Origin of the sequence: Jannaschia aquimarina, from assembly GCF_000877395.1 — a bacterium.
Classification (GTDB): Bacteria; Pseudomonadota; Alphaproteobacteria; order Rhodobacterales; family Rhodobacteraceae; genus Jannaschia; species Jannaschia aquimarina.
Genome location: NZ_JYFE01000015.1, coordinates 1 through 46492, shown reverse-complemented (window position 1 = coordinate 46492; position 46492 = coordinate 1). Strand labels below are relative to the sequence as shown.

The 46492-nt window shown below is 67.7% G+C and carries 48 protein-coding genes and 1 tRNA gene; 19 read left to right on the top strand and 30 right to left on the bottom strand.

What is annotated here, in order from left to right:
* Positions 1 to 226: 226 nt before the first annotated feature.
* The 4 genes from jaqu_RS02500 to jaqu_RS02485 are packed head-to-tail and all read right to left on the bottom strand — an operon-like array spanning position 227 to position 4407.
* Positions 227 to 2221, bottom strand: coding sequence for an ASKHA domain-containing protein (locus jaqu_RS02500; RefSeq protein WP_043917359.1), 1995 nt, complete (start codon positions 2219 to 2221; stop codon positions 227 to 229).
* Between the two features lie 4 nt (positions 2222 to 2225).
* The gene (locus jaqu_RS02495; protein WP_043917358.1) at positions 2226 to 3215 is read right to left on the bottom strand and encodes a methyltetrahydrofolate cobalamin methyltransferase; all 990 of its coding nucleotides are present in this window, start codon (positions 3213 to 3215) and stop codon (positions 2226 to 2228) included.
* On the bottom strand, positions 3212 to 4105 hold the full coding sequence (locus jaqu_RS02490; RefSeq protein WP_043917357.1) for a methylenetetrahydrofolate reductase: 894 nt from the start codon (positions 4103 to 4105) through the stop codon (positions 3212 to 3214). Before jaqu_RS02490 ends, jaqu_RS02495 begins: the two co-directional genes overlap by 4 nt.
* A complete protein-coding gene (locus tag jaqu_RS02485) occupies positions 4105 to 4407 on the bottom strand; it encodes a virulence factor (RefSeq protein WP_043917356.1) in 303 nt (100 codons plus the stop codon). Before jaqu_RS02485 ends, jaqu_RS02490 begins: the two co-directional genes overlap by 1 nt.
* A 230-nt stretch (positions 4408 to 4637) precedes the next feature.
* Here jaqu_RS02485 and jaqu_RS02480 point away from each other — a divergent pair, with 230 nt between their 5' ends.
* The 3 genes from jaqu_RS02480 to jaqu_RS02470 all read left to right on the top strand — a co-directional run bounded on the left by jaqu_RS02480 (position 4638) and on the right by jaqu_RS02470 (position 7482).
* A complete protein-coding gene (locus jaqu_RS02480) occupies positions 4638 to 5792 on the top strand; it encodes a Ppx/GppA phosphatase family protein (RefSeq protein ID WP_043917355.1) in 1155 nt (384 codons plus the stop codon).
* A gap of 219 nt (positions 5793 to 6011) precedes the next feature.
* Positions 6012 to 6719, top strand: coding sequence for an RlmE family RNA methyltransferase (locus jaqu_RS02475; RefSeq protein ID WP_043917369.1), 708 nt, complete (start codon positions 6012 to 6014; stop codon positions 6717 to 6719).
* 70 nt (positions 6720 to 6789) lie between these two features.
* Positions 6790 to 7482 carry a transglutaminase-like domain-containing protein gene (locus tag jaqu_RS02470; protein ID WP_043917354.1) on the top strand — a complete coding sequence of 231 codons (693 nt, stop codon included), beginning with the start codon at positions 6790 to 6792 and terminating at the stop codon, positions 7480 to 7482.
* A gap of 117 nt (positions 7483 to 7599) precedes the next feature.
* Here jaqu_RS02470 and guaD read toward each other — a convergent pair whose 3' ends face one another.
* The gene (guaD, locus tag jaqu_RS02465) at positions 7600 to 8877 is read right to left on the bottom strand and encodes a guanine deaminase (protein WP_043917353.1); all 1278 of its coding nucleotides are present in this window, start codon (positions 8875 to 8877) and stop codon (positions 7600 to 7602) included.
* Positions 8878 to 9050: 173 nt separating this feature from the next.
* On the opposite strand from guaD, the gene mgtE reads away from it, so the two are divergent.
* Positions 9051 to 10439, top strand: a complete 1389-nt coding sequence (mgtE, locus tag jaqu_RS02460) for a magnesium transporter (protein ID WP_043917352.1) — start codon at positions 9051 to 9053, stop codon at positions 10437 to 10439.
* A gap of 48 nt (positions 10440 to 10487) precedes the next feature.
* Here mgtE and jaqu_RS02455 read toward each other — a convergent pair whose 3' ends face one another.
* Positions 10488 to 11033 (bottom strand): YceD family protein, encoded by a 546-nt coding sequence (locus jaqu_RS02455; protein WP_052500730.1) that lies wholly within the window; start codon positions 11031 to 11033, stop codon positions 10488 to 10490.
* 136 nt (positions 11034 to 11169) lie between these two features.
* On the opposite strand from jaqu_RS02455, the gene jaqu_RS02450 reads away from it, so the two are divergent.
* The 9 genes from jaqu_RS02450 (at position 11170) to jaqu_RS02410 (ending at position 17665) form a co-directional block, all read left to right on the top strand.
* Positions 11170 to 11619, top strand: a complete 450-nt coding sequence (locus jaqu_RS02450) for an outer membrane protein assembly factor BamE (protein WP_043917350.1) — start codon at positions 11170 to 11172, stop codon at positions 11617 to 11619.
* A 51-nt stretch (positions 11620 to 11670) separates the two neighbouring features.
* Positions 11671 to 12702 (top strand): DUF2235 domain-containing protein, encoded by a 1032-nt coding sequence (locus tag jaqu_RS02445; RefSeq protein ID WP_052500729.1) that lies wholly within the window; start codon positions 11671 to 11673, stop codon positions 12700 to 12702.
* Between the two features lie 177 nt (positions 12703 to 12879).
* Complete coding sequence (gene rpmF / locus jaqu_RS02440; protein ID WP_043917349.1) at positions 12880 to 13083, top strand: 50S ribosomal protein L32; 204 nt, start codon at positions 12880 to 12882, stop codon at positions 13081 to 13083.
* 19 nt (positions 13084 to 13102) lie between these two features.
* Positions 13103 to 14176 carry a phosphate acyltransferase PlsX gene (gene plsX / locus jaqu_RS02435; RefSeq protein WP_043917348.1) on the top strand — a complete coding sequence of 358 codons (1074 nt, stop codon included), beginning with the start codon at positions 13103 to 13105 and terminating at the stop codon, positions 14174 to 14176.
* Positions 14173 to 15147 carry a beta-ketoacyl-ACP synthase III gene (locus jaqu_RS02430; protein WP_043917347.1) on the top strand — a complete coding sequence of 325 codons (975 nt, stop codon included), beginning with the start codon at positions 14173 to 14175 and terminating at the stop codon, positions 15145 to 15147. Before plsX ends, jaqu_RS02430 begins: the two co-directional genes overlap by 4 nt.
* Before the next feature lie 168 nt (positions 15148 to 15315).
* A complete protein-coding gene (ihfA, locus tag jaqu_RS02425; protein ID WP_043917346.1) occupies positions 15316 to 15618 on the top strand; it encodes an integration host factor subunit alpha in 303 nt (100 codons plus the stop codon).
* A 2-nt stretch (positions 15619 to 15620) separates the two neighbouring features.
* Positions 15621 to 16418, top strand: a complete 798-nt coding sequence (locus jaqu_RS21925; RefSeq protein ID WP_052500728.1) for a MerR family transcriptional regulator — start codon at positions 15621 to 15623, stop codon at positions 16416 to 16418.
* Positions 16419 to 16468: 50 nt separating this feature from the next.
* Positions 16469 to 16545, top strand: a tRNA-Pro gene (locus jaqu_RS02415).
* A 55-nt stretch (positions 16546 to 16600) separates the two neighbouring features.
* Positions 16601 to 17665 (top strand): 2'-deoxycytidine 5'-triphosphate deaminase, encoded by a 1065-nt coding sequence (locus jaqu_RS02410; protein ID WP_043917345.1) that lies wholly within the window; start codon positions 16601 to 16603, stop codon positions 17663 to 17665.
* Positions 17666 to 17688: 23 nt separating this feature from the next.
* On the opposite strand, the gene jaqu_RS02405 is transcribed toward jaqu_RS02410, so the two are convergent.
* Both jaqu_RS02405 and jaqu_RS02400 read right to left on the bottom strand, forming a co-directional pair.
* Positions 17689 to 18867: an FAD-dependent oxidoreductase gene (locus jaqu_RS02405; RefSeq protein WP_043917344.1), complete on the bottom strand. Its 1179-nt coding sequence runs from the start codon at positions 18865 to 18867 to the stop codon at positions 17689 to 17691.
* Positions 18868 to 18892: 25 nt separating this feature from the next.
* Entirely contained in the window at positions 18893 to 19546 is a 654-nt protein-coding gene (locus jaqu_RS02400) for a pyrimidine 5'-nucleotidase (RefSeq protein ID WP_043917343.1), read from the bottom strand.
* Positions 19547 to 19640: 94 nt separating this feature from the next.
* Here jaqu_RS02400 and jaqu_RS02395 point away from each other — a divergent pair, with 94 nt between their 5' ends.
* Entirely contained in the window at positions 19641 to 20282 is a 642-nt protein-coding gene (locus tag jaqu_RS02395) for a GntR family transcriptional regulator (protein ID WP_043917342.1), read from the top strand.
* A gap of 7 nt (positions 20283 to 20289) precedes the next feature.
* Here jaqu_RS02395 and jaqu_RS02390 read toward each other — a convergent pair whose 3' ends face one another.
* The 5 genes from jaqu_RS02390 to dapA form a co-directional block, all read right to left on the bottom strand.
* Entirely contained in the window at positions 20290 to 21450 is a 1161-nt protein-coding gene (locus tag jaqu_RS02390) for an amino acid aminotransferase (RefSeq protein ID WP_043917341.1), read from the bottom strand.
* The gene (gene sseA / locus jaqu_RS02385) at positions 21450 to 22319 is read right to left on the bottom strand and encodes a 3-mercaptopyruvate sulfurtransferase (protein WP_043917340.1); all 870 of its coding nucleotides are present in this window, start codon (positions 22317 to 22319) and stop codon (positions 21450 to 21452) included. The genes jaqu_RS02390 and sseA overlap by 1 nt, the downstream gene beginning before the upstream one ends.
* An 83-nt stretch (positions 22320 to 22402) precedes the next feature.
* On the bottom strand, positions 22403 to 22885 hold the full coding sequence (gene smpB, locus jaqu_RS02380) for an SsrA-binding protein SmpB (RefSeq protein ID WP_043917339.1): 483 nt from the start codon (positions 22883 to 22885) through the stop codon (positions 22403 to 22405).
* A 9-nt stretch (positions 22886 to 22894) separates the two neighbouring features.
* Positions 22895 to 24073, bottom strand: coding sequence for an MFS transporter (locus tag jaqu_RS02375; RefSeq protein WP_052500727.1), 1179 nt, complete (start codon positions 24071 to 24073; stop codon positions 22895 to 22897).
* The gene (gene dapA, locus jaqu_RS02370; protein ID WP_043917338.1) at positions 24070 to 24942 is read right to left on the bottom strand and encodes a 4-hydroxy-tetrahydrodipicolinate synthase; all 873 of its coding nucleotides are present in this window, start codon (positions 24940 to 24942) and stop codon (positions 24070 to 24072) included. The genes jaqu_RS02375 and dapA overlap by 4 nt, the downstream gene beginning before the upstream one ends.
* 167 nt (positions 24943 to 25109) lie before the next feature.
* Between dapA and jaqu_RS02365 the strand changes: the two genes are divergently transcribed.
* Positions 25110 to 27125, top strand: coding sequence for a lytic transglycosylase domain-containing protein (locus jaqu_RS02365; protein ID WP_052500726.1), 2016 nt, complete (start codon positions 25110 to 25112; stop codon positions 27123 to 27125).
* 48 nt (positions 27126 to 27173) lie between these two features.
* Here the strand turns inward: jaqu_RS02365 and jaqu_RS02360 are convergent, their stop codons facing one another.
* Both jaqu_RS02360 and mnmD read right to left on the bottom strand, forming a co-directional pair.
* Entirely contained in the window at positions 27174 to 28037 is an 864-nt protein-coding gene (locus jaqu_RS02360) for a DMT family transporter (RefSeq protein WP_043917337.1), read from the bottom strand.
* Positions 28034 to 28684, bottom strand: coding sequence for a tRNA (5-methylaminomethyl-2-thiouridine)(34)-methyltransferase MnmD (gene mnmD / locus jaqu_RS02355; protein WP_043917336.1), 651 nt, complete (start codon positions 28682 to 28684; stop codon positions 28034 to 28036). The genes jaqu_RS02360 and mnmD overlap by 4 nt, the downstream gene beginning before the upstream one ends.
* A gap of 47 nt (positions 28685 to 28731) precedes the next feature.
* On the opposite strand from mnmD, the gene jaqu_RS02350 reads away from it, so the two are divergent.
* Complete coding sequence (locus jaqu_RS02350) at positions 28732 to 29754, top strand: NAD(P)/FAD-dependent oxidoreductase (protein ID WP_043917335.1); 1023 nt, start codon at positions 28732 to 28734, stop codon at positions 29752 to 29754.
* On the opposite strand, the gene cobT is transcribed toward jaqu_RS02350, so the two are convergent.
* The 3 genes from cobT to cobS form a co-directional block, all read right to left on the bottom strand.
* The gene (cobT, locus tag jaqu_RS02345; protein ID WP_043917364.1) at positions 29751 to 31622 is read right to left on the bottom strand and encodes a cobaltochelatase subunit CobT; all 1872 of its coding nucleotides are present in this window, start codon (positions 31620 to 31622) and stop codon (positions 29751 to 29753) included. The two genes, jaqu_RS02350 and cobT, sit on opposite strands and share 4 nt — an antisense overlap.
* Positions 31623 to 31726: 104 nt before the next feature.
* Positions 31727 to 32182: a hypothetical protein gene (locus tag jaqu_RS02340; RefSeq protein WP_043917334.1), complete on the bottom strand. Its 456-nt coding sequence runs from the start codon at positions 32180 to 32182 to the stop codon at positions 31727 to 31729.
* Complete coding sequence (cobS, locus tag jaqu_RS02335; protein WP_043917333.1) at positions 32179 to 33165, bottom strand: cobaltochelatase subunit CobS; 987 nt, start codon at positions 33163 to 33165, stop codon at positions 32179 to 32181. The genes jaqu_RS02340 and cobS overlap by 4 nt, the downstream gene beginning before the upstream one ends.
* Positions 33166 to 33307: 142 nt before the next feature.
* Here cobS and jaqu_RS02330 point away from each other — a divergent pair, with 142 nt between their 5' ends.
* On the top strand, positions 33308 to 34510 hold the full coding sequence (locus jaqu_RS02330) for a DUF2235 domain-containing protein (protein WP_052500725.1): 1203 nt from the start codon (positions 33308 to 33310) through the stop codon (positions 34508 to 34510).
* Positions 34511 to 34513: 3 nt separating this feature from the next.
* Here jaqu_RS02330 and jaqu_RS02325 read toward each other — a convergent pair whose 3' ends face one another.
* Positions 34514 to 35128 (bottom strand): J domain-containing protein, encoded by a 615-nt coding sequence (locus jaqu_RS02325; RefSeq protein ID WP_043917332.1) that lies wholly within the window; start codon positions 35126 to 35128, stop codon positions 34514 to 34516.
* A gap of 79 nt (positions 35129 to 35207) precedes the next feature.
* Here jaqu_RS02325 and jaqu_RS02320 point away from each other — a divergent pair, with 79 nt between their 5' ends.
* Positions 35208 to 35462, top strand: coding sequence for a BolA family protein (locus jaqu_RS02320; RefSeq protein WP_043917331.1), 255 nt, complete (start codon positions 35208 to 35210; stop codon positions 35460 to 35462).
* Positions 35463 to 35480: 18 nt separating this feature from the next.
* Here jaqu_RS02320 and jaqu_RS02315 read toward each other — a convergent pair whose 3' ends face one another.
* The 4 genes from jaqu_RS02315 to jaqu_RS02300 all read right to left on the bottom strand — a co-directional run bounded on the left by jaqu_RS02315 (position 35481) and on the right by jaqu_RS02300 (position 39055).
* Positions 35481 to 36413: an alpha/beta fold hydrolase gene (locus jaqu_RS02315; protein ID WP_043917330.1), complete on the bottom strand. Its 933-nt coding sequence runs from the start codon at positions 36411 to 36413 to the stop codon at positions 35481 to 35483.
* A gap of 66 nt (positions 36414 to 36479) precedes the next feature.
* Positions 36480 to 36866, bottom strand: a complete 387-nt coding sequence (locus jaqu_RS20390) for a hypothetical protein (protein WP_052500724.1) — start codon at positions 36864 to 36866, stop codon at positions 36480 to 36482.
* Positions 36867 to 36952: 86 nt separating this feature from the next.
* Positions 36953 to 38470, bottom strand: a complete 1518-nt coding sequence (gene gatB, locus jaqu_RS02305) for an Asp-tRNA(Asn)/Glu-tRNA(Gln) amidotransferase subunit GatB (RefSeq protein ID WP_043917329.1) — start codon at positions 38468 to 38470, stop codon at positions 36953 to 36955.
* Between the two features lie 69 nt (positions 38471 to 38539).
* Positions 38540 to 39055 (bottom strand): hypothetical protein, encoded by a 516-nt coding sequence (locus jaqu_RS02300; protein ID WP_043917328.1) that lies wholly within the window; start codon positions 39053 to 39055, stop codon positions 38540 to 38542.
* Between the two features lie 259 nt (positions 39056 to 39314).
* Here jaqu_RS02300 and jaqu_RS02295 point away from each other — a divergent pair, with 259 nt between their 5' ends.
* The gene (locus jaqu_RS02295) at positions 39315 to 40187 is read left to right on the top strand and encodes a transglycosylase SLT domain-containing protein (RefSeq protein WP_236687734.1); all 873 of its coding nucleotides are present in this window, start codon (positions 39315 to 39317) and stop codon (positions 40185 to 40187) included.
* A gap of 13 nt (positions 40188 to 40200) precedes the next feature.
* Here jaqu_RS02295 and jaqu_RS02290 read toward each other — a convergent pair whose 3' ends face one another.
* The 7 genes from jaqu_RS02290 to jaqu_RS20385 all read right to left on the bottom strand — a co-directional run.
* The gene (locus jaqu_RS02290; protein ID WP_043917327.1) at positions 40201 to 41130 is read right to left on the bottom strand and encodes an AEC family transporter; all 930 of its coding nucleotides are present in this window, start codon (positions 41128 to 41130) and stop codon (positions 40201 to 40203) included.
* 54 nt (positions 41131 to 41184) lie between these two features.
* On the bottom strand, positions 41185 to 41991 hold the full coding sequence (locus tag jaqu_RS02285) for an MBL fold metallo-hydrolase (RefSeq protein WP_043917326.1): 807 nt from the start codon (positions 41989 to 41991) through the stop codon (positions 41185 to 41187).
* Between the two features lie 67 nt (positions 41992 to 42058).
* A complete protein-coding gene (locus jaqu_RS02280) occupies positions 42059 to 42853 on the bottom strand; it encodes a TatD family hydrolase (RefSeq protein ID WP_043917325.1) in 795 nt (264 codons plus the stop codon).
* A 75-nt stretch (positions 42854 to 42928) separates the two neighbouring features.
* Positions 42929 to 43996, bottom strand: a complete 1068-nt coding sequence (locus jaqu_RS02275; RefSeq protein ID WP_043917324.1) for a DNA polymerase III subunit delta' — start codon at positions 43994 to 43996, stop codon at positions 42929 to 42931.
* On the bottom strand, positions 43993 to 44586 hold the full coding sequence (gene tmk, locus jaqu_RS02270) for a dTMP kinase (RefSeq protein WP_043917323.1): 594 nt from the start codon (positions 44584 to 44586) through the stop codon (positions 43993 to 43995). Before tmk ends, jaqu_RS02275 begins: the two co-directional genes overlap by 4 nt.
* Positions 44587 to 44724: 138 nt before the next feature.
* Positions 44725 to 45930: a D-alanyl-D-alanine carboxypeptidase family protein gene (locus jaqu_RS02265; RefSeq protein ID WP_043917322.1), complete on the bottom strand. Its 1206-nt coding sequence runs from the start codon at positions 45928 to 45930 to the stop codon at positions 44725 to 44727.
* A 38-nt stretch (positions 45931 to 45968) separates the two neighbouring features.
* A partial coding sequence (locus tag jaqu_RS20385) for an SPOR domain-containing protein (RefSeq protein ID WP_201774346.1) occupies positions 45969 to 46492 on the bottom strand: 524 nt, incomplete at its 5' end.

Sequence of the window (46492 nt, the reverse complement as noted above, 5' to 3'; positions counted from 1 at the left end):
GATGACCTCAGACCGTAGCTTCCGTCAGTGTCCAATTTCCGGGGAGCACCTCACCCATCGGCATGGGGTCGGACACTTTTCTCAAGATTTCAGGGATTTTCGTGGCGTCTAGACTCGATCCGAAACTCCAAAACAGCCGAATTGCGGAGCGAGTCATTTCCTCCGCCACTTGCCTCCGGGCGTCCTATCCCCACCAAGACCCGGACCGATGGCTTCGGCTCGAACCCTAGGCCCGCCGCCTGCGTCTGCGTCCGCCTTCGGCCGCCGCGCCGAACGAGACGCGGGGCAGCGTGACCTCAGCCAAGAGGTGCGGGAAAGCGGCGCTGGCATGCGGGATGGCATTGGCGGCGACGAAATGCTCCTGAAAGCGCGGTGCGACGGCCGTCTCGACCTTCCGTATTTTGCGGACCAACGTTTCGACACGGTGCCTCGCCGAACGGTCGCAGAGCGCCATGCGCGCGCCGTGGCCGGCCGCGTTGCCCGCGCTGGTCACCTTGTCGAGGGGGGCGTCCGGGATCATCCCCAGCACCATCGCGTGCAGCGGCGAGATGTGCGCCCCGAACGCTCCGGCCAAGGTCACCCGGTCCAGCGTCTCGACACCCGCTTCGTCCATGAGAAGCCGCGCGCCGGCATAGAGCGCCGACTTGGCGAGCTGGATCGCGCGTATGTCGCCTTGCGTGACGCGGATCTCTCGGTCTCCGTCGGCCCAGAGGCGATACGAATGGGTCCGTCCTTCGAGGATGCAACGCTCGGTTCCGGTCGCTTCGGCGCTGCCGATCAGGCCGGACGCATCCAGCAGACCCGCCATGCGCATCTCGGCCACTGCCTCGATGATCCCGGAGCCGCAGATCCCGGTGACTTCGACATCGAAGCCCGGCTCGTCCGACCAAGCGTCGCAGCCGATCACGCGAAAGCGCGGTTCTTTCGTCTCGGGGTCGATCCTGACCCGTTCGATCGCGCCGGGGGCGGCGCGCTGACCCGCGCTGATTTGCGCACCTTCGAAGGCCGGGCCCGTGGGGGAGGAACAGGCGAGCAACCCGTTCCGGTTGCCCAGCACGATCTCGGCATTCGTGCCGACATCGACGATCAGCGTCATTTCTTCGGCTTCGTCCGGCGCCTGAGCCAGTGTGACGGCGGCCGCGTCGGCGCCGACATGGCCGGCGATGCAGGGCAGCAGGTAGGCCCGCGCGCCCGGCGCCGCGCTGATCAAGCCGATTTCGGCCGCGCCGAGGCGCAGCGCGTCCGATGTGGCCAGCGCAAAGGGGGCCTGGCCCAGTTCGGTCGGGTCGATGCCGAGCAGAAGATGATGCATGACCGGGTTGCAGACCACGACCGTCTCGACGATCTCGGACGGGTCGGTCCCGGCCTCGTCGGACAGAGTGCGCGCCAGCTCGTCCAGCGCCAGTCTGACCGCGGCCGTCATCTCGTCTGAGCCGCCGGGGTTCATCATCGCGTAGCTGACCCGGCTCATCAGATCCTCGCCGAAGCGGATCTGGGGGTTCATCGCACCGCCGGATGCCCGCACTTCGCCGGTGGCGAGGTCGCAGAGATGCGCGGCGATGGTCGTCGAGCCCAGATCGATGGCGAGCCCCAGGGCAGGGGCCTCACGCAGGCCGGGCCAGATGGCGGCGAGGATGCCCTCGTCGTGGTTGACGGCGACCGTCGCCTGCCAGTCGCCCTTGCGCAGGACGGTCTGAAGCTCTTGCAGCACGGGCAAGGGGATCGTGACGCCGTCCAGGTCCCACTGGTCTCGAAGGGCGGTGCGCAGTCGCTCGGCATCTCCTGTAGGTGCGTCCATGTCAGGCTGCTCGACCGTCACGAAATGCAGGCGTGTCGCCGGATCCATCCGCATCGGGGCGGACGAGGCATCCTTTCGGATCACCTGCCTGTGCAACTGGCTTTCGGCGGGCACGTCGATCAGGACGTCGCCCTGGATGGTCGCCTGACACCCCAATCGGCGTCCCGGTTTCAGCCCCCGTTTCTCGTCGTATCGCGCCTCGACGGAATTGAAGGCGGAGAGCGCGTCCCCGGTCACGGTGATCCCGAACTTCGGGAATTCACCTTGGCCCGGCTGCACCTGGCACTTGGAACAGATGCCCCGTCCGCCGCAAACGCTGTCGAGGTCCACCCCAAGCTGGCGCGCAGCCGTCAGAACCGGCGTTCCGACGGGAAACCGGCCCCGCTTGCCGGAAGGGGTGAAGACGACGAGGGGATCGGTCATGGGCCTAACCGGCGCGACGGCGTCCGCCCCGGCGGCCGCCGCGTCCGCCGCCGGCCGCCTGTGCCGCCTTGGCAGCTTCGGCGAAGGAGGCGCCGTCCTTGACCGCATCCAGCACGCGGCTCAGGCCGATCCACTTCGCGCCGTTCGGGTCGTGGTCCATCAGCATGTTGGCCGCACTGACGGCTTCCATCTCGACGGCGCGGACCGGGTTCATGATCGCGCTGGTCATGCCCGCGCCGATGGCCATCGGCAAAAAGGCCGCGTTCACGCCGTGGCGGTTCGGCAGGCCGAAGCTGATATTCGATGCGCCGCATGTGGTGTTCACGCCCAGCTCATCGCGCAGGCGACGCACCAGCGTAAAGACCTGGCGTCCGGCGGTCGCCATGGCGCCGACCGGCATCACAAGTGGGTCCACCACGATGTCATGGGCGGGCACGCCGTGATCGGCGGCGCGTTGCACGATCTTGCGCGCGACTTCGAAGCGGACATCCGGGTCCTCGGAGATCCCGGTTTCGTCGTTCGAGATCGCGACGACGGGCAGATTGTGCTTCGCGCAGAGCGGAAGGATCGCCTCGAGTTTCTCCTCCTCGCCCGTCGTGGAGTTCACGAGGGGGCGCCCCTCGACCACCTCCAGAGCGGCCTCGATGGCGCCGGTCACCGACGAGTCGATGCAAAGCGGCACATCCGTGATGGCCTGAACCCTCTGGACCAACTCTTTCATCAGCGCGGGCTCGACGAAGTTGTTGTCCGCGTAGCGCGGATCCTCGGCCATCTTGTTCTTGAAGACGGCGCCGGAATTGACGTCCAGCACCATGGCTCCGCAGGCGACTTGCTCCAGCGCGTCCTTCTCGACGGTGGAAAAGTCACCCTGCTCCAGCTCGGCATTCAGCTTGGAGCGGCCGGACGGATTGATCCGCTCGCCGATGACGCAGAACGGCTCGTCGAAGCCGATGGTGACGGTCTTCGTCTTCGATTCCAGTACGGTGCGGGTCATTCTTCATCCTTGCGATGGCGCGCCAGCCAGTCGGCGGACGCCTTGATCCCGCCCAGCGGGAAGATGTGGACAGCCTCGATCCCGAAGCCGGGATCCGCGGCCTTGTGTTCGGCAAGCGCGCTCAGCATTTCGGTCGGCTCGAACGGCAGGACCAGCTTGGTGACGTCCGCCGCACGGCGTTGCAGCACGCGCAGGGACGGACCGACGCCGCAAGCGATGGCGAACTTGATCAGCGTCTGCAGCTTGGCGGGCCCGGCCGCGCCGATATGGATGGGCAGGTCGATCCCTGCGGCCTTGATGGATTGCGCCCACTCGATCAGCGGCACCGGCTCGAAGGCGAATTGCGTGGCAATCGCCATCTTCGCATCCGTCCGCTCCGAGAAGGCCTGCTTCCAGCGCAGGGCATCCGAAAGCGTCGCCGTGCCGCCGTCTGGGTCGATGTCGCGGTTCCCTTCCGGATGGCCCGCGACATGCAGACGTTCGAACCCCTCGAACGCCCCGCTCTCAAGGAGTTGCATGGAGTCCTTGAAGTCGCCCGCCGGGGCCTCGACGCCACCGGCGAGGATGAGGCCTTGCCTCACATCGGCCTCGCCGCGATAGCGGGCGACCCAGTCGGCCAGAATATCCTTGCCGCGAATGATCCGGGCGGGGAAATGGGGCATCGGCTCCATCCCCTCGGCACGCAAACGGGCAGCCATGGCGACCATGTCCTCGATCGGTGTGCCAGCGATATGGGCGATATAGACGCGGGTTCCGCGCGGCAGGATCGCGGCGAAATCGTCTACCTTCTCGGCGGTCCGGGGCATCACCTCGATGGACGCACCGCGAAGGAACGCGGCGAGGGGTGCCGAGGCGGGCGCCTCCTTTCGGCGAAAGTTGAGCAGGCCCATCACGCCCCCTCCCGCCCGCCGGCCAAGGCGACGGAGCGCAGGCGTTCGTCGGGCCAAGCGGCGTCCAGTTCGGCCGCCTTGTCCGCCGCGGCCTGAATGTCGTCGCCGGGTGTCTCGCCATCCGGGACCTTGCGCCACTCGGCCAGGTAATCGTCCGTCCCGGCCGCGCCCGACCTCATGGCCGCCCGGTCGATCGCCTGCTCGAAGCGTTCGGGCAAAGGGACCTTCGCGGCGCGTCTGCCGCTGCCAGCGATGACCTGCGCGGGAATGTCGCGCCAGTAGACGACAGTGATCTTGGCCATGGCCGTCCTCCCTCTTGGCGCCGGTATAGATGTGGCCGATGCGCGGCCCCGCGCGGTTTGCGGCACAGCGTCGTCCGATGGCGACTTAGGTGCCGCGTCCGAGGGGCGCGCCGCAAGGGGATGCGCCCTCAATTCTGCTCATCATGGTGTTGAGCCGGTCACCAGCAAATCCTTGCCGAAATGCCGGCCCGTCCGTTACAGTAAACGCAACCTTACATGCGGAGGCTTCCATGCCACCGGAAGACAAGGGGCCGGGACCGGCGGTCGGAGTGTCGCGCTTCGATGCCGGCAGGTCCCACGCCACGCCGGCCCCCGTGCGGCCGGATGCGCGGCCCGATCCGGCCGAGCTTTATGCTGCCGTCGATCTCGGCACGAATTCGTGCCGGATGCTGATCGCCCAGCCGAAGGGCAATCAGCTTCACGTCGTCGACAGCTTCCACAAGTCCGTGCAACTCGGGAACGGGCTGGAGCATTCGGGCCGCCTCTCGCGGCAATCCATGGCGCGGACCGTCGGCGCATTGAAGATCTGCCGCCGCAAGATCGAGACCCACGAAGTCAGCCGGATGCGCCTCGTGGCGACCGAGGCGTGCCGCCGGGCGACGAACGCGGCCGAGTTCATCGACGTCGTGGACCGGGAGACCGGCCTCGCGCTGGAGATCATCGAGCCCGAGGAGGAAGCCCGCCTCGCCGTCGTCTCCTGCGCGCCGCTGGTCAGCCAGAAGGCCGAACAGGTCATGGTCGTGGATATCGGCGGCGGCTCGACAGAGCTTGTCTGGATCGACCTCACACGCGTTCCGCCGCTGGAAAAAGCCCGCGCGATCATGCGGTTGCACGCTGGCTTCGCGCCGGATGAAGGCGACCCGTTCCCCCGCGCAAAAGTGGTGGACTGGATCAGCATCCCGCTGGGCGTCGCGACCCTCAAGGATCAGTTCCGGGACGTCACCGACGACGCGGCACGGTTTGCGCTGATGTCATGGCATTTCGAGGAGTGCCTGGCCGAGTTCTCTCCCTACGAAGACGCCGCGGGCGACGTGGATCCCGGCTTCCAGATCATCGGCACCTCCGGGACGGTCACCACCGTCGCCGCGACCCATCTGAACCTGCGCCGCTACGACCGCAACAAGGTCGACGGATTGCGCATGACCGGGGCACAGATCGACCGCGTCATAAGGGGCTATCTGGCCCAGGGGCCCGAGGGGCGGCGCAACGATCCGCGGATCGGGCGGGACCGGCATACGCTGATCATGTCGGGGGCGGCGATCCTTCAGGCGCTGCTGCGCGTCTGGCCGACCGACCGGCTTTCAGTGGCGGATCGGGGCCTGCGCGAGGGGCTTCTCTACGCCCAGATGTCGGCGGATGGCGTGCTGGAGGACGGCCCCTTTTAGGCCGGTTTCAGCGGAAATCCGCTGTGCACCCCCCGTGCACCCCCTGTGCACCCCCCGTCTGCACAATCGGTGCCGCCTGGCGGCCAGGGACCGACCTGCGCGGAACGCCGCCTCAAACAACGATTCGACACCATCGGGCGGCCCGAGACCTTCCGTGACGCGCCACGCGCTCCACCCATCCGGCTGGCGGGTCCGGACGGGATCGCCTATCTGCGGCCCATGGTCAGAAAAACGGGAAACACGTCCGGGCGCGGGCAGCGCGATTTGCGGGTCCGCGTCAAGACGGCGCGGGGGCGCAAGCTGTCGTCGAAGCTGTGGCTCGAACGGCAGCTCAACGACCCCTATGTCCAGCGCGCCAAGGCCGAGGGCTATCGCGGCCGGGCTGCCTTCAAGATCATGGAACTGGACGACAGGTACGGCTTCCTTAGGCCGGGGACGCGGGTGGTCGATCTGGGCTGCGCGCCGGGCGGCTGGCTGCAGGTCGCGGTGCCCCGGATCAACGCGTTGGGAACGGGCAAGGGACCACAGGGCCGCATCATCGGGCTGGACCTGCAGGACGTGGACCCCGTGCCGGGGGCCGAGATCCACCAGCTCGACTTCCTGTCCGAGGGCGCAGACGAGAAGGTGAAGGCCTGGCTGGGCGGTGAGGCCGACGTGGTCATGTCGGACATGGCGGCCTCGTCCTCGGGTCACAAGCAGACCGACCACCTGCGGATCATCGCGCTCTGCGAGGCGGCGGCGGAGCTGGCCTTCGACGTGCTGGCGCCGGGCGGCACCTTCGTCGCCAAGGTCCTGGCGGGTGGGGCGGAGCAGGGGCTTCAGACGCAGCTCAAGCAGCGGTTCGAGAAGGTCGCCAACGTGAAACCAGGCGCCAGCCGGTCCGACAGTTCCGAGAAGTTCGTGGTGGCGTTGGGCTTCAAGGGATAGGCCGACCGGCGGGGAGCGGCGGGCTGACCGAGATCAATGCCGCCGTTAGCGCCTGAGTTAGCCTGACCCCATGGAAAGACTCGCCGATTTCGAGACCGACATCGTCGCGACGAAAGCCGCGTCGCTGACAGCGGATGCGACGACGACCCGCGACAAGCTGGACCGGCTCTTCCGCTACGTTCGCGACGATATCGTTTTCGGGTTTCCCCCCGAAGGCGACTTCGTGAAGGCATCGGACACGATCCGGTTTGGCTATGGCCAATGCAATACGAAGGCGACGCTTCTGCTCGCGCTTTGCAAGGCCTGCAGAATCCCGGCGCGGATCCATTTCTCGCTGATCCGGAAGGACATCCAGAAGGGCTTCTTCACGGGGCTGGCCTACTGGCTTGTGCCTGACGAGATCTCTCATTCCTGGATCGAAGTGGAAATCGACGGCCGTTGGCGGAAAATCGACACGTTCATCAACGATCTGCCGCTGTTCAATGCGGCGAAGGAGGCCCTGCACGAGCGCGGATGGAGCACGGGCTATTCCCTCGCGCTAACGGACGGCGAGGCGAGCCCGGACCTGGATCTCGACCACGAAGCGTTTCAGCAGATGGCCGCCGTGACCGGCGATCACGGGACGTGGGACGATCCTGCCGACTACTACGCCAGCGCGAAGTATCGGAATCGGCCCGGACGAGTGAAGCTGTGGGCCTATCGGTTGATGATCGGACGGATCAACCGGCGTGTGCGCGATCTGCGGGCCGGGGCCGTAATCTGACGCCACGACCCGGATGGATATGGGTCAAGCTGTCGGGAGGGGGCCGTCGAACCGACCTGTCGGCGCGGGACGTTTCGCGCCGCCCTGGTCGGCGGGAAAGAGCGGCGGTGAGATGATCTATCTCGGGACGCGTTGCCCCGCCACGTAGACGGCCGCGACCGCCCGGTCGTCGCCCATCATGATCGTCGGGAACACCGCCTCCCAGATATCGGCGGCGTGATGACTGCGCTGGGCGATGGCGGGGGTGGAGGCGAGGTCGAGGACGACGAGATCGGCATCCGACCCCTCGGCCAGCGTCCCGATCCGGTCAGCAGCATGAAGGGCGCGGGCGCTGCCCTCGGTGGCGAGCCACAGGAGTTTGGCGGGGTGCAGCGCCTCGCCCCGGAGTTGCGCGATCTCGTAGGCGGCGGCCATCGTGCGCAGCATGGAAAAGCTGGATCCGCCGCCCGTATCCGTCGCCAGCCCCACGCGCATCCGTCGCGCCAGCCCCATGTCGAAGAGGCCCGAGCCGATGAAGGTGTTCGAGGTCGGGCAATGCACCACGGCCGCGCCGGTCTCGGCCAGCCGGTCGCGCTCACGCTGTTCGAGGTGGATGGCATGGCCGTAGAGCCCGCGCTCGCCCAAGAGGCCATGCGCCTCGTAGGTGTCGAGGTAGTCGCGCGCCTGAGAGAAGAGGTCGCGGACCCAGGCGATCTCGTCGGTCTGCTCCGACAGATGGGTCTGCATCAGGCAGTCCGGATGCTCCGCCCAGAGCGCGCCGAGCGCCGCGAGTTGCTCCGGGGTCGAGGTCGGGGAAAAGCGGGGCGTGATGACGTAGCGCCCGCGTCCGGTGCCGTGCCATCGCGCCAGCAGGGCGGCGGATTGGTCGTGCGCCGTTTGCGCCGTGTCCCGCAGGTCGTCGGGGGCGTTGCGGTCCATGCAGGTCTTGCCGCCCCAGACCGCCATGTTGCGCGCGCCCGCGGCGGCGAACCAAGCATCGACGCTTTCGGGATGGATGGTGCAATAGCTGCACAGGCTGGTCGTGCCATGGGCGAGGGCGAGCGTCAGGCTGCGGTTCGCCACCTCGGCGGCATGGGTCGGGTCGTGAAACCGGGCCTCGGCCGGAAAGGTGTAGGTGTTGAGCCAGTCGATGAGCCGCTTGCCCCAGGAGGCGATGATCTCGGTCTGGGGATAGTGCATATGCGCGTCCACGAAGCCCGGCAGGATCAGCGCGTCGCCGTGATCGACCTCCTCCGCGTCGGGGAAACGGGCGCGCATCGCGTCCAGCGCGCCGGTTCCCGCGATGCGCCCGTCCGCGACGGCCACCGCCTCGTGGAGCACGGCTGCATCCTGCGGGGGCGTCGTGAACGGATCGGACGGAAAGGCCAGAACTCGGCCCAGGATCAGCGTGGTCATGGCCCTCCGCCTATGCGGCCCTCAACCGTCTGTCGAGACCGGCCCTTCTTCGCTTTTCAAGTATCCCCGCCGGAGGCCTTGGGCGCGCGGGGGCTCGATGCCCCCAAGCGCCCGTTTCCAGCTACCGCTCGGGCCCGCGACGCGCTAGGGCGGCAGCGACGACGGAGGCGCCCATGTTGACCGATCCCGATCCGAATCTGCCCGAACCCGAAGATGACCGGGAACTCGATCAAGCCCGCCTTCGCGCCATTCAGGACGCGCTGGCCCACGAGCAGGGTGCGGCCATCGACCACCTGCTTGAGCCGCTGCACGAAGCGGACATCGCCGACCTGCTGGAACAGCTCGGCGACGTCGAGCGGCGCACCCTCCTTCGGCTCTGGTCCGGACAGATCGACGGGGAGATCCTGTCGGAACTCGACGAGGCGATCCGCGAGGAAGTCATCGAGGAGCTGCCGCCCGACGAGGTGGCCGAGGCCGTCCGGGGACTGAACACCGACGACATCGTCGACGTCATCGAGAACCTCGACGACGAGACCCGTGCGGATGCCATTCTAGAGGCGCTGGACGATATCGACCGGATCGCGGTCGAGCAGGCGCTGGGCTTCCCGGAATATTCCGCCGGTCGTCTGATGCAGCGCGAGGTCGTCACCGCGCCGTCGCATTGGACGGTGGGGCAGGCGATCGACCATCTGCGCGGCGCGTCCGACCTGCCGGAGCAGTTCTACCACGTCATCCTCGTGGACCCGCGGATCCGGCCCGTGGGCTACGTGACGCTGGGCAAGATCCTCTCCTCCGCGCGCGACGTCGCGCTGTCTGAGATCGAGGAGGAGAGTTTCCGCACCTTCGAGGTGACCGACCCCGAGGACGAGGTCGCCTACGCCTTCAACCAGTATCACCTCATCAGCGCGCCGGTGGTCGATGCGAACGACCGCCTGCTGGGTGTGATCACGATCGACGATGCGGTTCGTATCCTGGACGAAGAGGCGGAGGAGGACATCCTCCGTCTGGCCGGCGTCGATGCGGAGGAAGCGATCTCGAACCGGACCCGCGACGTGGTCCGGCGCCGCTTCCCCTGGCTGGCGGTGAACCTCGTGACCGCCGTTCTGGCCTCGCTGGTCATCGCGCAGTTCGAAGGCGTGATCGCGCAGGTCGTGGCCCTGGCGGTGCTGATGCCCATCGTGGCGTCGATGGGCGGCAATGCGGGCACGCAGTCGCTGACCGTCGCGGTGCGGGCGCTGGCCACACGCGACCTGACCGGAGCCAACGTCTGGCGGGTCATCCGGAGGGAGGTCTTTGCCGGCGCCATAAACGGCGCGATCTTCGCCGTCGTGATGGGGATCGTCGGCGTCGTCTGGTTCGGCTCGCCCATGCTGGGGGTCGTGATCGCCGTGGCGATGGTCATCAACCTCATCGTCGCGGGGTTCGCAGGTGTGGGCATCCCGGTCGTGCTGGAGAAAGCCAAGATCGACCCGGCGCTGGCCTCGGGCGCCTTCGTGACGACGGTGACGGATGTGGTCGGCTTCTTCGCCTTCCTGGGTCTCGCGGCGATCTGGCTGATCTGAGGGGGCCACCGCTCGTCCGACGATCCGTTCGCGGCCCCCGGCGTCGCCTCAATCCTCGCCCTTTTCCATCCGGGCCTTGAGGTCGGCGAGGCCCGCGAAGGGCTTGACCTTGTCGTCGTCGATGGGCTCCGCGCCCCTGGGCATGGCGGTCAGGTCGATCTCTTCGGCTTCGGCCGAGCGGGGGAAGGCGGGGATGGCGAGGGCCAGTTCCTCTTCGAGCAGGGCGCCCGGATCGAGCGTCGCGGGCAACGCGGCCGTCGTGTCGTCCTCCGGCATCTCGGCCTCGTCGCCGGTGGGTTCGACGAAATCGGCGACGTAGCTGCGGGTCACGTCCTCCTCGATCCGGGTGGTGACCGGGTCGGTGGTGACGCGGCAGGGCTGCACGACGGTCGCGCCCAGATGACCTTGGAGCCGCCAGTCGGTCTTGCCGACAGGATGCAGCTCTCCCTCGAAGCGGGTCTTGCGGATGACATCGACGCCGAGGCGGTCGGCCAGCGCCTCCAGTTCTCCCTCGTCGGGGACCAGGCGGAAATGGGTGGGCTTGCGCCGGGCCAAGTCGGAGAGGCGGACGGGATGGGATACGATCGGCTTCATGGGTGGTCTCGGCGCGGGGGTGGACGCAAGCGGGGCGTGCGGATAAGCCATAGGTCGAAATGACGTCCGCCCGCAACGGGCCGCCTGCGCCGGTCGGCGCGTGCGCAGGGACGCGAGGGGCAGCGCGGGAATACGGATGCTCGGACGACTTATCGCTCTGGCAGGATTGACTGTCGCGCTGGTTGCGTGCGGCCCCGTCTACCGCAACCACGGATACATCCCGGAAGACGCCGATCTGTCCGCCCTGGTTGTGGGAGTCGACACCATCGATTCGGTCGAGACCACCGTCGGCCGGCCCTCGGCCTCGGGCGTGTTGCGCGAGGATGCGTGGTACTACGTGCGCGAGCGGCGGCGCCAATTCGGGCCGGGCGCGTCGCGTCCCGTGAGCCGTGAGCTGGTCGCGATCTCGTTCGCAGAGAACGGGACGATCGAGAATATCGAGCGGTTCGGACTGGAGGATGGTCGCGTCGTCACCTTGTCCCGTCGGGTGACCGAGACCTCGATCCGCGATTTCGGCCTGATCCAGCAGATCATCCGCAACTTCGGCCGGATCAATATCGGCGAGGCGCTCGCCGAGGACAATTGACGCCCGGGGACGTGAGGCGGCCGTGATCAGGCCCATGCACAACCCGCGCCCATGGTGATCTCGACGCTGAAGACCTGGTTCGCCCGCGGTCGCCCGCAGGACGTGGAGCGCGACGTGGCCGTCCATGTCGTGTTGCTGGACGGCACCATGTCGTCGCTGGAGCCGGGGCGCGAAAGCTCCGTCGGTTTGACGTTCCGGCTGCTGGAAGAGGCGGGCGGCGCCTGTTTGCATTACGAGCCCGGGCTGCAATGGCACGGGCTGCGCCGCGCGCCCGAGATCATGGCGGGGGTGGGCATCAACCGGCAGATCCAGCGGGCCTACGCGTTTCTCGCCCGGCACTGGCATCCCGGCGACCGCATCTATCTGATCGGCTATTCGCGCGGGGCCTATGCCGTCCGCGCGCTGGCGGGAATGATCGACCGGATCGGGCTATTGCGGGCGGAGGTGGCCGACGACGACACCATCGCCGAGGCCTACGCGCACTACCGCGACGACCCCACCACGCCCGCCTCGCGCAGCTTCGCCGCCCGGCTCTGCCATTCCCGCGTCACGATCGACGCGATCGGGGTCTTCGACACGGTGCGCGCGGTCGGCATCCGCTGGCCGCTGCTGTGGCGTCTGTTTCCCCATGTCCATGCGTTTCGCTCGGCCCGGCTGGGACAGGTGGTAGAGCGGGGTTATCATGCGCTGGCGCTGAACGAGACGCGGATGGCGTTCCGTCCCGAGCTTTGGCGCACCCATGGCCACCGGACCGAAAGCGTGGAGCAGGTCTGGTTCCGCGGCGCACATCCCGACGTGGGCGGCCAGTTGAGCGGCGTGGACGCCGCGCGTCCGCTGGCGAATGTGCCGCTGGTCTGGATGCTGGGTCGGCTGGAAGGGGCGGGTCTGCCTCTGCCGCCGGATTGGCGCAAGCGGTTCGAGGTGGATGCGACGGCGCCGATGGTCGGAAGCTGGCGCTCGTTCGGGCCGCTGTTCCTGTACCGGCGCCGGCGGGAGGTGGGCCGCGACGCCTCGGAGCGGGTCCACCCTTCGGCGCAGCCCCCCGATGCGCCATCGGAGGGGGCGGCGCGGATCGCCTCCTGATCCGCCGATCGCAGTGTCGCGAAGGGCCTTGCATCTGCGAGCGAAGCCGGTAAGACGCGCGCTCCGCCTCGCCCGCTTGGGTGGGGGCCGAAACCGCTGGACCCGAATGCGCCCTGCCGTTAGGGGTCCCCGAAACGTTCCCGGCCGGACGCCCCGGCCAAGCCCCGAGGTTGAGACATGGCCGTCCCGCAGAACAAGGTCACCCGTTCCCGTCGCAACATGCGCCGCGCGCACGACTCGCTGACGCCGGGTAATCCGCAGGAATGCCCCAATTGCGGCGAGCTCAAGCGCCCGCATCACGTCTGCGGCGCCTGTGGTCACTATGCCGACCGTGAGGTCGTGACCGCCGACACCGTCGATCTGGACGACGACGCCGCCTGACTTTCGTTGAGGAGCGGGCATGACCGGAGAGGCCTCCTCGGATGAGCCGTCCCGGGGTGTCCTGTCCGTCGATGCGATGGGCGGGGACCTGGGCCCGGAGGTCGTGATCGCCGGTCTCGCGCGGGCCGTGAAGCGGACGCCCGCGATGCGCTTCCTCGTCCATGGCGACACCGCCGTGCTGGAGCCGCTGGTCGCCAAGCGACGCGGCCTTTCCGATCACGTGACCCTGCGCCATGCCGACCGCGTCGTCGCGATGTCCGACAAACCCAGCCAAGTGATGCGGACCGGGCAGGGCACGTCGATGTGGTCCGCCATCGAAGCCGTCCGCGACGGTGAGGCCGAAACCGTCGTGAGTTGTGGCAATACCGGCGCGCTGATGCTGGTTTCGACATTGCGCCTGCGCAAGCTGCCCGGCGTGAACCGCCCGGCCATCGCGATCCTCTGGCCCTCGCGGAACCCGGCCGGGTTCAACGTGATGCTGGACGTGGGCGCCGACATCAAGGCCGATGCCGACGACCTGATGCAATACGCTCTGATGGGGATGTCCTACGCTCGCAACGGGCTGGGGCTGGAACGGCCGCGTGTGGGCTTGCTGAATGTCGGCACCGAGGAGAACAAGGGCCGCGCCGAGCTGCGCGAGGCCCATGACATGATCGAGGGTGTCGCGGAGGAGAACGGCTTCGACTTCGCGGGTTTCGTGGAGGGCGGCGACATACCGGGCGACGTGGTCGACGTCATCGTCACCGACGGCTTCACCGGCAATGTCGCGCTGAAGACGGGCGAGGGGACCGCGCGCTTCGTCCGCGACATGCTGGGCGAGGCCTTCGGCGCCACGCTTCTGTCGAAGGCTGCGGCGTTGCTGGCCATGGCCTCGCTCAAGCGGCTGTCCAAGCGGATCGACCCGAGGCGCGTCAACGGCGGGGTCTTTCTGGGCCTGAACGGCACGGTGGTGAAATCCCATGGCTCCGCCGACGAAACGGGCGTTGCCGCAGCGATCGACCTGGCCTGGAACCTGAGCCGGTCGGGTTTTTCCAAGCGGTTGCAGGCCCGCGTCGCGGCCGTCACCGCGAAGACCGCTCCGGCCGACCCATGACCACCCGTGCCCGCATCACCGGTGTCGGGCACTACCTGCCCGAACGTGTCGTCCCGAACGCGTGGTTCGCCAGCTTTCTGGACACGTCGGATGAGTGGATCCGCGCCCGCACCGGCATCGAGCGCCGCCATTTCGCAGCCGAGGGCGAATTCACGAGCGATCTGGCCACCAAGGCCGCCCGCGCAGCCCTTGCCGCCGCGGGGCGGGATGCCGGAGAGATCGACGCCATCGTCCTCGCCACCTCGACCCCCGACCTGACGTTCCCCGCGACCGCGACCATCGTGCAGGAGAAACTGGGCATGACCGGGGGCTTCGCCTTCGATGTCCAGGCGGTCTGTGCCGGCTTCATCTTCGCGCTGTCGAATGCGACCGCGTTGATCGCGGGCGGGCAGGCGGGACGGGTCCTTGTCATCGGGGCCGAAACCTTCAGCCGCATCATGAACTGGGAGGACCGGACGACATGCGTGTTGTTCGGCGATGGCGCGGGGGCCGTCGTGCTGGAGGCCGAGCAAGGCACCGGCACTTCGGACGATCGCGGGATCCTGGCCACGGATCTGCATTCCGACGGCCGGTTCCGCGTGATCCTCCAGGTCTCCGGTGGCGTGTCGTCCACGCAGACGACGGGGCATCTGACGATGGCCGGCAAGGAAGTGTTCCGCCACGCCGTCGAAAAGCTGCATGACAGCACGCTAGCCGTTCTGGCCAAGGCAGGGCTGGGGATCGCGGATGTGGACCGGGTCGTGCCCCACCAGGCGAATATCCGGATCATCGACCGAACCGCTGCCAAGCTCGGTCTGCCGCGCGAAAAGGTCGTCGTAACCGTGCAGGATCACGGCAATACGTCGGCTGCATCGATTCCCTTGGCCATGTCCGTCGCGGTCGATCAGGGCCTTCTGGCCGAGCGGGACGTCGTCGTGACCGAAGCGATCGGTGGCGGATTGTCCTGGGGTGCGGTGGCTCTTCGCTGGTAGAAAAGCGAGAAAGGCGAGGCGGGGTAACGCCTTTCCACCTCTGGGTGACAAAAAGCCCTTGCCGCCCGCCACGGTGGAACTAGCCCGCCTCCATTGACTTGTCGCCGTGGGCGACCCCACATTGTCCGAAGAGGCAGGCGAACGGGCAATTTTTCGGGGGATCATCGAATGACTGGAAAAACATTGACGCGCATGGATCTGACGGAGGCGGTTTTCCGCGAAGTCGGACTCAGCCGGAACGAAAGCGCCGCGCTGGTGGCATCGGTGCTGGATCACATCTCTGACGCGCTGGTGGATGGGGAACAGGTGAAGCTCAGCGGCTTCGGCACGTTCTCGACCCGGGACAAGTCGGCCCGTGTCGGACGCAACCCGAAGACGGGCGAAGAAGCGCCGATTCCACCTCGGAGGGTGCTGACCTTCCGCCCGTCGCACCTTATGAAGGACCGAGTCGCGGCCGGCAACAAGGCGTAGATTTGGCGAAGACACCCGAGAAGGCAGACGGCGCGTTCCGGACCATCCGCGAGGTCGCGGATTGGCTGGTCGTTCCGACACATGTGTTGCGGTTCTGGGAGTCGAAGTTCGATCAGGTCCAGCCCGTGAAGGGCGCGGGCGGTCGCCGCTACTATCGGCCGGAGGACATGCGCCTGCTCGGCGGCATCAAGGTTCTGCTGCACGACCAGGGTCTGACCATCCGGGGCGTCGCGCAGAAGATCGTCGATGAAGGCGCCGAGCCTGTGATGGCCTTGGCGCCAGAGCTCGACACGCCAGCAGGGCCGCCACAGCGAACCCGCAAGGTCATTCGTCCCGGCGACGAGGTGGAGCGCGGGCGCGTCCTGCCGTTCGACCGCAACCCGGAGGCTGCTCCGGAAGAGCCCAAGCCGAAGGAGCCGGCGGGAGACGAGGCCGTGGCGCCCGAACCCGCAGTGGCAGAGCCGGCAGAGGCGCCGAGCGGACCTGTGGTCGAGGACCCGGCCGATCCGGTCGAGGCGACGGCTCCCACCGACGACGTGATCGCCGACCCGCACCGCCCGACCGAAGACGCGGCACCGTCCGTCCCCGAGATCACTCCGGCGGAACCGGACGGTATGCCGCCTCCGAGCACCGAGTTGCCACCAGAGGCCGCGATCGCGGATCACCCGCCGAGCCGTGCGCTGCGGAAGGCCCGCTCCGCGCGCGAGGGGGGCGCCCGTGTGGATCAGCGCAAGCTGAAGCGGCTCGTCCGACGGCTGAACGGGCTGATCGAGGAAATCGAGGACGACCTCGCCGGATAGCGCCGTCTTCGCTTGCGCCCGTCGCGGGGTTCGCTATGTAGGCCGCCAGTCGGGCTATGGCGCAGCCTGGTAGCGCGTCCGTCTGGGGGACGGAAGGTCGCAGGTTCGAGTCCTGCTAGCCCGACCATCGCAACGCCCTCTTCCCGCGCGGGAGGGGGCGTTTCGCTTAGAGGGGGGTGCACATGTCCGACGGCGTTCTGGCGTGCCAGCAGATCGAGGCCTTGGCCGATGCGGGTGGCATCTCGGCGACCGCCTTCGACGCCGATCAGGTGCAGCCGGCCAGCCTCGATCTGAGGCTTGGCGATGTCGCCTACCGGGTGCGGGCCTCGTTCCTGCCGGGCGAGGGGCGCCGGCTGGAGGACCGGCTTGGCGAGTTCGAGATGCATCGCGTGCCGCTGGCGGGCGGCGCGGTGCTGGAGAAGGGCTGCGTCTACCTTGTCCCTCTGCAGGAGAGTCTGTCCCTGCCCGCCGATATCTCGGCGGTGGCGAACGCGAAGTCTTCGACGGGGCGGCTGGACCTGCTGACCCGGACGGTGACCGATGGCGGGGTGGAGTTCGACCGGATCCCCGGCGGATATGACGGCCCGCTCTATGCCGAGATCTGTCCGCGCAGCTTCAGCGTGCTGGTGCGACCGGGGATGCGTCTGAACCAGATCCGGTTCCGCCGGGGCGAAGCCCGGCTGGATGACGAGGCCTTGCGCGACCTGCACGGGCGCACGCCGCTGGTCGACGGGACGGCGCTGATCGACGACGGGCTGGGCTTCTCGGTGGATCTCTCATCGGGTGAAAGCGGGCTGGTCGGGTGGAGGGCCAAGCCGCATTCCGGGGTGATCGACCTGGAGCGGATCGGTCACTACGACCCGTCCGACTTCTGGGAGCCGATCCGGACCGGAGATCGGCGCATCATCCTGGATCCGGGCGCCTTCTACATCCTCGTCAGCCGGGAGGCGGTGACCATCCCCCCCGATTATGCCGCCGAGATGGCGCCTTATCTCGCCATGGTGGGCGAGTTTCGCGTCCACTATGCGGGGTTCTTCGATCCCGGTTTCGGCCACGGGACGCCCGCGCGGGGTGTCCTGGAGGTGCGATGCCACGAGGCGCCTTTTGCGCTGGAACACGGGCAGGTCGTTGGGCGGCTCCTTTACGAAAGAATGAGTGAGGCGCCCGCGACGCTCTACGGGGCGGGGATCGCGTCCAATTACCAGGGGCAGGGCCTGAAGCTGTCGAAGCACTTCAAGGCTCCTTAGATCAGGGCCTTACGGGCCGATCTTCACGCACCAAGCCCCAGCCGCATCGCCAATTTGCGCAAGGGCGCGACGTCGTGGAGTGCCCGCACGCCGGTTGCGCGCAGCCGTTGGAACGGCGCCGATCCGGCTATCGACGTCCTGTTGAGAAGGTCGATGCCTGTCGCGCGGATCAGCACGTCCGGCTGGCGCTGCCTTGCGTAGGCCTGAAGCATCGGATCGCTGCCGATCTCGTGTTTCGCACACAGGTCGCGGAGGGCGGCGATGTCCTTCAGGGACGTATTGAGCCCCTGCGCCCCGATCGGGGGCATCGCGTGGGCCGCCTCGGCCGCAAGCGCCACGCGGCGGGCTGTCATCGCGTGGGCCACAATCGTCTTGATCGGCCAGGCGACGCGACGGGAGGCGAGGGTCAGCGGACCGGCGACGGAAAGGGATCGCTTGGTGGCCTCGGCCGAAAACGCGTCTTCCGGCAGATCCATCCGGCGGGCCTGTTCGTCCGCATCGTCCATCCAGACGACTGCCGAACGGGGTTTCCCGTCCAGATCGGGCAGGGGCACCAGCGTGAAGGGGCCGCCTGACAGATGCAGCTCTGTCGAGACGTTGCCATGCGGGCGGGGATGGGTGACCGAGAAGACGAGAGCGGTTTGCCCGTAATCCACCTCGCGCGCCGAGATCCCGGCGGCCGCGCGGACCGGAGAGCTCCGCCCGTCGCAGGCCAGCAGAAGGCGCGTGGAGATCGTGTCGCCATCCGTCGTGCGCACCCGAGCCTCTGCAACGCGGGCGAGGAGCCCGGCAAAGCCTGTTCCGAATCGCAGATCGACGGTCGACAGCGCCTCGGCCCGCGACAGCAGCGCGCGCCGGATCGCCCAGTTCGGAAGGTTCCAGCCAAAGGGCTCGTCCCCCATGTCGAGTGCTTCGAAGTCGCGGGTGACCGGCGGGCTGGCTGCGGCGTCGACGATCCGCATCGTCCAGAGCTCTGTCCCGTGTTCCGCAAGGTCGGCCCAGGCCCCGGCGCGGTCCAGCAGGTCACGGCCCGGTGTCAGGATCGCGGTCGTGCGGAGGTCGGCGCCTTCATCCGCCTCTTCGGTGACCGGCGGCGTCGGGTCCAGCAAGATGACGCTGTGACCTTCGGCCCCCAGGGCGCAGGCGGCGGCAAGGCCGGCGGGGCCGGCGCCGGAGATGACGATGTCGGTGTCGTAGATCATGACACGGAGGTAGGGCGGCGACGGCTCAGGCGCCAGAGCGCGTGATGTCGCGCAGGAAATGCGTGAGGTCATCGGTGTGATGGTGCAGGTGCGGCGCGGCCAGTGCGACCGGCGCCACATGGATCGTGGACATACCCAGCGTGTGCGGCACGGCGAGATTGCGGGGCGTGTCCTCGAACATGGCGGCGCGGGTCGTGTCGAGCCCGTCCGCCCCGAAGACGCGGGTATAAGCCTCGGGCTGGGGTTTGGGCGTCAGCCCCGCTTCCTCGACGCCATAGACCGCGTCCCAGAGATCGCCGAGACCGCGGGCGGCAAGCACCTCGGCCGCGTAGCCGACCGTGCCGTTGGTGAAGATGATCCTGCGGCCCGGAAGGGCGGCCAGCGCGTCGGCCAGAGCGGGATCCGGCGACAGGACGGAGAAGTCGATGTCGTGCACGTCGGCCAGAAAAGGATGCGGGTCGATGCCGTGATCGGCCATCAGGCCGGCCAGGGTGGTGCCGTGATGCTCCCACCAGGACGTGCGGAGCCGATCGGCCTCGACCCGGTCTGCGCCGGTCTCTCGCATGATCCAATCGGTCATCCGCGTCTCGATCTGCGGGAACAGCGGCGTCGACGGCGGGTAGAGCGTCTCGTCCAGGTCGAACACCCAGGTGTCGATATGTGCGAAATCCGCGCGCATCGCCGTGGGCTAGCCGGGCCGCCGGACCTGCGCAAGCTTGGCCTTCTGGCATTGGCCCGCTAGCGTCCGCCTGCCCAGAAAGACGGACCGCCCCATGCCTTCGACCCCCCATCCGACCGATGCCCATGCGCTGATCCTCGATGCGATCGACCGGGGCACCTACGGGCCGGGGGACCGCCTCGTCGAGAGCGAGCTGGCCGACCGGTTCAGCATGTCCCGCACACCGATCCGCGAGGCGTTGCAACGGCTGGAGACGCAGTCCCTGCTGACACGGGACGGACGCAGCCTCGTCGTCGCCTCGCTGGACCACGACCAGATGGCAGAGCTTTACGCGGTGCGGACCGAGTTGGAGGCGCTGGCCGCAAGCCTCGCCGCCAAGCACGCCGCACCCGAAGAAGTTCGCGTGCTGCGCGCAATGGTGGAAGAGGATCGCGCCCTTCTGGACGACGCGCAGGCCCTGTCGCGCGCGAATCGCAGGTTCCATGCGCAGATCCACAGGGCCTCGCACAACCGGTATCTGGTCCAGCAGCTTGGCATGGTTCACCGGTCGATGGCGCTGATGGCGACGACATCGCTGGCCGTGCCCGGGCGGGGCGAGAACGCACTGGAGGAACATGCGCGCATCGTTGACGCGATCGCAGCCGGGGACGGGGCCGCGGCGGCAGATGCGTTGCGCGCCCATCTGTCGACGGCCTTCGAGGTGCGTCTGCGCGAAGAGGCCGAACGGCTGGGCTGACGGCGCGTCAGATCCCGACGGCGACGATCGCGTCGGCGAGGACGGGCACCTCGGCGGGTCGCAATCCGGCAACGTTCATGCGGCCGTCGCCCACGACGTAGATGCCGTGATCCTCTCGCAAGCGCGCGATCTGCTCGGACGTTGCCGGCAGAAGCGAGAACATGCCGTGATGGCCCGCCAGAAACCCGAAGCGGTCGGATCCGGACCGCTCCCGCAGGGCATCGGCGAGAGCATGGCGCGTGGTTTGCATTCCCGTGCGCATGTCGTCGAGTTCTGCCTGCCAATCGGCGCGCATCTCGGGATCGTCGAGGATCATCTGCACCACGCGCGCGCCGTGGTCGGGCGGGAAGGAATAGGTGAGCCGGTTGAGGGCGGCGAGCGACCCCTGCACCGCGGGGGCGTCCGACAGGGCCAGCAACAGACCGACGCGATCCCGGTAGAGCCCGAAATTCTTGGAGCAGGAGACCGCAACCAGGAGTTCGGGAACCGCCTCGGCCAGGATGTGCAGGCCGGCGGCATCGGCGTCCAGCCCCTCGGCGAAGCCCAGATAGGCGAGGTCTACAATCGGAAGTGCGCGGCGCTGGTCCAGGATCTCTGCGATCTCGCGCCACTGGGGCAGCGCGAGGTCGGCGCCGGTCGGGTTGTGGCAGCAGCCATGCAGCATGACCGCGTCCCCCGGCGCGGCCCGTTCCAGATCCTCGGCCATCGCAGAGAACCAGACGCCCCCGGTATCGGTGTCGTAGTAGCGGTAGGTGCGGGTCCGGATGCCGAGATGGGCGGCGATGGCGGTATGGTTCGGCCAGGTCGGCTCGCTCAGCCAGAGCGTCGCGTCAGGCTTCGCCATGCGGACAAGCTGCAGCGCCTGGTGAACGGCGCCGGTCCCGCCCGGAGTCGCCGCATGGGAGAACGGCGCGTTGCCGAGGACCAGGTGGCCCAGCGCATCCGCGAAGGCGGGGTCGCCGGTGAGACCGGTATAGCTTTTGGTGGTCTGGTTCTCGACCAGCTGGCGTTCTGCGGACTTGACGGCGCGCATGACCGGCGTGCGGCCTTGGGCATCGCGGTAGACGCCGACGCCGAGGTCGATCTTGTCGCCGCGCGGATCGTCCCGAAATGCGGACATGAGCGCGAGGATCTTGTCCTCTGGCTGAGGCTTGAGCGATCCGAACATCAGTGCGCCTCGCCGGCGGGACCTGTGGCGACGGGAAGGTCGGGATACATCCCCCATTCGGACCAGGACCCGTCATAGAGCGCGTGATCGGTGTGACCCAGCCGGGCCAGGGCGAGGTTCAGGATCGCCGCCGTCACGCCCGATCCGCAGGACGTGACCACGGGACGGGTCAGGTCGATGCCGGCCTCCTCGAACGCGGCGCGCAGGCCGTCCGGATCCTTCATCGTACCGTCCGCCTCGAACAGCATCGGATAGGGCAGGTTGCGCGCGTTGGGAATGTGCCCGGCGCGCAGACCCGGTCGCGGCTCGGGCGCTTCGCCGGCGAACCGGGAGGCGCTGCGCGCATCGACGATCTGCGTCTTGCCCAGCTTTGCCGTCTGCGCGACCTGCGTGACGTCCCAGAGCAGGTCGGGATGCGCCGTGACCGTCATGTGGCGGTCTCGGATGGTCGGCGGCTCTGCGGTGACGGGCCGCCCTTCGGCGCGCCATTTGGAGAGCCCGCCATCCAGCACGGCGGCGCGCTGCCCGAAGACGCGGAACAGCCACCAGAGCCGTGCGGCCGAGAAGATGCCGCCCTCGGCGCCATCGTAGATCACGACTGTATGCCCGTCGCCGACCCCGATGCGTCGCATCCGGGACATGAACTTCTCGACCGGGGGCGCGGTGTGGGGCAGGGCGGAGCGGGCGTCCGACACATCGTCCAGCGCGACGAACCGCGCTCCGGGGATATGCGCCTCGCCATATTCCTCGCGCGGATCGCGGCCCATGTCTGGCAGATACCATGAGGCGTCGATCACGCGCGTGTCGGGGGCGGGCAGACGCTGGGCCAGCCAGGCGGTCGAGACGAGGGTGGCGGGATCGTCGGTCATGCGGTCACCTCCTGCCGGACCGGCCTACCGCCTGCGAGGCGCCGGTCCAAGCCCGTTCCAGCCCGCGGACGGGTGTGACGCGGTCAGCCGTGCTCTTTCAGAAGGCGGGCCTTCTGGCGCTGCCAGTCGCGCTTGGCGCTGGTCTCGCGCTTGTCGGCGACGTTCTTGCCTTTGCCGATGCCGACCTTCAGCTTCACGATCCCACGGTGATTGAAGTACATGACCAGCGGCACGATCGTGTAGCCCGCCCGGTCCGCCGCCTTCCACAGCTTGGCGATTTCGCCCCGCTTGGCCAACAGCTTGCGGCGGCGCCGTTCCTCATGACCCCAGGTGACGGCAGGCGCATAGGTCGCGACATGGGCGTTCACGAGCCACAGCTCGCCGTCCTTCACCTCGCAATAGCTCTCGGCGATGTTGGCCTGACCTTCTCGGAGGGATTTTACCTCTGACCCCATGAGCATGATCCCGACCTCGAGGTCGTCCTCGATGGCATATTCGAACCGGGCGCGCCGGTTCTCGGCGATCACCTTGTAGTTCTTGTCCTCGGGGGTCTGTTTCTTGGCCATGAGAGGCACCTATGCATCCGCGCTGCGCCTGTCCACGGGGGGATGCCGCAGCGACAGGGCGATATGGACGACGGCGACCAGCGCCGCGACGGCGCCGCCAAGTCCGACCGCCCTGAGGCCGAATGCCGCGACCACCCAGCCTCCGAGCGCCGCGCCGACCGCGGCACCGACATAGATCGCGGCGGCATTCAGCGCGAGCGCGACCGGCGCACGGGCCCCGGCCAGCCCCACTAGCCGCGCCTGCTGGCCGGCGATGAAGGACCAGCCGAAGAGCGCCCAGACGACGAAGAGCGTCAGCGCGGAAGGCAGCCCCCACGGCAAGGTCGAGATCAGCGCCATCAGGGGGATCTGGCTGATCGCCAGCAGCGTCAGTGTCCGCCCGGGTCCCAACCGATCCGCGAGGACGCCGCCCGCGAGGTTCCCGGCCACGGCTCCGCATCCGTAGATCGCCAATGCGATGGTCACGCCGTCTCGGCCCAGGCCCATCGTCTCTTCCAACAGGGGCGAGAGGTAGGTGTAGGGAACGTAGATCGCGCCGAGGAACGAGGCGGTGAAGAGGATCGCCAGCATCAGGCGGCCGTCTGACAGCACCTCGCCCAGATCGCGGAGCGTGACCGCCTGGAACCGCAGGCCCGCAGGCACCCGCAGCCAGAGCGCGACGGCGGCGAGGACCGCGAGACCGGTCACCAGCCAGAAGGCCGCGCGCCATCCGAAGGCGTAGGCGACCCAGCTTCCGGCCGGCACGCCCAGCACCTGCGCCAGCGTGAGCCCGAAGAACACCATGGCCAACACGCTGGCCCGTTTCTCCGGCGGCGCGAGCCCGGCGGCGACAGCGGCCGTGACGGGCGTCGACATTCCCGCCCCCGCGGCGGCCAGCACGCGCGCGGCATAAAGCGCGCCTTCGCTTGGGGCGAGCGCCGAGGCCGCGCATCCGGCCGCGAAAACCGCCATGCCCGCTGCCAGCACCCGGCGGCGCCCGAAGCGCCCGGTCAGCGAAACCAGCAGCGGCGACAGGAGCGCATAGCCGATTGCGTAGGACGTCATCACCCAGCCCGCACGCGCAGGTGACATCCCCATGTCCCGTGCCAGCGGGGCCAGCATGCCCACCACCAGGAAGGCACCCATGCCGATGACGAAGTTCGAGGCCGAGAGGAGGGGCACCAGCCCCTTCGGCAGACCGGTGCTCAATTCAGCAGGCCGGCATGACGCATCGCATCCTTGACCAGCAGGCGCGTTCCCTCGCCGAGCGGGGTGAGTGGAAGGCGGACTTCGTCTGAACACTTGCCCAACAGCGACAGCGCGTATTTGGCGCCGACGAGGCCGGGCTCGGTGAAGATGGCCTGATGCAACGGCATCAGTCGGTCCTGAATTTCCAGCGCCGTGGCGTAGTCGCCCGCCAGGCACGCTTCCTGCATCTGCGACAGGAGGCGCGGGGCGACGTTGCAGGTCACGCTGATGCAGCCGACGCCGCCCTGCGCGTTGAAGCCGTGGGCGGTCGCGTCCTCACCGGAGATCTGCAGGAAGTCCGTGCCGCAGGTGATGCGCTGCTGGCTGACGCGGGCCAGGTCGCCGGTCGCATCCTTGACGCCGATGATCGCGTCGAGTTGCGCCAGGCGCCCCATCGTGGCGGGCGTCATGTCGACGACGGACCGGCCGGGAATGTTGTAGATCAGGATCGGCAGCCCAACCTCCGCCAGATTGGCGAAATGGGCATAGAGGCCATCCTGCGTGGGCTTGTTGTAGTAGGGCGTCACGACCAGGGCCGCATCCGCGCCGACGGATTTCGCGTGTTCGACGAAGCGCCGCGCCTCGATCGTGTTGTTGGAGCCGGCGCCTGCGATCACCGGGATCCGCCCGGCCGCTTGCTTCACCACGGCCTCGACCACGGCTTCGTGTTCCTCGTGGCTGAGGGTCGGGCTCTCGCCGGTCGTGCCCACGGGCACGAGGCCGTGCGTGCCTTCCTCGACATGCCAATCGACCAGCGCGGCGAGTGCGTCGAAGTCGATAGTGCCGCCTTTGAAGGGCGTGACCAGGGCGCATAGGGATCCCTTGAACATCGCGTAACTCCTCTTTGCGGCGATCCGGGCCCGTCTAGCTTCCACCTCTGGTCGCGACAAGACGGCGCGGTCATGGCGATTTGTTATGGGAGCCTCAATAAAGCCGTGTTTTCGGGCTGGAATCCCCCCTGAATAGTCGCCAATTTGCCCGCCGAGGGAGATCGACCATGACGCCGTTTCGACGATTGGCCCTGGCCGCCACCACCGCCCTGGCCGTATCGCTGACACTCGCCCCCGCCTCGCGCGCGGACGGGGAGTTCACGCTGGGTCTGAGCCATCTGCGCGACGGGCGTCCCGACGCCGCCCGCGCCGCCATGACCCGCGTGGACGAGGATGTGCTGCGGGACGTGCTGCTGTGGCACCTGCTTCGGGACCGTGCGGGCAGCTTTGCCGAGATGGTCGATTTCCTCGACCGTAACGCCGATTGGCCAGGTCTCGATCTGATGCGCATCCGTGCGGAACAGGTGATGCCGGTTGCGCTGCCGCCGTCCGAGGTGATCGCCTTCTTCGACGGGCGTGAGCCGAATACCGGCAACGGCGCGCTGCGGCTTGCGATCGCGTTGCGGGCCGCGGGCCGCACCGACGAGGCCGAGGCGATCGCCATCGACAGCTGGCTGACCCGCCCGATGCCACCGGCCGCCCATGCCGGCTTCATCGAGGTATTCGGCGAAGTGCTGGAGCCGTTCCACCCCGCGCGGCTGGACGCGATGATCTGGTCGGGCGACCTGAAATCCGCCGGTCGGACCCTGCCTCTGGTCGAGGGGCCGGAACGCGCCCTGGCCGAAGCCCGCATCGCGCTCCGCGAGGGCAAACCGGGCGTCGACGCGCTTATCGCGGCGGTCCCCGAAACCCTGCGCAGCCATGCCGGCCTCGCCTACGAGCGGTTCCGCTGGCGTCTCGACAAGGGTCGGATACGGGGCGAGGACGGCGCGCTGGAACTGCTTTTCGCCTATGACACGGACGCAGACAGCCTCGTCTCGCCCGAAGCCTGGGCGCCACATCGCTACCGGCTCGCACGGGGGCTGAAGCAGGACGGCCATCCGCGCGACGGCTACCGGGTCGCGGCCAATCACGGGCTGCCGGAAGGACATCGCGACAGCGGCCAGATCGAATGGCTGGCCGGGTATATCGCGCTGCGCCATCTGGATGACCCCTCGCTCGCGGCAGAGCATTTCCGGCGTTTCGATGCCGCCGTCGCGTCGCCGATCAGCAAGGGGCGCGCCGGCTACTGGCTGGGACGCGCGCTGGAAGAGGCGGGCGATGCGGAAGGCGCCGAGGCCGCCTACGCCGCCGGTGCGGAATACCAGACCAGTTTCTACGGACAGCTCGCCGCCGAGCGTGGCGGCATCGCGCCGGATCCGCTTTTGGCGGGCGACGAGCGTTTCCCCCCGCTGGCCGAGACGTCGCTGCAGGACAGCACCGTTCTCGAAGCGGCCCGGGAATTGGCGGAACTGGGTGAGCGGGACCTGGCGGAGCGGTTCGCGACGCATCTGGCCGACGTGCTTCCGCGCGAGGAAATCGGCACGCTGATCGACGAGGTCCTGTCCTGGGACGAGCCCCATGTCGCTCTGAAGATCGCCAAGAGGGCCGCTCTGCGCGGGATGGAATTGCACAGGGGCTACTACCCTGTGACACCGCTGGCCGCGCTGGAAAGCCCGGTGGCGCCAGAACTGTCCCTGTCCATTGCCCGCCGCGAGAGCGAGTTCGATCCCATCGTCGTCAGCCATGCGGGCGCGCGGGGGCTGATGCAGCTCATGCCCGGCACCGCCCGCGAGATGGCGGGCCTGATCGGGCTGAACTACGAGAAATGGCGGCTGACCGATGACCCGCTTTACAATGCGCGGCTCGGCACCGCCTATCTGGGCGAACTGGAGGCCGAGTTCGGGCCGTCGCCCGTTCTGGTTCCGGCCGCCTACAACGCGGGGCCCTCTCGCGCGCGGCGCTGGTCGGCCCGTCTGGGCGACCCGTCCGATCCGTCCGTCGATATCGTGGACTGGATCGAGGATGTGCCCTTCTCGGAGACGCGCAACTACATCATGCGGGTGTCGGAGTCGCTTTTGCCCTACCGCGCGCAACTTGCCGGCCTGCCCGAGGCGGTCAGCCTGACCGAATGGTTGCGCAACGGTTATGGGGAGTTCGCCCCGGGCCCGGTGATGGCGACGCGCAGCGGCGAGGACGGTTAAGGTCGCCCTTCAGACCGGAAGGGGGGTGGCGAACACAGCCTGCGCCCCTTACTTCACGCGGCCTGACCGCCAGAGCGTGAAGAGCCCGGCCGCGACGACCAGCGCACCGCCCCAGACAAGCTCGGCGCGCAGCGACTCTCCAAAGATCACTAGGCCGATCAGGCTGGCGAAGACGAGTTGGAGATAGGCGAAGGGCTGGACCGTGCTCGCCTCGGCGGCCTCGTAGGTGCGGATCAGGAGCCAGTGGCCGGTCGCCCCCGTCACGCAGAGCGTGGCCATCCAGACCCAATCGGCGCGGGTCATCGGTTCCCAGAACCAGATGCCGACCACCGTCATGAAGAGCGCCCCGACCGTTCCCGTCCAGAAGAAGCTGGTTTCCGTCCGGTCCGTCTTGGCGGCGAGCCGTGTCAGCAGGTTATAGAGCGCGAACATCGCCGCCGAGGTCAGTGGGATGAGCGCAAGGGGCGAGAAGACGCCGGATCCCGGCCCGAGGATGATCAGGACGCCGGTGAAGCCGACGCCGATGGCCGCCCAACGGCGCCAACCCACGCTCTCGCCCAGGATCGGGCCGGACAGGGCGGCGACGAGCAGGGGGTAGACAGCGAAGATGGCATGGCTCTCGACGAGCCCGAGCAAGGTGAAGGCCGCGACCATCACGCAGATCTCGGCGGCGAGCAGCAGACCGCGCGTCGCCTGTAGGATCGGCCTGGAGGTGGCGGCCGCGGCCCTGAGGCCGGCGCGGCGCGTCGCCACCGTCACAACGAAGGCGGCGAAGAACCAGTAGCGGATCATCACCACCATCAGGACGTTGTACTCGGCCGCCAGATGGCGGGAGATGCCGTCCTGTGCCGCGAAGACGGCCGTCGTCGCGACCATCAGCGCGATGCCCAGCCGCTCGTTCGACAGGGTCACGGAAGGCGTCCGATGCTCATGTGCCGCTTGCGTCCGAAGCCGGGGCGCCTTTCGACCTCGAAGCCGGCCTTCGTCAGGGCGCGGCGCACATGACCCGCGGCAGTATAGGTCGCGAAGGTGCCTCCGGGCGCCGTGTGGCGCGCGACCTCCTCCATCAGCATCTCTTCCCAGAGTTCGGGGTTTCGCGCCGGGGCGAAGCCGTCCAGAAACCAGGCATCCGCCTTGTCCTGCCAGACCGGCAGGCTCTCGCGCGCATCACCCTCGACGACCTCGACCTCGACCGCGCCCAGCCGGAAGCGGCGGGCGGGCCAGACGTCGAGCAGAGGCGTGGCGTCGATGTCTGGGAAGGCGGACAGGGCGCGTGCGAGATCGTCTGCCTCCATAGGGTGCGCCTCGAACGACGTCATGCGGACGATGCCCGGATCCCGCCAGGCTGCCGAGAGCACGAGGGCATTCAGCCCCGTCCCGAAGCCCAGCTCCGCGACGTGAAAGCCGTCCCGCAATCTGTCGGGCAGATCGTTTCCGTCCAGAAAGACGTGACGCGCCTCGGCGGCCCCGTCTTGAAGGGAGTAGTAAGGATCGCCGTAGCGGGTCGCGACCGGCACGGGGCCCTGCCATTCGATCGTAGGGTGTTCGCCGCTGGCCATCTGTCCTACCTCCGCCGCATGGATGATCCCGCGACGAGAGGGATGCAATGCGCGATGTGACGGTTCGGGGCGCCGGGATCTTCGGGCTATCGGTGGCGTGGGCGTGCATCTGCCGCGGTGCGCGGGTCCGGGTGATCGACCCGCACGGCGTCGGCGCGGGGTCGTCGGGCGGGGTCGTGGGGGCCTTGGCGCCGCACGTGCCGGAGAATTGGAACGACAAGAAGGCGTCCCAGCTTGAAAGCCTGCTGATGGCCGGGGACTGGTGGCGTGCCGTTGCCGAGGCCGGAGGAGGAGACCCGCTCTATGCGCGGATGGGCCGATTGCAGCCGGTCGCGGATGAGGCGGAGGAGACGCGGGCTCGCGTCCGGGCGGAGGGGGCGAAGGCGCTTTGGGGCGACGCGGCGGTCTGGGCAGTCGAACCCGCACCGGACGGCTGGGGGCCCGGCACAGCGCGCGTCATCCGGGATACCCTGTCGGCCCGGCTACATCCCGCGCGCGCCTGCGACGCACTCGCCGCTGCGATCCGAACGCGGGGCGGAGAGATCGTGACGGACGGCGCGGAAGATGGTGCAGTGGTCCACGCGACGGGATGGCGGGGATTGGGCGTCCTGCAAAACGCCGCGGGGCGCCCGGCGGGAAATGGCGTGAAGGGGCAGGCCGCTTTGCTGCGGCTGGACCGGAGAGATGCGCCGCAACTCTATGTCGACGGGCTGCACATCGTGCCCCATGGCGACGGCACGACGGCCATCGGCAGCACGTCAGAGCGGGAGTTCGACGCTTCGGACGCGACGGACGCGCAACTCGACGACCTGATCGAGCGTGCGCGTGCAGCCGTTCCCGACCTGCGGAATGGGTCGGTCATCGCCCGCTGGGCCGGGGTTCGGCCGCGCGCGCGGAGTCGAGCCCCGATGCTAGGAGCGTGGCCGGATCGCCCCGGCCATTGGATCGCGAATGGCGGCTTCAAGATCGGCTTCGGCATGGCGCCGTTGTCGGGCGAAGTGCTCGCCGATCTGATCCTGGAAGGCCGCGACCGGATTCCGGCCGGGTTCCGCGCGGAGGCGAGCCTCTAGGCGACGTGCCGGATCCCCATGATGCGGGCGCGGGCACGGGGATCGCTGTCGAAGAGGGCGGCGAGTTGCTCGGTCATCGCCCCGGCGAGCTGTTCTACATCCGTGATCGTGACGGCACGCTGATAGTAGCGGGTCACGTCATGGCCGATGCCGATCGCCAGAAGCTCGACCGCCTTGCGACGTTCGACCATGGCGATCACGTCGCGGAGATGCTTCTCGAGGTAATTGGCCGGGTTCACCGACAGCGTGCTGTCATCGACCGGGGCACCGTCCGAGATCACCATCAGGATCTTGCGCGCCTCGGCGCGGGCGACCATCCGGCGATGAGCCCATTCTAGGGCTTCGCCGTCGATATTCTCTTTCAGGAGGCCTTCCTTCATCATCAGGCCCAGATTGGGACGGACCCGGCGCCAGGGGGCATCGGCCGACTTGTAGACGATATGGCGCAGGTCGTTCAGCCGGCCCGGCGCGGCGGGCCGTCCGGCGCCGAGCCATTCCTCGCGTGCCTGTCCGCCTTTCCAGGCGCGGGTGGTGAAGCCGAGGATCTCGACCTTCACGCCACAGCGTTCCAGCGTACGGGCCAGCACGTCCGCACAGATCGCGGCGATCGAGATCGGCCTCCCGCGCATCGACCCCGAATTGTCCAGAAGCAGGGTGACGACCGTGTCACGGAACTCGGTATCGCGCTCTATCTTGAAGCTCAGCGGCGTGGTCGGGTTCGCGACCACCCGCGCCAGACGGCCGGCATCGAGAAGACCCTCTTCGAGGTCGAATTCCCACGACCGGTTCTGCTGGGCCTGAAGGCGGCGCTGGAGACGGTTCGCCAGCCGGGAGACCGCCCCCTTGAGCGGTTCGAGTTGCTGGTCCAGATAGGCGCGCAGGCGCTCCAGCTCGGCGGGTTCGGCAAGATCGGCGGCGTCGATCACCTCGTCATGGGCGTCCGAGTAGATCTTGTAGTCCGGATCGGCCTCGCTGACGGGGGGTGGGGGCGGCGGCTCCATCGCCTGGTCGGCCTCGGGGGCTTCGGACTGTTCCTCGGTCTCCTGATCGGCCATGTCGTCCATGGAAACCTCGGCCTGCGAGGGGTCATCCTGCTGGTCCTGGCTCTGTTCGGGCGAGGCGTCGGCCTGATCCTCCTCATCGTCCTGACCGGTCGAGTCGGGCTCCTGTTCCTCGTCGTCGGTGTCGGCGCCGTCATCCTCTTCGTCGTCTTCGAGGTCGGGGTCGTCGCCAAGCTGGTCGCCATAGCCCAGATCGTCGATCAGTTGGCGCGCAAGCCGGGCGAAGGCCGCCTGATCGGACAGGATGTCGCCGACATCGTCGGCCCTGTCACCTGTCGATTCCTCGATGAAGCCGGACCACAGGTCGAGCACGTTCTGCGCCCCGGCCGGCAAGGGACGGCCCGTCGCCTTGTGCCGCAGCCAGTACCCGGCGGCGGCGGCCAGCGGCGCCTGCGCCTTGTCGGTGACGTCGCCATAGCCCTTGCGCCGCGCCTCGGCGCCGATCTTGGCGTCGATGTTGCCAGCCGTCCCGGGCATCGCACGCGCCCCGACGGCCTCGCATCGCGCGGTTTCCAGCGCGTCATAGAGTTCGCGCGCCATGTTGCCCTGCGGCAGATACTTGGCGTTGACGCCCGCATCGTGATGCTTGTGCCGAAGCGCGAAGGCATCGGCGGTTCCGCGCGCCAGCAGCACCTCTTCGCGCGTCATGCGGCGGCTGATCTGTGGCAGGCGCACGCTGTCGTTGGTGCGGCCGGGCGGGTCGACGGAGTAGGTTACGGCAAGCTCGCGATCCTCGGCGATGACCTTGGTCGCTTCGGCGAGGGCCTTCTTGAACGGGTCGGCGGGATTATCGACGGGCTTGCTCATGGTGTGCAGGTAGCGTTCCGGGCGGGGCGAAGCAATGCGCGCAGAGGCGCGGGAGGGCTTCGGATCGGGCATGGCGTGTCACGACCGATAGACAGTGCCGACGGTCAGTCCAGCGAGATGCCTTCGTCGATCGCCCAGCGAACGCGCTCTCCGATCGCGTCGAGTTGCCGGTCGCACGCGGCCACCGCGTCGTCGACGAAAGAGAGCGACGGATCATCCAAGGTCGTTCCGGCTGCCAGCGCATCCGCAAAGCGGGCGGCGACCGGGCGGAGTGCCGGGACCTCGTGCAACGCTTCCGCCTGCAGGTCGTCCGGCGGGACCTCGGTCTGCAGATAGATGTTCGTCGCCATCACGCCGAACTCCAGATAGCCCTGCGGATCGCGGTAGCTGTCGAGCCCGCGCTCGATCAGCGCTTCGGCTCTCGCGACCTCCCATGCCGTGCATCCGGCCCCGGCCTCCCGGATGACGGCGTCCCACCCGTCGAGGCGAGCTTGCTGATCAGGCGTGAAGGCGGCCGCGCTCGTCGCAAGGAACGCAAGAACGAGCGCGAACCGAGTCATCCCAGGCTCTTGGAGACCGCGCTTTCCGGCAGTTCCTCGTCGAAGCAGCGCTGGTAGAATTCCGCCACCGTCTCCCGCTCCAACTCGTCGCACTTGTTCAGGAACGACAGACGGAACGCATAGCCGATATCGCCAAAGATCTGTGCGTTCTGGGCCCAGGCGATCACGGTCCGGGGCGACATCACCGTCGACAGGTCGCCTGCCATGAAGGCCGTGCGCGTCAGATCGGCGACGGTGACCATCTGGCTGACCTGCTTGCGCCCCTCCTCGGTATCCCAGGAGGGATTCTTGGCCAGCACGATCTCCGCTTCGGCGTCGTGTTCGAGATAGTTGAGGGTCGCAACCAGCGACCAGCGGTCCATCTGCGCCTGGTTGATCTGCTGGGTGCCGTGATAGAGGCCCGTCGTGTCACCCAGCCCGACCGTGTTCGCCGTCGCGAAGAGGCGGAAGGACGGGTGCGGAGTGATGATGGTGTTCTGATCCATCAGCGTGAGCTTGCCGTCATGTTCCAGCACGCGCTGGATCACGAACATAACGTCGGCCCGGCCGGCATCGTATTCGTCGAAGACGATCGCGACCGGGTTGCGCAGCGCCCACGGCAGAATTCCCTCATGGAATTCCGTGACCTGCACGCCGTCCTTCAACTTGATCGCGTCTTTGCCGATCAGGTCGATCCTGCTGATATGGCTGTCGAGGTTGACCCGCACGCAGGGCCAGTTGAGGCGCGCCGCGACCTGCTCGATATGGGTCGATTTGCCCGTCCCGTGGTAGCCCTGGATCATGACCCGGCGGTTCCAGCCGAACCCCGCCAGGATCGCCAGCGTGGTGTCTGGGTCGAAGCGGTAGGTCGGGTCGACTTCCGGCACCCGCTCCGACGGCGCGGCGAAGCCCTTTACGATCATGTCGCTGTCGATGCCGAACACCTCGCGGACGGAGTAGTCCGTGTCCGGTTCAACGAGGGTTTCGAGGCTTCCATCGGCCATGTCGTCACTCCTTCGGTCAGCGGGCGGGATGCAACATAAGACGAGGAGGAGCAAGGGGAACGCCCCAGGTAGGGAATGCCTCACTGTCGCAGGGTTCCGTGAGTGATTAACCTTGCGTCACTTGTTGGTAGGGGAGACCGAGATGAAGCGTATCGTCATCCTGTGCGACGGCACCTGGAGCCATGCCAGCTCCGAATATCCGACCAATGTCGTTCATCTCGGCCGCGCCTTGCGTCCCATCGGGACGGACGATGTCCCGCAGGTCATGACCTACGTGCCCGGCGTCGGGACCGGCCAGCGGGGGCTGACCCAGATGGGAAAGATCAGCGACCGGATCCTGGGCGGGGCGCTGGGGATGGGTCTGACGCAAAACGTCGTGGACGCCTATACGCGGCTTGTCTTTCTTTATGATCCCGGCGACGAGATCTACATCTTCGGCTTCTCGCGCGGCGCCTATACGGCGCGGTCGCTGACCGGGCTGATCCGGTCCTCGGGCCTTCTGTCGCGCACGCGGCTGTCGAAGCTGGACCGGATCGTCGACCGCTACCGCACCCGCGACGACCCCCGGACCAAGCCGGACACCGATCTCAGCCGCCGCTTCCGTGCAAAGATATCGCCGCATCTGATGACCAGCCCCGACGATGCGGAGATCTATGCGGAAGAGGGGGCGCATGACGCGGCGCTTCTGAAGATCGCCTATCTGGGCGTCTGGGACACGGTCGGATCCCTGGGGGTTCCGAACCGGTTCCTGATCTCCGGCCTGATCAATCGCGGCAACAGGTTCCATGATGCCGAGCTGTCACGGATGGTGACGTCGGCGCGGCACGCAGTCGCGCTGGACGAACGCCGCCGCGAATTCGAGCCGACGCTCTGGTCGAACCTGGATCGCCTGAACGACGGGATACTGGGCGACGCGCGGCCCTATCAGGAACGGTTCTTCGCGGGCGATCACGGTGCCGTAGGTGGCGGCGGCAACATCGAGGACCTGTCTTCGATCGCGCTCGGCTGGATCATCGAGGGGGCCGAACGCGCGGGATTGCAGTTCGATCCGATCGTCCGGGATCGCATCGTCGAAAAGCAGAACCCCGTCGGGCCGCTCTACAACATGGAGAAGCGCAAGGGCGGCGTCGCGGCACAGGTCATGAGCATGATCGGACGGGACCGCGACGGGCCGGGTTCGATGGACGGCGTCCATGCTGCCGTGCTCGACCGATACGGTTACGAAACGAAGGACGGCGACTGGCAGCTCTACCGGCCGCCGAGTCTCCGGCGCATCGAACCGGATCTCAGGGAATGGCTCGACGCGCGCGTGGTCGAAGAGCCGCAGCAGCGAGACGTCGCCTGAGCCCTACTTGAAGTTGCGGCTGTCCTTGATCTGGTCCCACGCCCAGACGACCTCGGCCAGTTGTTCTTCCTGGCTGCGGTCGCCGCCGTTCATGTCGGGATGCAGGACCTTGATCAGCTTCTTGTAGGCCTTGCGAATGTCCGCCTTGGCCATGTCGTCGCGGGCTTCGAGGATCTCGATGGCCTTGCGCTCGGTCGGCGGAAGGCGCCGCCCTTGGGATGCGCGGCCCGGATTCTGGGTCGCGTTCCCGCCCAGGACCTGGTGGGCGTCCTCGATGCCGAGACGCGCCCAGGCCCGCTCCTCCATGGATTTGCGGAACGGCTGCGTCGGCCCCTGGTCGGCATTCAACTGCGCCGCGGCCTCCGCTTCGGTCTGGCCGTCGAAGAAGTTCCACTTCTGATTGTACTCGCGCACGTGATCCTTGCAGAACCAGTAGTAGTCGTCCTTCGAGTCCCGGCTCTTGGGTGCGCGGTACTGGCCCCGTTCCGTGCAGCCTTCGTGCTCGCATTCGCGGGTCGACGTCTCGAACGCACCCGACATGCCGCGACGGCCGCGCGTGTTCTTCTTCTTCGCGGACGAGACACGCATGTCGAATCCAAAGGGATCGTTCTTGGTCATGGGGCCCCCTTGCCGGTCGCAGGCGCCATACTCTAGTCATCGGCCCGGCGGATGGAAGAGGCTTCGGAAGGAAAAGACGATGTCCATGGAGGCGACGATCCGGGAGCGTTTGCAGGCGGCCTTCGATCCCCGCGAGATGCAGGTGATCAACGACAGCGCGTCCCATGCCGGACATGCCGGCGACGATGGGTCCGGAGAGAGCCACTGGAAGGTGGCGATCCGCGCCGAGGCATTCGCGGGCAAGGGCAGGGTCGAGCGGCACCGGATGGTCCACACGGCGCTTGGCGACGTGATGGACCGGATCCACGCCCTTTCGCTCGATCTGGATGACTGACCCCGCGGCCGCGCCGTTCTAGGTCCAGAGCGCCTGATCCGTCGTCGTCGTCGGCCGTCTCGTGGGCATCGCGGTCGCGGACTTTCCCAGAAGCGTCAGGGCCGCGTCGCGAACGAATCCCGCATTGTCCCACCACCAGCCATGGGACAGCAGCATGTTCTCGAAATCGCTACCCGCCGTTCCGTGGGCATCGCGTCGGAACTGGTCGAGGCAATGGATGTCGTGGTGCCCGGCCGGGACACTGGCTGGAAGCCCGGCGCGCCCCGCCCGTTTGGAGCCGCCGTTCAGGAACGGCCCCGACAGAGAGAGGATCTCGTCCCACGGGTTGTAGTAGTTGGTGAACCGCTTTGCCCGCAGCGCCAGGAGGCGCGCGCCGTTGCCCCCTGAGGCCATCTGGTCGATCCTGACATCTGCGGCGGTGAAGAGGACCTGGTCCAGCCATTTCCACGGCGATGCCCGGGTTCCGAACTGCCCAAGCGCGTTCAGCGCCATCAGGCCGCCCATGGAATGCGCCGCGAGGCTCACGCGGGGACGGGGAGACAGCCCGAGGATCGGGAAGAGGCCATCCAGCACGAGGTGTCGCGCGATGCGATGAATGGTGCGGCGGTCCGCCCGGTACGCGGCCGGGCTGGGCTTGCCGAGGCTAGGCCAATCGTAGCCGACGATCGCGCCATGGTATCCGTTTCGCCTGAGCGCCGTCTCGACTTTCAGGAGATGGCGAAGGAACCCCGTGGGACGGGTATTGTAACCGTGGACATAGAAAAGCACCCGGTTGTCATGGGCGGCCGCGGCGATCAGGGCCAGCCATTTGGCCTGCGTCACCAACCGAAGCTTCGGCGCACCGATCCCGCTGGGCCGATCGACGATGCCATAATGTGTCGCACCCGAAGAACCCCGCATCGACATACGCGCGGGGGAGGCGAAAGCACGGCTCGACAACACAAGCGCCATGGAACTCCGACACCCTTCGACGTCGGAGGTTACCCCAAGGTCAGCTTTTCGCCTATAGCGAGCGTGTCAGTCCCGGACGATCTCGAGGGGGTTGGTCAGGACCAGCGGTTCGGCCACAGGTCGGAGGGCCGGCTCGGGCTCCGCCACCGGGCGCGGACCTGCTGTCGCAGAGGCCCGCCGGAACATGACCGGCTGGCACGATTCGCGCCGGAAGACGAGGACGGTGACTTCCTTGGCGGCGGTGCCGGTCATGTCGTAGCCGACATCGTTCGGCAGGCGTTCGGCCCTGAGGAATTCCCACCCTTCGGCGGCCATCTCGTTGAAGATGCCGGTCAGCGTATGGGCCATCCGGTCGGTGTCGTTTGAGAGGTTCGGGCCATGCTCACCCTTCTTGGGCGCGGGGACGACCTTGAACTCGATTGCGTCGGGGTTTGTGAAGGTCTCGTGTCTCATTCGCGCTGAATGCGCGGCGAATATGGTTAATTCACCGCCGGGCTGCGGCGATTCCGTGGCTGTGGCGCCGCGGCCCCGGAAGGCGTTCAGAGACCCAGCTTGGCCGACACGACCTCGTTGACGGCTTTCGGGTTCGCCTTGCCCCCGGTCGCCTTCATGACCTGGCCGACGAACCAGCCGGCGAGCTTGGGGTTCTGCTGGGCCTTCTCGACCTGCGCGGGGTTGGCGGCGATGATCTCGTCCACCGCCGCTTCGATCGCGCCGGTATCGGTGACCTGCTTCATGCCCTCGGTCTCGACGATTTCCGCAGGCTCGCGGCCGGTCGTGTAGGCGATCTCGAAGACGTCCTTGGCGATCTTGCCGGAGATGTCGCCCGTCTCGATCAGCTTCAGGATGCCGCCGAGTTGCGCGGGCGACATGGGGCTTTCGGTGATCGAACGATCGCCGTCTTCCTTGAGCCGTCCGAACAGGTTGTTGATGACCCAGTTCGCACTGGCCTTCCCGTTGCCCGAGACGGCAGCCACCTCCTCGAAATAGGCGGCGGCCTCGGTCTCAGCAGTCAGCACGCTCGCATCGTAGTCGCTGAGGCCGAAATCGGAGACGAAGCGCGCCTTCTTGGCGTCGGGCAGTTCGGGAAGGGAGGCTTCGATGTCGTCCACCCACTCCTGCTCGATCTCCAGCGGCAACAGGTCGGGGCAGGGGAAGTAGCGGTAGTCATGCGCCTCCTCCTTGGATCGCATCGACCGCGTCTCGCCCTTTTCGACGTTGTAGAGGCGGGTTTCCTGCACGACCTCCTCGCCGCGTTCGAGCAGCGCGATCTGGCGGCGGGCCTCGTAGTCGATAGCCTGCTGGATGAAGCGCATGGAATTCATGTTCTTGATCTCGCACCGCGTGCCGAGATGCGAGAAGTCCTGCGTCTCCTGATACTTCTCGTACTGGCCGGGGCGGCAGACAGAGACGTTCACGTCCGCGCGCAGGTTGCCGTTCTGCATATTCCCGTCGCAGGTGCCCAGATAGCGCATGATCTGGCGCAGCTTGACGATGTAGGCCGCCGCTTCCTCGGGGCCGCGGATGTCCGGGCGGCTGACGATCTCCATCAGAGCCACGCCGGTGCGGTTGAGATCCACGAAGGAAAGGGCCGGATCCATATCGTGGATCGACTTGCCGGCATCCTGTTCGAGATGGATCCGCTCGATCCGAACGACGCGGGCGGTGCCGTCGCCGAGTTCGACCAGCACTTCGCCTTCGCCAACGATGGGATGGTAGAGCTGGCTGATCTGGTAGCCCTGCGGCAGGTCGGGATAGAAGTAGTTCTTCCGATCGAAGGCGGAGCGCAAGTTGATCGCCGCCTTCAAGCCCAGTCCGGTCCTGACGGCCTGTTCCACGCAGAATTCGTTGATGACCGGCAGCATGCCGGGCATGCCCGCATCGACGAAGGAGACGTTCGAGTTCGGCTCTGCGCCGAAGCGGGTGGAGGCGCCCGAGAACAGCTTGGCGTTGGAGCTGACCTGCGCGTGGACCTCCATTCCGATGACCAGTTCCCAATCCCCGGTCTCGCCGGCGATGGTCTTGGGCTTGGGCGTCTCGTAGGTCAGGTCCAGCATGGCGTCCTCCGCATCTTCGAGGCGGATTACCGGCAGCCGGGGGGCGGGGCAAGGCGGCCCCGCGCCGCGTCAGCGACGGAAGATGCGCTTGAGTTCGGCCAGCGCATCGCGCTGCCTGTCCGTGATGCCGTCCGTCGCGTCATTGATGACCGCAAGGGCCGGGTCGAGGCCACGCTCTCCCTCGAGCTTGAAGAGACGCTTGCCGATCCGGGGCACAGCCGCTTCCGGGCTCCCGCATTCGTTGGCGAAGAAGTGCCCTATCACCAGGATCTCTTCGGCGGCCGGTAGGTCGATGCGCAGGTGACGTTGCAGGGCAGACAAGAGAGCGTTGCGGTCTTCGCGCGTCGGCGGCGGGCCAAGCTCCATGAAGACGGCGGCCAGCGTGCCCTGAGCCAGATCTGCGCGGTCGATCTGGTCCGCCGGATTTCCGTGATGGGTGCGTTTGAAGTTCCAGCGCTTGACGGCGCCGATCGCCGTCTCGGCCGCGTCCTTGACCTGATGCGCCGTGTCTGCCGCATCCCGCATCCGATACAGCCAGAACGAAGCGGCTGCCGCGAGGCCGAGCAGCCCGATGATGAAGTGCATGGACCCGAATCCCTCGTCACGCCCCTGACGAACCCTGTCCCATCGGCATCTATCCGCCAACCCCGGCGGCTTCGCGACGGGAAACACGCTGTCCGTTTTGCAACGCTGGGTTGGGGTGATAGGGGGGCGCTGCACCCGTACCGAGTCTGCCAACCGGTCGGGTGCGTCTGTTCGAGCCATGGCGCGTCATGGCGAGTTTGCCAAGGGGCTGCGGTTCGGCCCGACGACACCTGGGGGTGCCGACGAGATGAGAGCGACGATGATCCGGTCCGGACTTCACAAGGCTGCCATTCTGGGCCTCGCGCTGTGCGGCGCCGTGCCCGCAATGGCACAATCCGCCGACACAGCGCCCTATGAGGTAACGGCCAATTCAAGTGCGCCGACCTGGCAGGCGGACGCATCCGCCTTCGCGCCGATCTGGTCGCTGCGCCCCGCGCCGCGACCCCGCACGGTCGTGACGGAGGAACTGCCGGACCTGCGGTGGGACCATGTCCGGGGATCCGCCCGTTGGACGCGCGCCGCCATGCGCGCCATCGAGAGCCACGGACAGAAGCTGGTCGACACGGTCCCCCGCGACATTCAGGCGTGGTGCCCCGCCTATCCCGAGGCCGATCGCTGGTCGCGAAAGGCGTTCTGGGCCGGGCTTCTCTCGACGCTGGCCAAGCATGAAAGCACGTGGCGCCCGAATGCCGTGGGCGGTGGAGGTTTGTGGTACGGCCTCGTCCAGATCTATCCGCCGACGGCGCAACTCTACAAATGCCAGGCGCGCACGGGCGAGGCGCTCAAGGATGGCGCGCTCAACATGTCCTGCGCCGTCCGGATCATGAATCGGACCGTTCCGCGCGACAACGTGGTGGCGCGGGGCATGAAGGGCGTGGCCGCGGATTGGGGGCCGTTCCACTCCACCCGCAAGCGGGAGGACATGCGCCGTTGGATCTCGCGTCAGCCCTTCTGCATGGGGCTGCACGCTTCGGCCCGTCCCGTGGCGCGGCCGGACTGGATCGGAACCCCGGCAGGCGAGGCTCAGGACGTTCCGATGTTCGTCGCTTGGGAACTGGACAAACAGTTCTACAGCCCCGGCGCAATGGAGACGCCGATCTCAGAAGGGTCGGACGTGCCGCGCGGCGGCTGACGGAGATTGGCTCTCACCCGAGGATCAGCAACCAGATCGACACGGTCAGGACGGAGGCCGCCGTTCCGATGAGGACGGCGGACGCACTGATGCGGACCGCTCTGCCGTGCATCGCCGCGAAGAGGTACGAGTTTACGCCAGGTGCCATCGCGGCCGTCAGGACGGCTGCCCGGAACGCGCCCTCGGGAAGGTCGAGGGACTTCCCGACCGCGTAGGTGGCGACCGGGTGCAGAACCAGCGCGATCCCGATGCAGAGCGAGATCCCGCGCCAGTCGCCTTCCGGCTTGTATTGCACGAGGACGCCGCCGAGCCCGAAAAGGGCGGCCGGCAAGGCGGCCGATGCGACCAGCTGGATCGGCTCTTCGAGAAGGGCGGGCAGAGGCAGACCGGACAGGTTCAGCAAGAGGCCGAGCATCACGCCGATCATCAGCGAATTGCGCGCAAGCGACAGCCCGACATTCCGCACACCGCGGCGGAACCCGCTGCCGCCCGCCTGCACGATCTCCATGGCGGTGACGCCGACGAGATAGCAGAAGGCCGCGTGCATCGCGATGATCGCATAGTTCGGCGTAAGGCTTTCGGTCCCATAAGCCCGTTCAGCGATGGGAAGGCCCAGAAGCACCGTGTTGGCGAACATCGCCGCGAAGCCGACGGCGACTGCGTCCTCCGGTCCCCGCTTCAGCCAGAAGAGGGTGCCGAGGATACCGGCGGCGAAGCAGATCAGGCTGCCGGAATAATAGGCCGTCAGAAGGCGCCAGTCGAAGCCCGCCGCGAGATCCAGCCGAGCCATGGCGAGGAACAGCAGGCAGGGGATCGCGAACCGCTGCGTGAAGACCATCAGGCCGTCCACATTGGGTTGGCTGAACAGCCCCTTCCAGACCGCCACATACCCCGCGCCGATCAGGACGAAGACCGGGACCGTGACCGTCAGGACGGATAGCATCGGCCATTATCCGGTGGAGTTTGCAGGCTGGCGGGCTGGTCCGGCTTCCAGTCTTCAAGGGCGGTCATCGGGCAACTCGATCACCATGCCATCCCAGGCAGGAGTCACGTTTCCGGGCGTCTCGGCATCCACGGTCGCCCAGTCCAGGTCGATATGCATATTCGTCAACACGCCCCGTTTCGGAGCCATTCGGTCGATCCAGTAGAGCGCCTCCGCCAGCGAAAAGTGCGATGGGTGGTTGGTCCGACGCAGCGCATCGAGGATCCAGACATCCAATCCCTGCAACAGCCAGTCCGACGCCTCGGGAATGGAATTGACGTCGGGCATGTAGGCCAAACCCCCGATCCGTAGTCCCAGCGCGGGGATCGACCCGTGGTCGACCGGGATCGGCGTCACCCGCAGATCGCCTCCCGCGCCCGGGATCGAGATCGGTCCGTCAAATGTATGCCGCGTCAGGATCGGCGGATAGGCCGACCCGTCGGGGGTCTCGAAGGCATAGCCGAACCGCGTCTTCAGGGCGTCGTAGGTCGGCTCATCGGCCCACACGTCGAGCATCCGGCGCTGGTTGAAGACGATCATTCGAAGGTCGTCCAGTCCGTGCACGTGGTCGGCATGAGGGTGCGTCCAGACGACTCCGTCGAGGTTCCCGACCCCAATATCGAGCAGTTGCTGCCGCATGTCGGGCGACGTGTCGACCAGAACCCGTGTGGTGCCGTGCTCCGTCACGCGTTCGACCAACATGGAACAGCGCCGGCGCCGGTTGCGGGGGTTCTCCGGGTCGCAATCGCCCCAATGCCCGCCCAGACGCGGGACGCCGCCGGAGGAGCCGCAGCCGAGGATCGTGAACCGCAGGGTCGCCATGAGTGCCTTGTGGTCATCGGCGCGCCCAAGGGCAAGGGCGGGCCGCCCCAGGAGCAACGGGCCGATGTCAGCCCGGCGGCGCGTCGGCGACTGTCTTCCAGAACAGACGCTCGAAATTCGCCTCGGTCGCAGCGGCGAATTCCGCCTCCGTGATCGCGAAGACTTCGGCGCCCTTGGCGGCAGTGTGTGCGACGAACGCGGGCTCGTTGCGCTTGCCACGATAGGGGGGTGGCGCAAGATAGGGCGCGTCGGTCTCGACGAGGATCCGGTCGAGGGGGGCGTCCGCGAAGATCGCGCGCAACTCGTCCGATTTGGGAAAGGCCGCGATCCCGGACATGCTGAGGTAGAAGCCCAGCTCCAGCGCAGCCTCGGCAAGCGCGCGGCCCGACGAAAAGCAATGCATCACGCAGGAATAGGCGCCCGCGCGGTGCTCGTCGCGCAAAATGGTCGCCATGTCTTCGTCGGCGTCACGGGCGTGGATGATCAGCGGCAATCCTGTCCGGCGCGCCGCCTCGATATGGATCCGCAGGCTTTGCTGCTGCACGTCCTTGCTATCGGCGGTGTAGTGGTAGTCGAGCCCGGTTTCGCCGATGCCGACCATTTTTGGATGGTCGGCGAGCGCGACCAGTTCATCCACGCTCGCCATCGGTTCGTCGGCCGCGCTCATGGGGTGCGTCCCCGCGGCCCAGAAGACAGGGGCATGGGCGTCGGCGATGGCACGGACCTGCGACGCCTGTCGCAGCTTGGTGCAGATCGTCACCATCCGATGCACGCCCGCCTTCGCGGCGCGGTCGATCAGATCGGGAAGCTCCCCTTCGAATTGCGGGAAGTCGAGGTGGCAATGGCTGTCGGTCAGGCGCATGCGGGGCGGGGTAGGCGGGGCGGCGCGGACATACAAGAGGCCAGCAAAGCTGCGCCCACCGGGCCGGTCCCCATTTCAAACGTTGCGCGCATGGCCGTCGATCGCGGCAAGCTGGTCCCAAACGATCGCGGCGGGATCGACATTGACCGCTGCGGCGTGGGCGAAGCGGTCCGACAGGTCCTGTGCCAGCGCGGCGAGCGCGCGCGCCGCGTCTTCGTTCGGCGCCAGTCTGGATAACGTTGCCGCTTCTCCCGGGACGGCCTCGGGGGGCGGGCCCGCGACGGCGGCGCGCGCGGCACGGTGCAAGAGCCGTTGCAGCATGTCCCGCGTCACCGGCAGCCTGTCCGATGCCGCCCGGCCCGCGTGGCTGTCGGCCAGCCGACGCGCCGCACCCCGATCCATCGGCGCATGAGCAAACAGCGAGACCAGACCGGCATAGGTCTCGGCTCCGCCCTCGGCGAGATCCAATGCGGCACCCGGAGATCCCTGAGCCAGTTCGGCGAGGCCGGGATCCGTCTCTGCGCCGCCCGCCTGTGCAACGGCCTCGGCAACTTCCTTGGGCGAAAGTGGGCCGAGTCGCAGGACCCGGCAACGGGAGCGGATCGTCGGCAACAGGCGTGCCGGCTGGTGCGAGATCAGAAGCAGGGTTGCTCCAACGGGCGGCTCTTCGAGCAACTTCAGGATCGCGTTGGCGGCGTTCCGGTTCAGATCGTCGGCCGCATCGACGATGACAACGCGGCGGCCGCTTGCCGACAGGCCGAAGAACGGGCCGAGCCTCCGCGCCTCGTCCACGGTGATCTCTGCCCTTAGACGCTTGGTCTTCTCGTCCCACGGGCGCCGAAGCAGCATCAGAGCGGGTTCCGAAAGGGCATCTATTCGGGGAAGCGCCGGATGCCCCGGTTCGGGATCCAGGCTGTCCGCGTGCGGCGGAGGGTCCGTCAGCAGGAACCGGGCGATCCGCCAGGCCAGTGTCGCCTTGCCCACGCCCCTGGGACCCGTCAGGAGCCAGCCGTGATGTGGACGCCCGCCGTTCCAAGCGTCCAGGAAGGCGCGCTCGGCCGGCCCTTGCCCGATCAGGCGTGCGGTATGGCGGGGGTGGGGCGCGTCGCCCGCGCGGTCGCCTTCGGGCAGCCCGTCCGTCACAGCGCGGCCATCACGCGGCGGTGGACAATCTCGGCCGCGCCGTCACCGTCGATCAGCCGGACACGCGTCGGAAACTCCTCGGCCAGCGCGCGAAATCCGTCGCGGAGCGTCATCTGGAAAGACAGGCCGAACTCTTCGAACCGGTCCTCGGTATCGGACCGGGCGGCGGCCCGGGCGCGGGCGAGCGCGGGATCGATGTCGACCACGAATGTGAGGTCCGGATCGCGGCCGATCATGAGATCGTGCAGCGCATCCACGGTCGCCCGGAGATCGCCGCGGGTCGCGCCCTGATAGACACGCGTGGAATCGGCGAAGCGGTCCGTGACGACGCGCGCCCCGCGGTCGAGCGCAGGGGCGATCACACGCTCCAGGTGGTCCCGGCGGGCTGCGGTGAAAAGCAGGATCTCCGTCTCGGCGGACCAGCGCGCGGGATCGCCCTCGACCAGCAGGCGCCGGATCTCTTCCGCGCCGGGCGACCCGCCGGGTTCCCTCGTTTGCACGACCTCGCCCTCAGCCCGCAACGCATCGGCCAGCATGCGCGCCTGGGTCGACTTTCCGCAGCCATCGATGCCTTCGAACGAGATGAACATGAGGTCCGGTTAGCAGGGGGGCAGGGCGGGGGCGAGGGGGCACCGACACGGCGAGGCTCATGGCGAGGCGCTCGCTCCGACCGGCATGACCACGCGCATCGGACCAAGGCGTCGCCCGACCCGACCTTCGTCGGCGCATCAGCCTTCGGCGGGTGCTTCCTCGGTCGCGGTAGTCTCGGGTTCCCCCTCGATCCGGGCCATCACTTCATCGAGCAGACGACCGGCAACGGTCCCACCCGCAATCTGGATCCGGCGCAGCGGGCCGGCCCGTGGAACGTCCTCGGCGGCGACCAGCGGGACGGACCAAGGCTCCATCCCCGGATGGCTCAGCGTAAGTGTCGCGATCTGCTGTCCGGCCTCGATGGGCGCGTTGATCGGACCGTCATAGCTGATCTCGCCAGCCAGGGGCTGGCGCCCCGTCGTCGGAAGCAGGACCGTCAGTTCCTCGGCGGGCTCCAGCGCGACGGTCGGAGCCTCTCCCATGAAAACATCGGCATGCATCGTCGCCGTCTCGTCGTCGAACAACTGCTCTTCGGCGAACTGACGGAAGGCCCAATTCACGATGCGCTCGCTCTCTTCGGCGCGCACGGCTTCGGATTCGATCCCCGAGATGACGAAGGTCACGCGCCGGTCGCCATCGACGGCACTGCCGACAAGACCATACCCCGCCTCTTGCGTGTGACCGGTCTTGAGACCGTCCGCCCCAATGTCCAGCCGCAGGATCGGGTTGCGATTGAAGCGGTTCGCGGGCGAGCGGCCATCGAAGGCGAACTCGGTCTCTGCGAAATACGGGTAGTATTGCGGAAACTCGGTAATCAGACGCTCGGCCAGGATCGCGAGATCCTCCATCGACATCACATGACCGGGCGCGGGCCATCCCGATGCGTTGCGGAACGCGGAATTCTCCATGCCAAGCTCGCGCGCCCGCTCGCTCATCATGTCGGCGAAACCCGCTTCCGTCCCGTCGGGCGAGAGCGCTTCGGCGATGACGACTGTCGCGTCATTGCCCGAGAGCACGACGATGCCGCGGATCAGATCCTCGACCGTGACGCGGTCGCGAGGATCGAGAAACATCGTCGATCCGCCGAAGCTGGCGGCGTGATCCGACACCGGCAACTCGGTTTCCATGGTCAGCCGTCCGTCCTCCAACGCCTCGAACGCCATATTCAGCGTCATAAGCTTGGACATCGACGCGGGGGGCAGGGGAACCTGCGCGTTCTTGGACAGAAGCACCTGCCCCGTATTGTGGTCGATGACGATCGCGCTGCCCGCGCGGGTCTGGAATTCCTGCGCGGCCGCGGGCGTCGATAGCAACAAGGCGGCAAGGAACGGCTTGAGAGTCATGATATCCTGCTCCGTCGTTTTGGCCGCGATATAGGCGGTCAGCCGCCGACAGGGTAGGCGTCCGAGTATCCCATTTCCTGCGCCGTGCGAAGAATCGCCGAGTGGCCTTCGACATCCTCGGCCGGTCCGGCGACCACGCGCCAGACACGACGCAAGCGAACCCGCTCGCGTGAGACGCGCGCCGTGACGCCGGCGGCGGCCATGCGCTCGGCCGCATCGCGGGCTTCGTTCTCGTCGCGGAACTTGCCGATCTCGATGAAAGGTTCGGCGAGTTGGCGGGTAATGTCGGCCTTGGGCGCCGTTTGCATGGCTTCGGCCTGGGGTACGGCCTCCGGTAGGGCAGCGCCGATGGGCTGGGCCGTCACGGCGGCGGCCGGGGCGCCGTTGGCCTCGGCCTCTGCGGCCGGGGTCTCGGCGGCTTCTGTCGCGGCAACGGCGCGGGCGACACGGGCCTCCAGATCCGGGAAGATCGTGGCGCTCGGGAACGCGTCGGAGGTGGGGGCGGCTTCGGTCTCGGGTGCGGCTGCCTCGGCGGCATCGACCGCTGCCGCGATCCGGGCCA

What these genes read in the sequence shown, in the direction of transcription:
- jaqu_RS02300 (WP_043917328.1), bottom strand. Translation starts at nt 39,055, where the DNA reads ATGCACTTCATCATCGGGCTGCTCGGCCTCGCGGCAGCCGCTTCGTTC.
- jaqu_RS02430 (WP_043917347.1), top strand. Translation starts at nt 14,173, where the DNA reads ATGACCACCCGTGCCCGCATCACCGGTGTCGGGCACTACCTGCCCGAA.
- jaqu_RS02340 (WP_043917334.1), bottom strand. Translation starts at nt 32,182, where the DNA reads ATGACTCGGTTCGCGCTCGTTCTTGCGTTCCTTGCGACGAGCGCGGCC.
- jaqu_RS02500 (WP_043917359.1), bottom strand. Translation starts at nt 2,221, where the DNA reads ATGACCGATCCCCTCGTCGTCTTCACCCCTTCCGGCAAGCGGGGCCGG.
- smpB (WP_043917339.1), bottom strand. Translation starts at nt 22,885, where the DNA reads ATGGCCAAGAAACAGACCCCCGAGGACAAGAACTACAAGGTGATCGCC.
- jaqu_RS02320 (WP_043917331.1), top strand. Translation starts at nt 35,208, where the DNA reads ATGTCCATGGAGGCGACGATCCGGGAGCGTTTGCAGGCGGCCTTCGAT.
- jaqu_RS02480 (WP_043917355.1), top strand. Translation starts at nt 4,638, where the DNA reads ATGCCACCGGAAGACAAGGGGCCGGGACCGGCGGTCGGAGTGTCGCGC.
- jaqu_RS02330 (WP_052500725.1), top strand. Translation starts at nt 33,308, where the DNA reads ATGAAGCGTATCGTCATCCTGTGCGACGGCACCTGGAGCCATGCCAGC.
- jaqu_RS02365 (WP_052500726.1), top strand. Translation starts at nt 25,110, where the DNA reads ATGACGCCGTTTCGACGATTGGCCCTGGCCGCCACCACCGCCCTGGCC.
- cobT (WP_043917364.1), bottom strand. Translation starts at nt 31,622, where the DNA reads ATGAGCAAGCCCGTCGATAATCCCGCCGACCCGTTCAAGAAGGCCCTC.
- dapA (WP_043917338.1), bottom strand. Translation starts at nt 24,942, where the DNA reads ATGTTCAAGGGATCCCTATGCGCCCTGGTCACGCCCTTCAAAGGCGGC.
- jaqu_RS02410 (WP_043917345.1), top strand. Translation starts at nt 16,601, where the DNA reads ATGTCCGACGGCGTTCTGGCGTGCCAGCAGATCGAGGCCTTGGCCGAT.
- gatB (WP_043917329.1), bottom strand. Translation starts at nt 38,470, where the DNA reads ATGCTGGACCTGACCTACGAGACGCCCAAGCCCAAGACCATCGCCGGC.
- ihfA (WP_043917346.1), top strand. Translation starts at nt 15,316, where the DNA reads ATGACTGGAAAAACATTGACGCGCATGGATCTGACGGAGGCGGTTTTC.
- jaqu_RS02445 (WP_052500729.1), top strand. Translation starts at nt 11,671, where the DNA reads ATGGTGATCTCGACGCTGAAGACCTGGTTCGCCCGCGGTCGCCCGCAG.
- cobS (WP_043917333.1), bottom strand. Translation starts at nt 33,165, where the DNA reads ATGGCCGATGGAAGCCTCGAAACCCTCGTTGAACCGGACACGGACTAC.
- jaqu_RS02280 (WP_043917325.1), bottom strand. Translation starts at nt 42,853, where the DNA reads ATGCGCCTGACCGACAGCCATTGCCACCTCGACTTCCCGCAATTCGAA.
- jaqu_RS02315 (WP_043917330.1), bottom strand. Translation starts at nt 36,413, where the DNA reads ATGGCGCTTGTGTTGTCGAGCCGTGCTTTCGCCTCCCCCGCGCGTATG.
- jaqu_RS02470 (WP_043917354.1), top strand. Translation starts at nt 6,790, where the DNA reads ATGGAAAGACTCGCCGATTTCGAGACCGACATCGTCGCGACGAAAGCC.
- jaqu_RS02285 (WP_043917326.1), bottom strand. Translation starts at nt 41,991, where the DNA reads ATGGCGACCCTGCGGTTCACGATCCTCGGCTGCGGCTCCTCCGGCGGC.
- tmk (WP_043917323.1), bottom strand. Translation starts at nt 44,586, where the DNA reads ATGTTCATCTCGTTCGAAGGCATCGATGGCTGCGGAAAGTCGACCCAG.
- jaqu_RS02495 (WP_043917358.1), bottom strand. Translation starts at nt 3,215, where the DNA reads ATGACCCGCACCGTACTGGAATCGAAGACGAAGACCGTCACCATCGGC.
- jaqu_RS02450 (WP_043917350.1), top strand. Translation starts at nt 11,170, where the DNA reads ATGCTCGGACGACTTATCGCTCTGGCAGGATTGACTGTCGCGCTGGTT.
- rpmF (WP_043917349.1), top strand. Translation starts at nt 12,880, where the DNA reads ATGGCCGTCCCGCAGAACAAGGTCACCCGTTCCCGTCGCAACATGCGC.
- jaqu_RS02395 (WP_043917342.1), top strand. Translation starts at nt 19,641, where the DNA reads ATGCCTTCGACCCCCCATCCGACCGATGCCCATGCGCTGATCCTCGAT.
- jaqu_RS02265 (WP_043917322.1), bottom strand. Translation starts at nt 45,930, where the DNA reads ATGACTCTCAAGCCGTTCCTTGCCGCCTTGTTGCTATCGACGCCCGCG.
- sseA (WP_043917340.1), bottom strand. Translation starts at nt 22,319, where the DNA reads ATGACCGACGATCCCGCCACCCTCGTCTCGACCGCCTGGCTGGCCCAG.
- jaqu_RS02390 (WP_043917341.1), bottom strand. Translation starts at nt 21,450, where the DNA reads ATGTTCGGATCGCTCAAGCCTCAGCCAGAGGACAAGATCCTCGCGCTC.
- jaqu_RS02475 (WP_043917369.1), top strand. Translation starts at nt 6,012, where the DNA reads ATGGTCAGAAAAACGGGAAACACGTCCGGGCGCGGGCAGCGCGATTTG.
- mnmD (WP_043917336.1), bottom strand. Translation starts at nt 28,684, where the DNA reads ATGGCCAGCGGCGAACACCCTACGATCGAATGGCAGGGCCCCGTGCCG.
- jaqu_RS02490 (WP_043917357.1), bottom strand. Translation starts at nt 4,105, where the DNA reads ATGGGCCTGCTCAACTTTCGCCGAAAGGAGGCGCCCGCCTCGGCACCC.
- jaqu_RS02295 (WP_236687734.1), top strand. Translation starts at nt 39,315, where the DNA reads ATGATCCGGTCCGGACTTCACAAGGCTGCCATTCTGGGCCTCGCGCTG.
- plsX (WP_043917348.1), top strand. Translation starts at nt 13,103, where the DNA reads ATGACCGGAGAGGCCTCCTCGGATGAGCCGTCCCGGGGTGTCCTGTCC.
- guaD (WP_043917353.1), bottom strand. Translation starts at nt 8,877, where the DNA reads ATGACCACGCTGATCCTGGGCCGAGTTCTGGCCTTTCCGTCCGATCCG.
- mgtE (WP_043917352.1), top strand. Translation starts at nt 9,051, where the DNA reads ATGTTGACCGATCCCGATCCGAATCTGCCCGAACCCGAAGATGACCGG.
- jaqu_RS20390 (WP_052500724.1), bottom strand. Translation starts at nt 36,866, where the DNA reads ATGAGACACGAGACCTTCACAAACCCCGACGCAATCGAGTTCAAGGTC.
- jaqu_RS02325 (WP_043917332.1), bottom strand. Translation starts at nt 35,128, where the DNA reads ATGACCAAGAACGATCCCTTTGGATTCGACATGCGTGTCTCGTCCGCG.
- jaqu_RS02485 (WP_043917356.1), bottom strand. Translation starts at nt 4,407, where the DNA reads ATGGCCAAGATCACTGTCGTCTACTGGCGCGACATTCCCGCGCAGGTC.
- jaqu_RS02405 (WP_043917344.1), bottom strand. Translation starts at nt 18,867, where the DNA reads ATGATCTACGACACCGACATCGTCATCTCCGGCGCCGGCCCCGCCGGC.
- jaqu_RS02455 (WP_052500730.1), bottom strand. Translation starts at nt 11,033, where the DNA reads ATGAAGCCGATCGTATCCCATCCCGTCCGCCTCTCCGACTTGGCCCGG.
- jaqu_RS02400 (WP_043917343.1), bottom strand. Translation starts at nt 19,546, where the DNA reads ATGCGCGCGGATTTCGCACATATCGACACCTGGGTGTTCGACCTGGAC.
- jaqu_RS02350 (WP_043917335.1), top strand. Translation starts at nt 28,732, where the DNA reads ATGCGCGATGTGACGGTTCGGGGCGCCGGGATCTTCGGGCTATCGGTG.
- jaqu_RS02290 (WP_043917327.1), bottom strand. Translation starts at nt 41,130, where the DNA reads ATGCTATCCGTCCTGACGGTCACGGTCCCGGTCTTCGTCCTGATCGGC.